This is a genomic window from Pseudoduganella sp. jia 9 (assembly GCF_055502615.1).
The window spans coordinates 1-56,776 of the sequence record NZ_JBUPWE010000024.1 but is presented as its reverse complement, the minus strand read 5'-3'; the positions used below and the strand labels follow the sequence as shown (position 1 = coordinate 56,776).

At 68.0% G+C, this 56,776-nt stretch carries 50 protein-coding genes and 1 pseudogene (1 of these 51 cut by a window edge); 36 read left to right on the top strand and 15 right to left on the bottom strand.

Annotated features, from left to right (window positions below; genetic code table 11):
- The 3 genes in view from ACY34H_RS26710 to ACY34H_RS26700 are tightly spaced (at most 9 nt apart) and all read right to left on the bottom strand, a layout consistent with a single transcriptional unit that may run on beyond the window.
- On the bottom strand, positions 1–291 hold the 5' portion of the coding sequence (locus ACY34H_RS26710) for a hypothetical protein (RefSeq protein WP_464980462.1). It extends 135 nt beyond the left edge of the window; the window shows 291 of its 426 coding nt (coding positions 1–291); it begins with the start codon at positions 289–291; its stop codon lies off the left edge, out of view.
- Between the two features lie 9 nt (positions 292–300).
- Positions 301–2,334, bottom strand: a complete 2,034-nt coding sequence (locus tag ACY34H_RS26705) for a GspE/PulE family protein (RefSeq protein ID WP_464980461.1) — start codon at positions 2,332–2,334, stop codon at positions 301–303.
- Positions 2,331–3,227, bottom strand: coding sequence for an MBL fold metallo-hydrolase (locus tag ACY34H_RS26700; RefSeq protein ID WP_464980460.1), 897 nt, complete (start codon positions 3,225–3,227; stop codon positions 2,331–2,333). The genes ACY34H_RS26705 and ACY34H_RS26700 overlap by 4 nt, the downstream gene beginning before the upstream one ends.
- A gap of 216 nt (positions 3,228–3,443) precedes the next feature.
- Between ACY34H_RS26700 and ACY34H_RS26695 the strand changes: the two genes are divergently transcribed.
- The 7 genes from ACY34H_RS26695 to ACY34H_RS26665 all read left to right on the top strand — a co-directional run bounded on the left by ACY34H_RS26695 (position 3,444) and on the right by ACY34H_RS26665 (position 16,029).
- Complete coding sequence (locus ACY34H_RS26695; RefSeq protein ID WP_464980459.1) at positions 3,444–5,720, top strand: CHASE2 domain-containing protein; 2,277 nt, start codon at positions 3,444–3,446, stop codon at positions 5,718–5,720.
- A gap of 174 nt (positions 5,721–5,894) precedes the next feature.
- Positions 5,895–7,481 carry a ShlB/FhaC/HecB family hemolysin secretion/activation protein gene (locus tag ACY34H_RS26690; RefSeq protein ID WP_464980458.1) on the top strand — a complete coding sequence of 529 codons (1,587 nt, stop codon included), beginning with the start codon at positions 5,895–5,897 and terminating at the stop codon, positions 7,479–7,481.
- Positions 7,482–7,516: 35 nt separating this feature from the next.
- Positions 7,517–11,671, top strand: coding sequence for a two-partner secretion domain-containing protein (locus tag ACY34H_RS26685; RefSeq protein WP_464980457.1), 4,155 nt, complete (start codon positions 7,517–7,519; stop codon positions 11,669–11,671).
- 94 nt (positions 11,672–11,765) lie between these two features.
- Positions 11,766–12,515: a FecR family protein gene (locus tag ACY34H_RS26680; RefSeq protein WP_464980456.1), complete on the top strand. Its 750-nt coding sequence runs from the start codon at positions 11,766–11,768 to the stop codon at positions 12,513–12,515.
- An 84-nt stretch (positions 12,516–12,599) separates the two neighbouring features.
- Positions 12,600–14,846: a heavy metal translocating P-type ATPase gene (locus ACY34H_RS26675; protein ID WP_464980455.1), complete on the top strand. Its 2,247-nt coding sequence runs from the start codon at positions 12,600–12,602 to the stop codon at positions 14,844–14,846.
- Positions 14,843–15,238: a Cu(I)-responsive transcriptional regulator gene (gene cueR, locus ACY34H_RS26670; RefSeq protein WP_464980454.1), complete on the top strand. Its 396-nt coding sequence runs from the start codon at positions 14,843–14,845 to the stop codon at positions 15,236–15,238. Before ACY34H_RS26675 ends, cueR begins: the two co-directional genes overlap by 4 nt.
- Before the next feature lie 71 nt (positions 15,239–15,309).
- Complete coding sequence (locus ACY34H_RS26665) at positions 15,310–16,029, top strand: glutathione S-transferase (protein ID WP_464980453.1); 720 nt, start codon at positions 15,310–15,312, stop codon at positions 16,027–16,029.
- A 22-nt stretch (positions 16,030–16,051) separates the two neighbouring features.
- On the opposite strand, the gene ACY34H_RS26660 is transcribed toward ACY34H_RS26665, so the two are convergent.
- The 3 genes from ACY34H_RS26660 to ACY34H_RS26650 form a co-directional block, all read right to left on the bottom strand.
- Positions 16,052–16,252 carry a heavy-metal-associated domain-containing protein gene (locus ACY34H_RS26660; RefSeq protein WP_464980452.1) on the bottom strand — a complete coding sequence of 67 codons (201 nt, stop codon included), beginning with the start codon at positions 16,250–16,252 and terminating at the stop codon, positions 16,052–16,054.
- Between the two features lie 83 nt (positions 16,253–16,335).
- Positions 16,336–17,100, bottom strand: coding sequence for a LytR/AlgR family response regulator transcription factor (locus ACY34H_RS26655; protein ID WP_464980451.1), 765 nt, complete (start codon positions 17,098–17,100; stop codon positions 16,336–16,338).
- 5 nt (positions 17,101–17,105) lie between these two features.
- Positions 17,106–18,218 carry a sensor histidine kinase gene (locus ACY34H_RS26650; protein ID WP_464980450.1) on the bottom strand — a complete coding sequence of 371 codons (1,113 nt, stop codon included), beginning with the start codon at positions 18,216–18,218 and terminating at the stop codon, positions 17,106–17,108.
- Positions 18,219–18,353: 135 nt separating this feature from the next.
- Between ACY34H_RS26650 and ACY34H_RS26645 the strand changes: the two genes are divergently transcribed.
- On the top strand, positions 18,354–19,256 hold the full coding sequence (locus ACY34H_RS26645) for an alpha/beta hydrolase (RefSeq protein WP_464980449.1): 903 nt from the start codon (positions 18,354–18,356) through the stop codon (positions 19,254–19,256).
- A gap of 139 nt (positions 19,257–19,395) precedes the next feature.
- On the opposite strand, the gene ACY34H_RS26640 is transcribed toward ACY34H_RS26645, so the two are convergent.
- The 3 genes from ACY34H_RS26640 to ACY34H_RS26630 form a co-directional block, all read right to left on the bottom strand.
- Positions 19,396–21,288 (bottom strand): PhoH family protein, encoded by a 1,893-nt coding sequence (locus tag ACY34H_RS26640; RefSeq protein WP_464980448.1) that lies wholly within the window; start codon positions 21,286–21,288, stop codon positions 19,396–19,398.
- Between the two features lie 238 nt (positions 21,289–21,526).
- Entirely contained in the window at positions 21,527–21,970 is a 444-nt protein-coding gene (locus tag ACY34H_RS26635; RefSeq protein ID WP_464980493.1) for a peroxiredoxin, read from the bottom strand.
- A 175-nt stretch (positions 21,971–22,145) separates the two neighbouring features.
- A complete protein-coding gene (locus ACY34H_RS26630; RefSeq protein WP_464980447.1) occupies positions 22,146–22,532 on the bottom strand; it encodes an Mth938-like domain-containing protein in 387 nt (128 codons plus the stop codon).
- A 188-nt stretch (positions 22,533–22,720) separates the two neighbouring features.
- Between ACY34H_RS26630 and ACY34H_RS26625 the strand changes: the two genes are divergently transcribed.
- Together ACY34H_RS26625 and ACY34H_RS26620 are read left to right on the top strand one after the other, a co-directional pair.
- On the top strand, positions 22,721–23,947 hold the full coding sequence (locus ACY34H_RS26625) for a pyridoxal phosphate-dependent aminotransferase (RefSeq protein ID WP_464980446.1): 1,227 nt from the start codon (positions 22,721–22,723) through the stop codon (positions 23,945–23,947).
- Positions 23,948–24,015: 68 nt separating this feature from the next.
- Positions 24,016–25,338, top strand: coding sequence for a homoserine dehydrogenase (locus tag ACY34H_RS26620; RefSeq protein ID WP_464980445.1), 1,323 nt, complete (start codon positions 24,016–24,018; stop codon positions 25,336–25,338).
- Between the two features lie 323 nt (positions 25,339–25,661).
- On the opposite strand, the gene ACY34H_RS26615 is transcribed toward ACY34H_RS26620, so the two are convergent.
- The 4 genes from ACY34H_RS26615 to ACY34H_RS26600 form a co-directional block, all read right to left on the bottom strand.
- Positions 25,662–25,979: a BON domain-containing protein gene (locus ACY34H_RS26615; protein ID WP_464980444.1), complete on the bottom strand. Its 318-nt coding sequence runs from the start codon at positions 25,977–25,979 to the stop codon at positions 25,662–25,664.
- A 223-nt stretch (positions 25,980–26,202) separates the two neighbouring features.
- A complete protein-coding gene (locus tag ACY34H_RS26610; protein WP_464980443.1) occupies positions 26,203–27,582 on the bottom strand; it encodes a sigma 54-interacting transcriptional regulator in 1,380 nt (459 codons plus the stop codon).
- Positions 27,582–28,187, bottom strand: coding sequence for a hypothetical protein (locus tag ACY34H_RS26605; RefSeq protein WP_464980442.1), 606 nt, complete (start codon positions 28,185–28,187; stop codon positions 27,582–27,584). The genes ACY34H_RS26610 and ACY34H_RS26605 overlap by 1 nt, the downstream gene beginning before the upstream one ends.
- Positions 28,177–29,604 carry a HAMP domain-containing sensor histidine kinase gene (locus ACY34H_RS26600; RefSeq protein ID WP_464980441.1) on the bottom strand — a complete coding sequence of 476 codons (1,428 nt, stop codon included), beginning with the start codon at positions 29,602–29,604 and terminating at the stop codon, positions 28,177–28,179. Before ACY34H_RS26600 ends, ACY34H_RS26605 begins: the two co-directional genes overlap by 11 nt.
- Positions 29,605–30,054: 450 nt before the next feature.
- Between ACY34H_RS26600 and ACY34H_RS26595 the strand changes: the two genes are divergently transcribed.
- The 20 genes and pseudogenes from ACY34H_RS26595 (at position 30,055) to ACY34H_RS26500 (ending at position 47,676) form a co-directional block, all read left to right on the top strand.
- Positions 30,055–30,792, top strand: a complete 738-nt coding sequence (locus tag ACY34H_RS26595) for a beta-ketoacyl synthase chain length factor (RefSeq protein ID WP_464980440.1) — start codon at positions 30,055–30,057, stop codon at positions 30,790–30,792.
- Positions 30,785–31,561, top strand: coding sequence for a lysophospholipid acyltransferase family protein (locus ACY34H_RS26590; protein ID WP_464980439.1), 777 nt, complete (start codon positions 30,785–30,787; stop codon positions 31,559–31,561). The genes ACY34H_RS26595 and ACY34H_RS26590 overlap by 8 nt, the downstream gene beginning before the upstream one ends.
- A complete protein-coding gene (locus tag ACY34H_RS26585; RefSeq protein WP_130188152.1) occupies positions 31,554–31,808 on the top strand; it encodes a phosphopantetheine-binding protein in 255 nt (84 codons plus the stop codon). Before ACY34H_RS26590 ends, ACY34H_RS26585 begins: the two co-directional genes overlap by 8 nt.
- 9 nt (positions 31,809–31,817) lie before the next feature.
- The gene (locus ACY34H_RS26580; protein ID WP_464980438.1) at positions 31,818–32,087 is read left to right on the top strand and encodes an acyl carrier protein; all 270 of its coding nucleotides are present in this window, start codon (positions 31,818–31,820) and stop codon (positions 32,085–32,087) included.
- Positions 32,088–32,091: 4 nt separating this feature from the next.
- The gene (locus ACY34H_RS26575) at positions 32,092–32,637 is read left to right on the top strand and encodes a COG4648 family protein (protein WP_464980437.1); all 546 of its coding nucleotides are present in this window, start codon (positions 32,092–32,094) and stop codon (positions 32,635–32,637) included.
- Entirely contained in the window at positions 32,630–34,405 is a 1,776-nt protein-coding gene (locus ACY34H_RS26570) for an ApeI family dehydratase (RefSeq protein WP_464980436.1), read from the top strand. Before ACY34H_RS26575 ends, ACY34H_RS26570 begins: the two co-directional genes overlap by 8 nt.
- Entirely contained in the window at positions 34,398–35,153 is a 756-nt protein-coding gene (locus ACY34H_RS26565; RefSeq protein ID WP_464980435.1) for a glycosyltransferase family 2 protein, read from the top strand. Before ACY34H_RS26570 ends, ACY34H_RS26565 begins: the two co-directional genes overlap by 8 nt.
- 10 nt (positions 35,154–35,163) lie before the next feature.
- Positions 35,164–36,135: an LpxL/LpxP family acyltransferase gene (locus ACY34H_RS26560; protein WP_464980434.1), complete on the top strand. Its 972-nt coding sequence runs from the start codon at positions 35,164–35,166 to the stop codon at positions 36,133–36,135.
- Positions 36,122–37,690, top strand: coding sequence for an HAL/PAL/TAL family ammonia-lyase (locus ACY34H_RS26555; protein WP_464980433.1), 1,569 nt, complete (start codon positions 36,122–36,124; stop codon positions 37,688–37,690). The genes ACY34H_RS26560 and ACY34H_RS26555 overlap by 14 nt, the downstream gene beginning before the upstream one ends.
- Positions 37,683–38,108 carry an acyl-CoA thioesterase gene (locus ACY34H_RS26550; RefSeq protein ID WP_464980432.1) on the top strand — a complete coding sequence of 142 codons (426 nt, stop codon included), beginning with the start codon at positions 37,683–37,685 and terminating at the stop codon, positions 38,106–38,108. Before ACY34H_RS26555 ends, ACY34H_RS26550 begins: the two co-directional genes overlap by 8 nt.
- The gene (locus ACY34H_RS26545) at positions 38,105–38,734 is read left to right on the top strand and encodes an outer membrane lipoprotein carrier protein LolA (protein WP_464980431.1); all 630 of its coding nucleotides are present in this window, start codon (positions 38,105–38,107) and stop codon (positions 38,732–38,734) included. Before ACY34H_RS26550 ends, ACY34H_RS26545 begins: the two co-directional genes overlap by 4 nt.
- Complete coding sequence (locus ACY34H_RS26540) at positions 38,734–41,112, top strand: MMPL family transporter (protein ID WP_464980492.1); 2,379 nt, start codon at positions 38,734–38,736, stop codon at positions 41,110–41,112. The genes ACY34H_RS26545 and ACY34H_RS26540 overlap by 1 nt, the downstream gene beginning before the upstream one ends.
- Complete coding sequence (locus ACY34H_RS26535) at positions 41,093–42,334, top strand: NAD(P)/FAD-dependent oxidoreductase (RefSeq protein ID WP_464980430.1); 1,242 nt, start codon at positions 41,093–41,095, stop codon at positions 42,332–42,334. Before ACY34H_RS26540 ends, ACY34H_RS26535 begins: the two co-directional genes overlap by 20 nt.
- Before the next feature lie 20 nt (positions 42,335–42,354).
- Positions 42,355–42,909 (top strand): DUF3261 domain-containing protein, encoded by a 555-nt coding sequence (locus ACY34H_RS26530; protein ID WP_464980491.1) that lies wholly within the window; start codon positions 42,355–42,357, stop codon positions 42,907–42,909.
- A 29-nt stretch (positions 42,910–42,938) separates the two neighbouring features.
- Positions 42,939–44,114, top strand: a pseudogene (locus ACY34H_RS26525) (beta-ketoacyl-ACP synthase); the annotation flags it as partial.
- Positions 44,094–44,594, top strand: coding sequence for a hotdog family protein (locus tag ACY34H_RS26520; protein ID WP_464980490.1), 501 nt, complete (start codon positions 44,094–44,096; stop codon positions 44,592–44,594). The pseudogene ACY34H_RS26525 and the gene ACY34H_RS26520, both read left to right, overlap by 21 nt.
- Positions 44,591–45,352 (top strand): 3-ketoacyl-ACP reductase FabG2, encoded by a 762-nt coding sequence (locus ACY34H_RS26515; RefSeq protein ID WP_464980429.1) that lies wholly within the window; start codon positions 44,591–44,593, stop codon positions 45,350–45,352. The genes ACY34H_RS26520 and ACY34H_RS26515 overlap by 4 nt, the downstream gene beginning before the upstream one ends.
- Positions 45,349–46,575: a beta-ketoacyl-ACP synthase gene (locus ACY34H_RS26510; RefSeq protein ID WP_464980428.1), complete on the top strand. Its 1,227-nt coding sequence runs from the start codon at positions 45,349–45,351 to the stop codon at positions 46,573–46,575. The genes ACY34H_RS26515 and ACY34H_RS26510 overlap by 4 nt, the downstream gene beginning before the upstream one ends.
- Positions 46,576–46,631: 56 nt before the next feature.
- A complete protein-coding gene (locus tag ACY34H_RS26505) occupies positions 46,632–47,078 on the top strand; it encodes an excinuclease ATPase subunit (RefSeq protein ID WP_464980427.1) in 447 nt (148 codons plus the stop codon).
- A gap of 1 nt (position 47,079) precedes the next feature.
- Positions 47,080–47,676, top strand: a complete 597-nt coding sequence (locus ACY34H_RS26500; RefSeq protein ID WP_464980426.1) for a 4'-phosphopantetheinyl transferase family protein — start codon at positions 47,080–47,082, stop codon at positions 47,674–47,676.
- 72 nt (positions 47,677–47,748) lie between these two features.
- On the opposite strand, the gene ACY34H_RS26495 is transcribed toward ACY34H_RS26500, so the two are convergent.
- On the bottom strand, positions 47,749–48,588 hold the full coding sequence (locus ACY34H_RS26495; RefSeq protein WP_464980425.1) for a polysaccharide deacetylase family protein: 840 nt from the start codon (positions 48,586–48,588) through the stop codon (positions 47,749–47,751).
- A gap of 167 nt (positions 48,589–48,755) precedes the next feature.
- On the opposite strand from ACY34H_RS26495, the gene ACY34H_RS26490 reads away from it, so the two are divergent.
- Complete coding sequence (locus ACY34H_RS26490; RefSeq protein WP_464980424.1) at positions 48,756–49,490, top strand: class I SAM-dependent methyltransferase; 735 nt, start codon at positions 48,756–48,758, stop codon at positions 49,488–49,490.
- A 39-nt stretch (positions 49,491–49,529) separates the two neighbouring features.
- On the opposite strand, the gene ACY34H_RS26485 is transcribed toward ACY34H_RS26490, so the two are convergent.
- Positions 49,530–50,177, bottom strand: coding sequence for an energy transducer TonB (locus tag ACY34H_RS26485; protein WP_464980423.1), 648 nt, complete (start codon positions 50,175–50,177; stop codon positions 49,530–49,532).
- Between the two features lie 151 nt (positions 50,178–50,328).
- On the opposite strand from ACY34H_RS26485, the gene ACY34H_RS26480 reads away from it, so the two are divergent.
- From ACY34H_RS26480 to ACY34H_RS26460, 5 genes are all read left to right on the top strand, one after another.
- Positions 50,329–50,982 carry a response regulator gene (locus ACY34H_RS26480; RefSeq protein WP_464980422.1) on the top strand — a complete coding sequence of 218 codons (654 nt, stop codon included), beginning with the start codon at positions 50,329–50,331 and terminating at the stop codon, positions 50,980–50,982.
- The gene (locus ACY34H_RS26475) at positions 50,982–52,283 is read left to right on the top strand and encodes an ATP-binding protein (protein WP_464980421.1); all 1,302 of its coding nucleotides are present in this window, start codon (positions 50,982–50,984) and stop codon (positions 52,281–52,283) included. The genes ACY34H_RS26480 and ACY34H_RS26475 overlap by 1 nt, the downstream gene beginning before the upstream one ends.
- A gap of 89 nt (positions 52,284–52,372) precedes the next feature.
- Positions 52,373–54,289, top strand: coding sequence for an MFS transporter (locus tag ACY34H_RS26470; RefSeq protein ID WP_464980420.1), 1,917 nt, complete (start codon positions 52,373–52,375; stop codon positions 54,287–54,289).
- Between the two features lie 124 nt (positions 54,290–54,413).
- The gene (locus tag ACY34H_RS26465) at positions 54,414–55,187 is read left to right on the top strand and encodes a hypothetical protein (protein ID WP_464980419.1); all 774 of its coding nucleotides are present in this window, start codon (positions 54,414–54,416) and stop codon (positions 55,185–55,187) included.
- Positions 55,188–55,564: 377 nt separating this feature from the next.
- Positions 55,565–56,773: an efflux RND transporter periplasmic adaptor subunit gene (locus ACY34H_RS26460; RefSeq protein WP_464980418.1), complete on the top strand. Its 1,209-nt coding sequence runs from the start codon at positions 55,565–55,567 to the stop codon at positions 56,771–56,773.
- Positions 56,774–56,776 lie beyond the last annotated feature (3 nt).

The window sequence follows — 56,776 nt, the reverse complement described above, 5'->3', positions numbered from 1 at the left end:
GGTGACGACGAAGATCGTCACCAGCAGGCGGGTGGCCCAGCCTTCGTGGCCTTCGTGGCCGGTGCTGAGATTGCGGTGGGCGTAGGCCGCGAACACCTTGGCACGGCGGCGCCCGACCACCAGCATCTGCTGGCCCTCGGCGATCACCAGCGGTGTCGACGAGACGATCTTCACCAGTTGCCCGTCCAGCCGGAATACCGCGGCGTGGATCGTGCTGGTGCCGGTCTTGGGGTTGTACGACACGCTTTTTCCGCGACGCAGTTCGGTCACGGTACCTTTCAGTTTCTCCATGTATCCTTCCTACCTTGCGCAGGCCGCGCGCACCATGCCGATGTCGGTGATGCCGGCCAGTACCTTGTCGATGCCGTCCATCTTCAGCGTGCGCATGCCGTCCTCCAGTGCCGCCGCCACCAGCCGATCAGGCGCGGAACGCCGGACCAGGAGCCGGGCGGTGCGCCGGCCCATCGTCATCAGTTCGAACAGCCCGGCGCGTCCCCGGTAGCCGCCGCGGCACTCGGCGCAGCCAACCGCGCGGTACAGGGTGAAGCGCCCTGCGACATCGGCATGGCGCTCGCGCCAGCCGGCCAGCACCTGCTCGCGCACAGGATCGGCATGGTTCGCGGCATGATTTGCGGCACTGTTGGCGGCATGGTTGGCGGTAATGTAGGCGGCAACACGGCCGGCATCGCCGGCGTCGTCGCCGGCGTCATCGCTGGCGTCATCGTCATCCGGCTGCAGCTCGGCGCAGTATTCCGTCAGCAGCAGTTCCAGTTCCGCCGCGCCGGGGTGATACGGCTGGCGGCACGCCGTGCACAGTTTCCGGGCCAGCCGCTGCGCCAGCACGGCGGCCAGCGCGGTGGCGGCGCCGAACGGATCGGCTGCCATGTCGAGCAGGCGCAGCGCCGCGTCCGCCGCGCTGCGCGCGGGCAGGGCCGCCAGCACCAGCCGGCCCGTCAGCGCCGCTTCGATGGCCAGGCCGGCGGCGGCGCGGTCGCACGGCGCGTCGATCATGATCGTGTCCGTATCGGCCCGCCTGAACGCTTCCAGCGCGGCGCCGAGCTCCAGCGCCGCCGCGCCGCCGGCATGCACCTGGCGCAGGCCGGGCTGGGCCAGCGTCACCGGATCTTCGGCGGTGCAGATCTTGCGGTCCGGGCGATTCAGGCACCCCAGCAGCGCATGCAGCGTCGTGCTCTTGCCGGCGTCGGCGGGGCCGCACACGAGCAGCAGGCCGCGCGCCTCGTCCAGCACGCGGCGCAGGCGGGCCAGGTCGTCCGGAGCCATGCCCAGCCGGGCCAGCGGCACTGGTGCGCTGGCCGCGGCGATGCGCAGCACCAAGTCCATGCCGGCATTTGTCGGGATCGCGGCCGCGTGCAGCACCGCGTCCGGCAGGCCATGCGCGCCGCCGCGCAGCGTGCCATGTCCCAGCTTCCCATGGTCCAATTTTCCAGCCAGTTTGCCATCTTCCGGTTTGCTATCGGGCAGCGCGCCCGCCGCCGCGCTGCCCAGGGCGCCGCGCGCCGCCAACCATCGCACCAGCGCTTCGGCGCGCGCGGGCGGCAGGCTGGCGTAGGGCACCAGCGCGCCATCCCGGCGCAGCCGTATCGTGCTGCCGGCCTGGCCCGCGGCTTCGATGTGGATCGCGGCGGCGCCCAGGCGGTGCGCATCGGTCACGATCCGTGCGAGCAGCCGGGCCGCATCGTCGCCGGCCGGCGCGGGCACGACCGCGCGCGTGGCGACCGGTTCGCCCACCGCCGGCGCTTCCGGCGCGTGGCCGGGAAGGGCGGGGAACAGCGGCCGCAGCGCCTCGGCCAGCTGCTCCGCGCCTGCCAGCATGTGGGCCGTGAACGGCAGTCCGTCATGCGCGTTGACCAGCTGGATCACGCCAAGCAGCGCCGGCGACGATCGCGCCGCTGGTCCCGGGGCCAGCACGGGCACGGCCAGTACCTGGCGGGTGCGGTAGCCGGTGCGCTGGTCCACGCCGCGCGGAAAGCGCAGCCCGGGCGCGATGCGCGCCAGTTCGGCATCGTCGTAGGCATCGGCGATATTGACTGCCCGGCGCGCCAGCGCCACGTGGCCGACAATGCTGTGCGGCGCGATCGCCACCTTCACGTCGCGCCATGCGCCCGGCGTGGTCCGGGCTTTCGACACCAGGTAGTCGCCTTCGGCATCCACGGCATACAGCGTGAAACGGTCGCAGCCGAACAGCCCCGTCACCGCCCCGGCGGCATCGAGCATGGCCTGGTCCAGGCTGCCGGCTTCGCGCAGGCCCGCGGCCACCGCGGCCAGTGCCTGCAGGAACGGCATGTGCGTGTCGTGCTCGGCCAGCGTGTTCATCCCAGGTCGACTTCCAGGCCTTCGTATGCCAGGAAGACCTCCAGGCCGCCGGGCAGCGGCGCATGGCGCGCCATCACCTCGGCAAACACGGCTTCCAGCTCGTCGTCGCTGCGGGTCGGTTCGTGGTGGGTGCAGTAGAGGCGCCTGGCACCCGTGCGCACGGCCATCGCCAGCGCGCTGTCGAAGGTGCCGTGGCCCCAGCCGATCTTTGCCGGATATTCCTCGCGCGTGTACGAGCAGTCGACGATCAGCGCATCCACGCCGCGCGCCAGGTCGTCGATCGCGCCGGTGCGCTGCGCCACGTGCCGCGCGAACGCGGCGTGTTCCGGCTGGTCTTCGCGGTACAGATTGAACAGGGGTTCGTGGTCGCCGGTAAAGAACACCGACTTGCCATTGCAGTCGACCCGGTAGCCCAGGTCCGTCACCGGATGGCTCATCACCACGTTGCGCACCACGGCATCGCCCACCGGCAGCGCCTCGCCGACGGCCAGCGTGCGGTACTCGATGGCCGCGTCCATCTGCGCCTCGCCAACGGGAAAGTAGCTGTTCTGCAGCTGCACGCCCATGACGTGCTCGATACCGTTGCCGGTGTCCGGGTCGGTGACGCCGTGCAGGCGCACGCGGCTGCCATTGACGAACAGCGGCGTAAAGAACGGCAGGCCATGGATGTGGTCCCAGTGGCTGTGCGTGATGAAGATGTTGGCCTCGATCGGCCGGCGCGGCGACGCCACCAGCGACTGGGCAAGGCAGAACAGGCCGGTACCGCCGTCGAGCACGATCAGGGTGTCGTCGTCGCTGCGGATTTCGATGCACGTGGTGTTGCCGCCATAGCGCACCGTGCGCGGCCCCGGCGAGGGGATCGAACCGCGCACCCCCCAGAATTTGAATTTCATCCGTATTCTTCCCTGTGTGTCCCGGTCAGTGGCACCGACGGATCCCATCGGATGATAGCGTTTTTTTTCCGGTTTCTGGCGGGTTTCGGCAACGCTGCGGATTTCCCGTTGGCAAAACTACACATTTGCCATGTACACTAGCCAGGCCCTGCCTTTACACTGCGCGCCCGATGTTCCAGCCTTCCCGATGCCAACCCCGCAAGCCATGCGATGACGATGAAGCCCCGTGCTGACCGGCTGCTGCGCGCCGTGCGCCGCCACAGCGCGCGCTGGCTGCTCGGCCTGCTGCTGACGGTGGGCGCCGCGCTGCAGGCGGCCGGCTGGCTGCACCTCGACGCGGTGGCGCGGATGGATACCTTCGTTGCCGGCCTGCGCATGCGCATCGAGCCGGCCGTCCTCGATCCGCGCATCGTCATCGTCGACATCGACGACCGCAGCCTGACCGAGGTGGGGCGCTTCCCGTGGAGCCGCGACGTGATGGCGAAGCTCGTCACGCAGCTGACCCGGCACTATGGCGTGGCGGCGGTCGGCTTCGACATCGCGTTTCCGGAACCCGACAACAGTTCCGGCTACGGCGTACTGCAAGGGCTGGCGCAGCGCGAGCTGCAGGGCGTGCCCGGCCTTGCGGCGCAGCTCGCGCGGCTGCGGCCCCGGCTCGACTACGACGGCCTGCTGGCGGCCGCGCTGGCCGGCCAGCCGGTGGTGCTGGGCTATGCCACGGCAAGCACCCAGGCCAAGGGCACGCTGCCGCGGCCCGCGTTCACCGAGGAAGCGCTGAACGGGCGCACGCTGAACGCCTACCGCGCGCCCGGCTACGAAGCGAACATCGCCCGGCTGCAGGCGGCGGCGCGCGGCGCAGGCATCTACTCGGTGATGCCGGATGCCGATGGCGTGGTGCGCCAGGCGCCGCTGCTGCAGAAGATCGGCACCGGCTATTACCCGGCGCTGTCGCTGGCCACCGTGGCCGCGGCGCTCGATGCGCGCGCCATCGCGCCGCTGTGGGAGGGTACCGTCGATACCCTGTCCGACGCCGCGCGCGCCGCCGGCGGCCTCGATGCGATCGCGCTGTTCCACCCGCAGGGCAGCATCCGCATCCCGGTCGGCGAAGGCCTGGCGACCACCGTGCAGTTCCGCGGCCGCGGCGGCCCGCGCGGCGGCGCCTTCCGCTACGTATCCGCGGCCGACGTGCTGCGGGGAGCCGTGCCGGCCGAGGTGCTGGAGGGCGTGATCGTGCTGGTGGGCACCACGGCGGCCGGCCTGAACGACCTGCGCGCCACGCCCGTCTCGGCCGTGTATCCCGGTGTCGAAGTGCATGCGAACCTGGTCCGCTCGATCCTCGACGGCAGCTTCAAGGCGCGCCCCGACTATGCGCCGGCCGCCGAACTGCTGCAGGTGCTGGTACTGGGCGTGGTGCTGTCGTTCGCGCTGGCCGTGCTGGCGCCGGCGCCGTCGATCGTGCTGGCGCTGGGCGCCGCGCTGGCCGCCGGCTGGCTCAATTTCCACCTGTACGCCGCCCGCGACGCGGTGCTCGACGTGTCGATGGCGCTGCTGCTGATCCTCGCACTGTTCATCCTGAACCTCGCCTGGGGCTACTTCTTCGAAGTGCGGCGCGGACGTGCGCTGGTGTCGCGCTTCGGCGAATACGTGGCGCCGGAACTGGTGGCGGAGATGGCCGAGAATCCGCAGCGCTACGGCATGGAGGGCGAAAGCCGCGAACTGACCGTGATGTTCGTGGATGTGCGCGGCTTCACCACGATTTCCGAAAGCCTGGCGCCGCAGGTGCTGCGCGAATACATCAACCGCTACCTGACGGCGATGTCGGCCGACATCCGCGACAGCCACCGCGGCACGCTCGACAAGTACATCGGCGATGCGGTGATGGCGTTCTGGGGTGCCCCGGTGGCGTTCGCGGACCATGCGCGCCGCGGCGTGGCGACGGCGCTCGAGATGCAGGCCACGGCCGCGCGGCTGAACGAGGAATTCATCGCTCGCGGCTGGCCGCCGCTGGCAATCGGCATCGGCATCAACAGCGGCATCATGCACGTCGGCGACATGGGCTCGTCGATCCGCCGCGCGTACACGGTGATGGGCGACGCGGTCAACCTGGGCGCGCGGCTGGAAGGCATCACCAAGGTGTATGGCGTGGGCATCTGCGCCGGCGCCGCAACGCGCGCCGCCGCGCCGCAGTTCGCCTGGCGCGAACTGGACCTGGTGCGCGTGAAAGGCAGGCACGAGCCGGTGGCCATCCACGAACCGGTGGCGCCGGCCGGCCAGGTCGACGCCGCCCTCCAGGCCGAGCTGGACGACTGGCACGCGGCGCTGGCGCTGGTGCGCGCGCAGTGCTGGGACGAAGCCGATGCCCGGCTGCAGCGCCTGCGCGCGCAATGCCCGGAACGCGCGCTGTACGCGCTGTACGCCGGCCGCGTTGCGCACTACCGGCTGCATCCGCCGGGCCCTGGATGGGACGGGGTCACCACGTTCGACAGCAAGTAGCGTGCTATCCCGACGCTGCTGGAAAAGCTTGCAGAATTAACTTCAATGCATCGATCAACGGTTAAGTTGTGTCATTTACGATGATTCTCCGACAAATTCCATATTGAAATTGATATTTCTTTAAATAAATGCAGGATAATGCGCGATCCCGTCCCATCCGGAATCACGCACACCATGAATCACCGCTCCGCGCGCCTCCTGGCAGGCGCGATTCTTGTCACCGCCGCGGCGGGTGCCGGGGCCGCCATGCAGGCGGCCGACCCGGCGCCGATCCGCTTCGAGATCAACCGCTTCGACATCACCGGCAATACCCTGCTGCCGGCCGCCGTGGTGGAGCGGGCGGTGGCCCCCCACGCCGGCAAGGAGCGCGATTTCGGCGACGTGCAGCGCGCGCTCGAAGCGCTGGAAGCGGCCTACCAGCAGGCCGGCTACAGCGTGGTGACGGTAGAATTGCCGGAGCAGGAACTCGACCGCGGCGTCGTGCAGCTGCGCGTGGTGCAGGCGAAGGTCGGCCGCGTCACCGTGAAGAACAACCGCTACTTCGACGAAGCCAACATCCGCCGCAGCCTGCCCGGCCTGCAGGGCGGGCAGACGCCGAACATCGCCGCCATCTCGACCAGCCTGAAGCTGGCCAACGAAAATCCGGGCAAGAAGACCACGCTGAAGCTGCAGGGCGGCGCGGCGGGCGACGAGGTGGACGCGGTGCTGGAAGTGGCCGACGAGCAGCCGTGGACGGTCATGGCCAACATCGACAATACCGGCAGCAGCCAGACGGGCAAGACCCACGCCGGTTTCGTCCTGCAGCATGCCAACCTGTTCCACCGCGACCATGTGCTGTCGCTGCAGTACACCACCACCGTCGAGAACCCGGGACGCGTCAAGGTCTACGGCATCGGCTACCACGTGCCGCTCTACGGGCTGGGCGATTCGCTCGATTTCTTCGGCAGCTATTCGAATATCGATTCGGGCAACGTGACGGCCGGCGTGTTCGACCTGGCCGTCAGCGGCAAGGGCGCGGTGTATGGTGCCCGCTATACGCACAACCTGGCCAGGCGCGGCCGCTACGATGCGAAGCTGGTGTTCGGCGTCGACTACAAGGCCTTCAAGAACAGCATCGTGCTGCTGGGGCAGGAACTGGGCAACGACGTCACCGTGCGCCCGCTCAGCGCCACGTACCAGGGCACGTGGACGCTGCCGGACAGTGAACTGGCCGGCTCGGCGGCGCTGGTGCGCAACGTGCCCGGCGGCTCGCGCGGCAGCCAGGAGGATTTCACGCGCGCCCGCATGCACGCCACGGATGGCTACACGCTGCTGCGCCTGTCCGGCAGCTACAGCCGGCTGCTGCCGGAGGGCTGGCAGGCGCGCGCCATCGTCAACGCCCAGCTGACCGGCGATGCGCTGGTGCCGGGCGAGCAGTACGGCGCCGGCGGCGTGGCCTCGGTGCGCGGCTTCGCCGAGCGCGAGATCGCCAACGACGCGGGCGCCGGCGGAAACCTGGAACTGTATACGCCGAATTTTTGCGGCAAGCTGGCATGGCAATGCCGCGCGCTGGCCTTCTACGATACCGCTTACGTCACGCGCAAGCATGCGCTGGCCGGCGAGCTGCAGAGCACCACGATCGCCAGCGCCGGCCTGGGCCTGCGCGTGCTGCTGTCCGGCCACGTCAACCTGCAGCTCGATTACGGCCACGTGCTGCGCGGCGGTGCCACCGGCCGCGACGACGCGAACCGCCTGCACGTGCGGCTCGGCCTTTCCTACTGACGCAGCCAGCAATCACGGTCCAGGAATTACAGCTCATGAATCACACGACATCCCGCGCGCCATTGCGGCGCAAGCTGCTGGCGGCCACCATCGCCGCCTGCTTTGCCGCCGCCAATCACGCTGCGCATGCCAATCCCACGTTGCCCCAGGTGGTGGCCGGCCAGGCCGTGTTCAGCCAGAACGGCAATGTGTACTCGATCACCAACGCGCCGAATACCATCATCAACTGGCAGAGTTTCTCGATCGGCCGCGACGAGATCACCCGCTTCCTCCAGCAAAGCGCCGACAGCCGGGTGCTGAACCGCATTACCGGGCAAGACCCCAGCGCCATCCTTGGCGCGCTGCAGTCGAACGGCAAGGTCTACCTGGTCAACCCGAACGGCGTGCTGTTCGGCCAGGATGCGCGGATCGACGTCAACGGCCTGGTGGCGTCTTCGCTGACCCTGTCGAACGTGAACTTCCTGGCCGGCAAGGACGTCTTCGGCGGCAATGGCGGCAATGGCGGCAGCGGCGGCAGTGTGGTGAACCAGGGGGCCATCACCACGCCGCAGGGCGGGCGGGTGCTGCTGGTCGCGCCGAACGTGGAAAACACCGGCATCATCGACGCGCCGAACGGCGACGTGCTGCTGGCCGCCGGCCGCAGCGTGCAGCTGGTGGATTCGAGCGACCCGTCGGTGCATGTGGTGGTATCGGCGCCGGAAGACCGGGCACTGAACCTGGGCAGTATCGTGGCATCGGGCGGCCGCGTCGGCATCTATGGCGCGCTGCTGAGCCAGCGCGGCACCATCAACGCCGACAGCGCGGTGGTCGGCGCCAATGGCCGGATCGTGCTGAAGGCAGGCGGCACCGTGCTGCTCGAAGCGGGCAGCGTGACCAGCGCGAAAAACACCCGGGGCGCCGGCGGCGAGGTGAGCATCCTCGGCGCGCAGGTGGGCTTGACGGGCAACGCGAAGGTCGACGCCGGCGCCACGGTGCTGGTCTCGGCCGCGGCAGGCGGGCAGGTCGCCATCGACGAAGGCGCCACCGTGCGCGCCAGCGGCGATGCGGCATCCATGCCGCTGGTGTCGTTCGTGGCAGACGACGTGCGCCTGGACGGCAAGGTGGACACGGGCGGCAACGGCTTCGTGTCCTTCACCACGGCCAGCGCCGGCCGCGGCATCGCGCTGGGCGCCGCCGATCCGTCGAAGCTGGCGCTGACGCAGGCCGAACTGGCCAACGTGGATGCCTGGGAAATCAATGTCGGCAACAGCGCCCATGCCGGGGGCATTGCCGTCGTCGATGCCGTCACGCTGGAAAACACCGCGCTGTTCCTCGAATCGCAGGGCGATATCGCGGTCGGTGCGGCGGTACGCAGCGGCAGCACGCTGTACGTCGCGAACACCGCCGCAACGGGCCGGATCGTGCTGGGCGCCGGTGCCGCGCTAGCCGGCCAGCACGTGATCCTGCGCTCGGACGGCGTGGCGATCGACGCCGCCGCCGGGATCGGTGCCGGCCGGGTCGCCATCGACACCTATTCCGACGCCGCCGCGATCACGCTCGGCGACGGCGCCGCCTACCTGGATGCGGGCGAACTGAAGACCGTGCAGGCCGGCGAACTGGCGATCGGCACGCGCGACGGCTACCGCGGCGTGGTCACCGTGGCCGGCGCGCTGGACCTGTCCGCCACGCCCATCGCCGGCGGCATGGTGACGCTGCAGGGCGGCAGCGTGGCCGTGAACGGTGCGCTGCGCGTCCAGGACGGCCTGGCGCTGAAGGCCACCGAAGGCGCGGTGACGCAGTCCGCCGCGATCCGCGCGGGCACGCTGGTGGCGTCCGGCACCAGCATCGTGCTGGCGCATGCCGGCAACGACGTCGGCCGGCTGGCCGCGGCCGCCGCCGATGGCGACGTTGCCTTCCGTACCGGCGGCGCGCTGCGCATCGTGAACGCGGGCGGGATCGCCGGCGTGCAGGCATCGGGCGGCGCGCTGCTCGATGCCGCCGGCGCCATCACGCAGAGCGACGACGCGCCGGTCGACGTGAATGGCCTGACGCTGAAGTCGGGCGGCGCCGTCGACCTGTATCACCGGGATAACCGGGTCGTCCGGCTGGTGGCCGATGGCATGGGTTCCCTGAACTTCGTCAACGGCGGCGGCATGGAGCTGGCATCGGCCAGCGTGGCCGGGACCGATGGCGCAGGGCATATCGCCGTGCAGGCCAACGGCATGCTGGCAGTCGGCAAGGTCGACGCACAAGGCGGCGGCGTGCTGCTGTCCGGCGCCGTGGTCGACGTCGCGGCCGGCGCCAGCGTGCGCGGCGGCAACGTCACGCTGGAAAGCCTGGAAGGCGGCATCCATGTTGCCGGGGGCGCGGCGATCGCCGGAACCAATGTGGCGTTCCGCACCGCGCAGCTGGCGCTGGACGGCAGCGTGACCGCCGTGAAGGATGCCGGCGGCGACGGCGGCCAGGTGGCCTTCTTCGTGCCGGGCCATGCCGATGCGTTCATCGGCGGCGCAGGCGAGGGCGAAGGCTACGGGCTGTACGTTTCCAACGCCGAGCTGGGCAGGATCACCGCCAATACGGTGTACTTCGACGCGGCCGGCGAATCGGGCTACGGTGGCGCGCTGACGATCGAGGGCCTGAGCCTGCCCGGCGATCACATCGCGCAACTGATCGCCGCGGCGTCCGACACCGTCACGCTGCGCGGCACGAACACGGTCGCCTCCGCCGCGCTGTCTTTGCAGGCGGGAACGATCGTCAGCGAAGGCCTGCTGAAGGCGCGCGACGTGACGCTGACGACGGTACGCCCCGCATCCGAAGCACCCAGCGTGGCCGCCATGGCCGCCCTCGATACGGTCCGCGGCGGCGACATCCACATCGAAGGCCTGCTGACGGCCGACACCGTGGCGCTGAACGCCGCCGGCGACGCGACGCAGGCCGGCGCCATCACGGCGCGCGAGCTGTCCGTCACCGCCGCCAACGTGCGCCTGGACGATGCCGCCAACCGCGTGGACAACCTGGCCGCGATGTCCGCGGGCACCGTCGCCTTCCGCAACGACGGCGACCTGGCCGTCGCGCGGCTGGGCGGCATCGACGGCATCCGCGGTACCGCCATCACTCTCGGCGTGGCAGGCTCGCTGGCGTCGGGCGGCGGCACCGGCGCTGGCACGATCCGCGCTGATTCGCTCGCCGTCACCGCTGGCGGCAGCGTCGGCACGGCCGCGGCGCCGCTGCTGACGGCGGTCGGACTGCTGGACGTCGAAAGCACCGCCACCAGCGGCATTGCGCCGATCGCCATCGCCAACAACAGCGCCGGCTTCGCCAACGCGCTGACCGTGCACCGGCTCAAGCTCGCACTGGGCAACGGCGGCTCGATCACGCTGCACAACCACGGCGCCACGACGGTCGACGCGGCCGGGCTGGTGCAGTCCGACAGCGGCGCCATCGCGATCACCGCGCAAAGTCCCCTGACGGTCGACGGTACCGTGCTGTCGGAAAGCGGCGACATTTCCCTCGAAGCAGGCCGCAGTGGCTCGTCCGCCGACCGGCTTGTGCTGGGCGCCACCGCCCGCGTGACGTCGAGGACCGGCAATATCCGCCTGGCGGCTGGCGATGCGATCACGATCGCAGCGGGCGCCATCCTGCAGACGCAAGGGACGATCGCGCAGCAGGACAACACCAATACCGCGCCACCACCGCCGCCGCCGCCACCGCCACCGCCACCGCCGCCACCGCCACCGCCGCCACCGCCACCGCCAACGCCGCCAACGCCGCCACCGCCGCCGCCGCCACCGCCGCCGCCGCCGCCGCCACCGCCGCCACCGCCGCCACCGCCGCCGCCACCGCCGCCGCCACCGCCGCCACCGCCGCCGCCACCGCCGCCACCGCCGCCACCACCGCCGCCGGCACCGGAACCGGCACCGGTACCGGTATCGGTGGATCAGTGCAGGTTGACGCCGGCGCTGGCGGGCTGCCAGGTCATCGCGCCGCCGACGGCTGCCGAGCCGGTAAAGCCCGTGCAGCAGGCCTTGAACCAGGTCATCACCACGGTTTCCCGTCACCCTGCGGAAAGCGATGCGCCATCCGCTCCTGCGGACCAGGACGGCGGCGGGCCGGCACGCAAAGACGACGAGAAAGATATCGGCGGGGGTAACGCCGCCGCGCAAAGGGAATCGAAACATGACAAACCACTGGTCAAGAATTTCTGTAACTGAGACCGCGATCGGGGCCGCGGCGGGTGGCGGACACCCGGGGACGCCGGTGGGGCTGTTCCTGCCGCTACCGCGCTGGTGTGACTGGCGGCTGTGCTTGCGGCTCTGTTTGCTGCCGTGCCTGCTGCTGACTCTGCTGCTGGGCTGCGCCCGGCTGGCATGGGCGGCGCCGGTGGCGGGCGTCGTGGTCCAGCTGTCCGGACCGCTGCTGGCGAAAAAGGCCAATGGCGCGGTCAAGATCCTCGCGCTGAAATCCGAGGTCGAGAACGGCGACACGCTGGTTACCGAGAAGAACACCTATGCGATGGTGAAATTCATCGACAGCAGCGAAATCACGCTGCGGCCGGGCTCCACGATGACGATCGAGAATTTCAGCTTTGCCGGCGACCGGCCGGACGGCGACGCGGCGAAGTTCAACCTCGTCAAGGGCGGGCTGCGCTCGGTCACGGGCCTGCTGGGCAAGCGCAGCAAGGAGAAGTTCGAGATGAAGACGCCGGCCGCCACGATCGGCATCCGCGGCACCACATTCCTCGTTGAGTATGTGCCGCAGCCGCCGGGCGGGCCGGCCGGTGCGCCGCCTGCCGCCGGGCCATCCGGCGCGCGGCAGCCCGGCCTGTACGTTCAGGTGCTGGACGGCATGATCTTCATCGCCAACGGTGCCGGCAGCGCCAGCTTCAATGCCGGCCAGTTCGGCTATGTGCCAAGCCTGGCTCAGCCGCCGAGCCAGCTGCCGTCCAATCCGGGCATGCAGTTCACGCCGCCGCCCGTCTTCGACAGGTCGACCGGGCCCGCCGGCAGTGGCGCCGGCAGCGCACAGTCGCAGGGCGTCGACTGCGAAGTGCGCTGATCCCGGCGAGGCAACTGAAATGCCTTGACCTTCCCATCATGGGATACTTGATGCTGGCGACATCATGGCAGCAGGAGTATCCCGATGAGCAATCAGCTTTCCCACGACGTCCGCATTGGCGGCATGAGTTGCGCGGCCTGCGTGGGCCGTGTCGAAAAGGCGCTGGCCGCCGTGCCCGGCGTGCGCAGCGCCAGCGTCAACCTGGCCACGGAGACCGCCCGGGTCGAAACGGATGCGCCGCTGCCGTTCGACACGCTGCGCGCGGCGGTCGAACAGGCCGGCTACGAAGCGGGGCCGGCGGCCGCCCCGGCTGGCGGCGATCCTGCGGCCGAGGGTGATTCTCCTGATTCCCGCGTTTTCATCCACCGCTGGCTGCGCGGCGCCAACGAAGGCTTGCCGGTACTGCTGGCGGCACTGCTGTCGGTACCGCTGGTCTTGCCGATGCTGCTTGCCCCGCTGGGCATCGGCTGGACGGCGGCGCCCTGGCTGCAATGGCTGCTGGCGACGCCGGTGCAATTCGTGTTCGGCGCGCGCTTCTACCGCGCCGGCTGGAATGCGGCGCGGGCCGGCGCCGGCAACATGGATCTGCTGGTGGCCATCGGTACCAGCGCCGCCTATGGGCTGTCGGTGTATCTGCTGCTGGCCGGCCATGCCGGGCACCTGTATTTCGAGGCCTCGTCGGTCGTCATCACGCTGGTCCTGCTGGGCAAGTGGCTGGAGGCGCGCGCCAAGCGCCAGGCCACGTCGGCGATCCGCGCCTTGCGCACGCTGCGGCCGGAGACCGCGCGTGTGCGCCGCAACGGCGCCGATAGTGACGTGCCGGCCGCCACGGTGCGCCCCGGCGACCTCGTGGTGGTGCGGCCCGGCGAACGGATCGCCATCGATGGCGAGGTGGTGGAAGGTGCCAGCGATGTCGACGAAGCGCTGGTCACCGGCGAAAGCCTGCCGGTGCCGCGCCAGGCGGGCGACCGCGTGACCGGCGGCGCGATCAACGGCGCAGGCCTGCTGCTGGTGCGCACCACGGCAACCGGCGCCGAAAGCACGCTCGAGCGCATCATCCGGCTGGTCGAGGATGCCCAGGCGGCCAAGGCCCCGGTGCAGCACCTGGTGGACCGGGTCAGCGCCGTGTTCGTGCCCGTCGTGCTGGCGATCGCCGCGCTGACGCTGGCCGGCTGGTGGTTCGCCAGCGGCGACCTGGAAATGGCGACGATCAACGCGGTGACGGTGCTGGTGATCGCCTGCCCGTGCGCGCTGGGCCTGGCCACGCCGGCGGCGATCATGGCCGGCACCGGCGTGGCGGCGCGCCACGGCATCCTGATCAAGGATGCCCAGGCGCTGGAAACGGCGCACGGCATCACCGCCGTGGTATTCGACAAGACCGGCACGCTGACGCAGGGGCGACCGGTGCTTGCCGCCCTGCGGGCGCACGGCATCGCGGAGCAGGAACTGCTGGCGCTGGCCGCCGCGGTGCAGCGCGGCAGCGAGCACTCGCTGGCGCGCGCCGTGCTCGATGCGGCGCACGGGCGCGGTCTGGACGGTCCGGCGCTGCCGGCGGCCCGGGCGGTGACGGCGCTGCCGGGGCGCGGCCTGGCGGCGAACGTCGGCGGGCGCGACCTGGTGCTGGGCAGCACCCGGCTGATGGCGGAACGCCATGTCGACCTGGCGCCGCTGCAGGCCGAGGCATATGCGCTGGAACAGTCCGGCCATACCGTGTCGTGGCTGGCCGATGGCGGCGCGCGCCGCCTGCTGGGGCTGATCGCGTTCACCGATCCGCCGAAAGCCACGGCGCAGGCCGCGGTGGCGCGGCTGCATGCGCAGGGCATCGCCACCGCGATGCTGACCGGCGACAACGCCGGCAGCGCGCAGGCCGTGGCGGCGGCGCTCGGCATCGGCAGCACCGCCGCCAACCTGCTGCCGGCCGACAAGACCGCGCACATCGCCGGTCTGAAGGCGCAGGGCGCCCGCGTGGCGATGGTGGGCGACGGCATCAACGACGCGCCGGCGCTGGCGGCGGCGGACGTGGGCATCGCGATGTCCACCGGCACCGACGTGGCGATGCAGGCGGCCGGCATCACGCTGATGCGCGGCGACCCGGCGCTGGTGGCCGATGCACTCGACATCTCGCGCCGCACGTTCGCCAAGATCCGCCAGAACCTGTTCTGGGCCTTCGTCTACAACCTGGCCGGCATCCCGCTGGCGGCGCTGGGCATGCTGAACCCGGTGATGGCGGGGGCCGCGATGGCGCTGTCGTCGGTCAGCGTGATCGCCAACGCGCTGCTGCTCAATGGCTGGAAACCGCGGAACCCGCAACCGCACAAGGAGAGCGCATGAATATCGGCCAGGCCGCCGCCGCCTCGGGCGTCACGGCGAAAATGATCCGCTACTACGAAAGCATCGGCCTGGTGCCGGCCGCGCCGCGTACCGACAGCGGCTACCGGGTCTACGGCGACAGGGAGCTCCACACGCTGCGCTTCATCCGCCGCGCGCGCAAGCTGGGGTTCTCGCTGGAACGCATCGCCGGGCTGCTGTCGCTGTGGCAGGATGGCGGCCGCGCCAGCGCCGACGTGAAACGCATTGCGCTGGACCACGTGGCTGAACTGGAAGAGCGCATACGTGAACTGACCGAAATGCGCGACACGATCGCCACGCTGGCCGCCTGCTGCCATGGCGACGAGCGGCCCGATTGCCCGATCCTGCGGGGCATCGCCACCGGTACCGGATAATCGCGGTCAGCCTTGCGCCGCGCTCTTCACGGCCGGGCTAGAATCGCCGCCAACCCGTCAAAGGAGGCGCTGTGGAACCTTATACCCTGTATTACTGGCCCACGATCCAGGGCCGTGGCGAGTTCGTGCGGCTGGCACTGGAGGAAGCGGGCGTGCCGTATCGGGACGTCGGGCGCGGCGCGAAAGGCATGCCGCAGGTGTCGGCGTCGCTCGATTTCCGCAGCGAGCCGCTGGCCGCGTTCGCGCCGCCGGTGCTGCGCGCCGGCGAACTGCTGATCGGGCAGACCGCGAACATCCTGCTGTTCCTCGGTGCCCGCCACGGCCTGGCGCCGCGCAGCGAGAAGGGGCGGCTGTGGTGCAATCAGCTGCAGCTGACGATCGCCGACATCGTGGCCGAGGCGCACGATTCGCATCATCCCGTCTCGGTGAACAGTTATTACGAGGACCAGAAAAAGGAAGCGCGGGCGCGTTCAAGGGATTTTCGCGCGGAGAGGATTCCGAAATTCCTCGGCTATTTCGAGAAGGTGCTGGCCGCCAATCCGGGCCGGGGCAATTTCGCCGTCGGCGCGCGGCTGACTTACGTGGACCTGTCGCTGTTCCAGCTGGTCGAAGGCCTGCGCTACGCGTTCCCGAAAACGATGGCGCAGCTGGAGCCGCAGTGGCCGAAGCTGGCGGCCTTGTGCGAAGCGGTGAGGCAGCGGCCGAACATCGCCGCCTACCTGGCGTCGAAGCGGCGGATCGCCTTCAACGAGGAAGGCATCTTCCGCCGCTATCCGGAGCTGGAGAAGTAGCGGCGGCAGGGGCGATGGCGCTTCAGCGGGCGCCGGTGACCGGGTAGCCGGCATCGGCGATCGCCGCCTTCACCGCGTCCAGCGGGGCGCCGGACTGCACTTTCACCGCCTTGCCGGCCAGGTCGACGTCGACCTGGGCGTTGCCGTCGACCGCCTTGACGGCTTTCGTGACGGCTGCGACGCAATGGCCGCAGCTCATGTTTTCAACTTGCAGTTCGTACATGTGATCCTCCTCGATTGACGATGGGCGTACTGTAACCCTTGCCACGGTGGGAAGGTCAAGCGCGCTGACACCGCACGCCAGGGTTATCCCGCCATTGCCGCCTTCAGCGCGGCCAGGTAGCTGCCGCTGACGGGCACCGCGCCGCCGCAGCGCAGCGCCAGCCGGTGGCTGCCTTCGCCGGCCGTGGCCAGGCTGGCGATCTGGTCGCGCCGCACGATGGCGCCGCGATGCACGCGCAGGAAGCGGGCCGGGTCGAGCAGCGCCTCCAGCCGGTTGAGCGTGATACGGTGCAGTACCGTGCGCGCCGGCAGGTGCAGCTCCACGTAGTTGCCGGCCGCTTCCATCCACAGGATTTCATCGACGACGACCTGCTCGATGCGGCCCACCGAGCGCACGCCGATGCGCGCCGGGTAGGGTGATGCATCGGCCTGCGCATAGTCGCGCAGCGCCGCGCCGTAGGCTTCGCGCTGGCGCTGCCGCAGCATCGCCGCCGCCCGCTCGACGGCCTGGGCCAGCCGCGCATCGTCCAGCGGCTTGAGCAGGTAATCCAGCGCATGCACCTCGAAGGCATCGACCGCATGGGCGCTGTAGGCGGTGACGAAGACGATCAGCGGCGGCTCGCAAAGCCGCGCCAGTTCGCGCGCCAGCACCAGGCCCGTTTCGCCGGGCATCTGCACATCGAGGAACACCACGTCGACATCGCGGCGCTCCAGGCGGGCGCGCGCCGCCGCGGTGCCGTCGCATTCGGCCGCCAGTTCCCAGCCGGCATAATCGGCCAGGGCGAGGCGCAGGTTGAGACGGCCCGGTTCTTCGTCGTCGACGATCAGGTAGCGGATCGGCATCGTCATGGCGCTCAATCCCGCGCAGCGACCGGCAGGCGCACCTCGGCCACGAAGCGCTCGCCGTGCACGCCGGCACGCAGCGATGCGCCCGGCGTCTGCCTCTGCAGGCGGTCGCGCGTATTGGCCAGCCCCAGCCCGGCGCCGGGATTCGGCGACACCGCCGCGCTGACCGGGTTGGTGACGGTGACGACCATCTCGTTGCCGTCGCGAACGAACGACAGCGTGATGTCGCCGGGGCCGTCGTGGCAATCGAGATCGTGGCGCAGCGCGTTTTCGATCAGCGGCTGCAGCGACAGCGGCGGGCAGTCGACGTCGTGCAGCAGCGCATCGCCGTCGCCTTCGATGGCGATGCGCAGCCGCGCGCCATAGCGCAGCCGTTGCAGGTCGAGGTAATCGCGCACGAACTGCAGTTCCGCCGCCAGCGTCGCCGTCTGGTCCGTGCTGGCCGCCAGCGCATAGCGCAGCAGGGCGCTGAGGCGGCCGATGCCGGCCAGTGCCACCGGCTTGTCGCCGGCACGCACCAGCGCGCTGATGGCGTTCAGCGCATTGAACAGGAAGTGCGGCTCGAGCTGCGCGCGCAGCGCCAGCATGCGCTGCTCTTCCAACTGCAGGCGCAGGTTCAGCATGTCGTTCTGCGCGCGCTGCCAGGCCAGTTCGCGGTCCTTGGCCTGCCGCCAGTAGTGGATCGCCAGGATCGCGGCAAACGTGGCGGTGGTGGTGAACCAGCCCACCAGCAGCATCTTCATCAGCAGCCGGCGCACGTCGCCGAAGCTGGAAATGTCGAGGTAATCGCGCAGCCAGGCGATGTACAGCCACTGCGCCGGCTGGAACAGCAGCACCAGGCCGATGAACAGCAGCACCACGCTGCGCGGCCGCGCCACCAGCACCGGCCAGCGCCCCAGCGCCGTGACCAGCACCGATGAAAGCACCATCAGCGGGATCGCATATTCGACGAACCACGTGGCCAGCAGCACCGGGTAGTGGCTGGCCACGCCGGTGCGCAGGTTGTCGCTGTAGGTCTGCAGCGCGCCCAGCGCGCTGATCGCCGTCCAGACCAGCGCGGCGAGGATCACGGTCCTGGCGGCGGGCAGGGCGGGGGAGCGGGGTGGGGCGGGCGTGTTCATCGGCGGAAAGTATACCAGCGGGTTTGTCGGCCCTCCGGCGGCGGCCGTCCCCGCGCAGCGGCATTCCATCCCACCGGCATCGGCTTTGCCGGCGGCGGGCGGCACAATCGCCCAGCCCAACCCTGGAGGATTGCCTTGAAATCGTTGATTTGCCTGCTCGCATTGTGCTGGTGCGCCACCGCCACCGCCACCGCCACCGCTGTTTCGCCGGTACCCGGCTACGTTCTCGACAACACCGAGGTGCGCGACATCCATGCCGCGGCACTGAAGCGGGACTACCAGCTGTACGTTGCACTGCCCGACTCCTACAGCAATTCCGGCAAGCGCTATCCGGTGGTCTTCGTCGTCGATGCCGGCTATGCGTTCCCGATCGCGCGCGGCATCGCCTCGCGGCTGCACAGGCATGCCGGCATGGAGGAGGCGATCGTCGTCGGCCTGTCGTACGCGAAGGGCGACGCGGCCGTCTACAGCCGCCGCCGCGACTACACGCCGAGCGTGCCGCGCAACGGCGGCTACCGCTCCGACATGCCGGACCGCCCGGCGGCCTTCGGCGAGGCCGGGGCCTACGGCCGCTTCATCGCCACGGAAGTGTTTCCGCTGGTCGCCGCCCGCTACCGCGCCGACATGCGCCGCAAGATCTTCGTCGGCCATTCGTACGGCAGCCTGCTCGGCCTGCAGGTGCTGCTGACGCGCCCACGCACCTTCGAGCACTACATCCTCGGCAGCCCGTCGCTGTGGTTCGACCGGGGCGTGATGTTCGACCGCGAAAAAGCCTTCGCCGCGGCGCACGGCGACATGCCGGCCTCGGTCTTCTTCGGCATCGGCAGCCGCGAAACGCTGGCGCCGGGCAAGCGGCGCTCGCGTGCCGAGGAAGACGCCGACATGGTCGCCGACCTGCGCGACTTCCACGGCGCCCTCGCCGCGCACCGCTACCCCGGCCTCGCCACCACGCTGAAGATCTTCGCCGACGAAGACCACGCCAGCGTCTTCCCCCTCGTCCTCACCCACGGCCTGCGCGCCTACCTGAAGCAGCAATAATCGACGGCCACCAGGCGTCCTCTTCGGTGGTAAAGCAACACCGGGGACAGTCCCCATTTTTTTACCACAGTCGCCGATGTTGCGGGAAAAAAAAGCCCCGCCGGCTTGCGCGGGCGGGGCTTCGGGCGGAGCGGGGGGCTTACAGCACGTCGCTCGCGTGGTCTGCCAGGCGCGAGCGTTCGCCGCGCGCCAGCGTGACGTGGCCGCTGTGGGCCCAGCCCTTGAAGCGGTCGACTACGTAGGTCAGGCCGCTCGAGCCTTCCGTCAGGTACGGCGTGTCGATCTGCGCGATGTTGCCGAGGCAGAGGATCTTCGTGCCCGGGCCGGCGCGCGTCACCAGCGTCTTGATCTGCTTCGGCGTCAGGTTCTGCGCCTCGTCGATGATCAGGAACTTGTTGACGAACGTGCGGCCGCGCATGAAGTTCAGCGACTTGATCTTGATGCGCGAGCGGATCAGGTCCTGCGTCGCCGCGCGGCCCCATTCGCCGGCGTCGTTGTCGGACTTGTTCAGCACTTCCAGGTTGTCGTCGAACGCGCCCATCCACGGGCCCATCTTTTCTTCCTCGGTGCCCGGCAGGAAGCCGATGTCCTCGCCCACCGGCACGGTGACCCGGGTCACGATGATCTCGTTGTACAGCTTCGTTTCCAGCACCTGCGCGAGGCCGGAAGCCAGTGCCAGCAGCGTTTTACCGGTACCCGCCTGGCCCAGCAGCGTGACGAAGTCGCATTCCGGATCCATCAGCAGGTTCAGGGCGAAGTTCTGCTCGCGGTTGCGCGCGGTGACGCCCCACACATTGTTCTTGTTGTGCGAGTAGTCGCGCAGCACGCGGATCACGGCCGTCTTGCCGTTCAGCTGCTTGACCTGGCCGTAGAACGACGCTTCGCCGTTGTTCGGTTCCAGGTACACGAACTGGTTCACCAGCAGCGACGGCACGAACGGCCCCGTCACGCGGTAGTACGTGGTGCTGTAGCCGTTCTTGTTTTCCTGCCACGACTCCATGTCCTTGCCGTGCTTGTTCCAGAAGTCGTCCGGCAGCTGCACGATGCCGGAGTACAGCAGGTCGGTATCTTCCAGCACGTGATCGTTGAAGTAATCCTCGGCGGGCAGGCCCAGCGCGCGCGCCTTGATGCGCATATTGATGTCCTTCGACACCAGCACCACGGCGCGGCCTTCCTGGTCGGCTTCCAGCGAGCGGACCACGGCCAGGATCTGGTTGTCCGCCTTCCCTTGCGGCAGGCCTTCGGGCAGGTCGGCGACCTGCAGCTTGGTCTGGAAGAACAGGCGGCCCTTGGCATCCTTGTTGCCCAGCTTGGACAGCGGGATACCCTGTTCGATCGCGTCGTCATCCGTGTTGGCGACCAGCGCGTCGAGCGTGCGCGAGACCTGGCGCGCATTGCGCGCGACTTCGGACATGCCTTTCTTGTGGTTGTCCAGTTCTTCCAGCGTCATCATCGGCAGGTACACATCGTGTTCCTCGAAACGGAACAGCGATGTCGGGTCGTGCATCAGCACGTTCGTGTCGAGCACGAACAGCTTGGTGCCGCCCATCTGGTCGGCATGGCGGCTGGTCGACGACTTGATCGTGACCTCGACCGGCTTGTGCTTGGCCGGATGCGGCGCCTCGGCCTTGATCGGCGTGACCTTCGAGCGCGGCGCCTTGGCCGTTGCCGGCGCAGCTTCGGCTACTGCGGCCGGCGCAGCGGGAGCCACTTCGGCCGGCGTGGCGGCCACGGCAGCGGCAGCGGCCGGGTAAGCGACCTTGGCCGGCGAAGGAGCGGCCACGGCAGGTGCTTCGGCCGCGGTCTTCGCGGCGCCCTTGCGCGTGGTCTTCTTCGCGACCGGCGGCAGCGGCTCGGCCAGGACGGTCGGCGTCACGACATCGAGTATCTCGACGGATTTGCCGCGTGCGGATTTCTTCTTCGGTACTTCGTCATGTTCGGGGAACGGTACCGGGTTGGCGCCGCTCGCCTTCGGGTAATCTTTTGCCAGCAGCAGGGTGGCCGGCTTGGTGGGCAGTTTTGGCAGTGGCATCAGGATCTCGTCTTAAAAAAGTCCCGCGTGGCCGGCATGGGCCACGGTGACAGGTCGGTAGGGAATGCAGTGGATGCCAAGAGGGCAGCAGGATGCCCGGGTAGCGAAACTACGGGAGTTGCGGCAGTGAGGAGAGGAGAACGCTGTTGACTCAAAATCTGACTGCACGAAGATCGTGCACGAACATCGGTTAGGGATAACCGGAACGGTGGCGGCGGGCTCGGTCGCAAACTTGATATCAGCCCCGGCGCGCTACAAATTCCAGCACTTCATCGACGTGACCGGGTACCTTCACGCCACGCCATTCTTTCACCAACCTGCCTTGGGCGTCAATGACAAACGTACTGCGCTCGACCCCGCGCACTTCCTTGCCATACATCTTCTTCTGCTTCATCACGCCGAACGCCTGGCATACCGCCTCGTCGGGGTCTGAAATCAGTTCGAACGGCAGTCCGAGCTTGGCCTTGAAGCTTTCGTGCGAGCGCAGCGAATCGCGGCTGATGCCGTAGATTTCCACCCCGGCGGCCTTGAACTGCTCGTGCAGGTCGCGGAACGCCATGTTCTCCGTGGTGCAGCCGGGCGTATTGTCCTTCGGGTAGAAGAACAGCACGGTGGCCTGGGCCGGACGTCCGGCCAGCGTGAACGTCTGGCCGCTCGTCATCGCGGCGCTGAAATCAGCCAATGTTGTGTCGGGCAATGATGCGTCGGGCACGGATGCGTCGGGCAGGGGGGCGTCGGTTTGATCGGGGCTATCGGCCACGCTGTTTCTCCTGGAAGGATTGGTGTGCACCGGCGGCGAGAAAGCGCCGGGCGATGCAGCTTTGATATGGCGGCGCCATGCGGTAAATCAAGGCCGCTCAGATGCCGGTATTTTTTTCGATGATGAGCGCAAGCAGCACCTTGCGCCCTTCGCCCATCAGGATGTTGTAGGTGCGGCAGGCCGCATTGGTGTCCATGCACTCGACGCCGATCTGCCTGCCCGTCAGCGGCGCGGACAGGCGCGGATGCACGAAGCGCTGGCGCTCGCCGGTGCCGAGGATCACCACGTCCGGCGCTTCGGCCAGCAACTGTTCGAAGTGCGCCACGGTGAGGTCGGCGAAGCTGGCCACCGGCCACGGCTGCGGCGCCTTCTCGGGCAGCACGAGCAGGCTGTGGTCGAACGGCTGGGCATTGATCTCGACGCCGCCGGGGAAATAGCCGGTGACGGTCTGGTATTGCTGGGTATTGCTGGAATGGAGCTTCATGGTCTCGCCGCCTGGTCGGTCTGGATTCGCGAAAGAGGCTCTATTGTAACGTTTGCCATCCGAACCGGCCCGGTGCGGTTGCCTAATCGAACTTTATTCGGCAGAATGGGTCATTTTCGCAATGCAGCAATGGCATGCCGCAAAGCGTGCAACCAATGCGTGCAAGACTCGCACTTTCGGGGATGATTTTGCGACCGATTCAGAAATCGAACAAGCTGGCAGAAGTCTGCTATGAAATCCGCGGTCCGGTGCCGGAAAAGGCCCGGCAGATGGAGGAAGAGGGCCACAAGATCACCAAGCTCAACATCGGCAACCTGGCCGTGTTCGGCTTCGATCCGCCCGACGAGATCGTGCAGGACATGAAGATCCAGCTGCCGAACGCGGCCGGCTACACCGATTCGAAGGGCATGTTCGCGCCGCGCAAGGCGGTGGTGCACTACACCCAGGGCAAGAACATCGCCGGCGTGACGATCGACGACGTCTACCTGGGCAACGGCGCTTCCGAGCTCATCGTGATGTCGATGAACGCGCTGCTCAACAACGGCGACGAAGTGCTGGTGCCGGCGCCGGATTACCCGCTGTGGACCGCCGCCGTCAGCCTGTCCGGCGGCCGCCCGGTGCATTACATCTGCGACGAACAGCAGGACTGGTTCCCGGATATCGACGATATCCGCAAGAAGATCACGCCGAACACGCGCGCGATCGTCGTCATCAACCCGAACAATCCCACCGGCGCGCTGTACCCGGACGAGGTACTGCTGCAGATCATCGAGCTGGCACGCCAGCACCAGCTGATCATCTATGCCGATGAGATCTACGACAAGGTGCTGTACGACGGCGCCACGCACACGTCGATCGCCTCGCTGTGCGAGGACGTGCTGTGCGTGACCTTCAACGGCCTGTCGAAGAATTACCGCGCATGCGGCTACCGGGCCGGCTGGATGGTCGTCTCGGGCGAAAAGCGGCACGCAAAGGACTACATCGAGGGGCTCAACATGCTGGCCTCGATGCGCCTGTGCGCCAATGCACCGGGCCAGTTTGCGATCCAGACTGCGCTCGGCGGCTACCAGAGCATCCAGGATCTGGTCGGCCCCGGCGGGCGCCTGCTCAAGCAGCGCGACCTGGCTTACCAGCTGCTGACGGAGATCCCCGGCGTCAGCGTGGTGAAGCCGAAGGCGGCGCTGTACATGTTCCCGCGCCTCGATCCGAAGATCTACCCGATCGCGGACGACCAGCAGTTCGCCTACGACCTGCTGGCCGAAACCAAGGTGCTGATCGTGCAGGGCACGGGCTTCAACTGGATCGCGCCGGATCACTTCCGCGTCGTGTTCCTGCCCAATACGGACGACATGACGGAAGCGTTCGGACGCATTTCCCGCTTCCTCGAAGGCTATCGCCGCAAGCACGGGACGTAAGCAATACAGCTGGCTGACCGATCAACCCGGCGCGCGGCATTCCGCGCGCCAGCAATGAAACTGGAAACATGAAATCGATCAAAGTAGGTTTGCTGGGCGTGGGCAATGTCGGAGGCGGTACCTTCGACGTCCTGAAACGCAACCAGGAAGAGATCCGCCGCCGTGCCGGCCGCGGCATCGAAGTGGTGGCCGTGTCGGCCCGTAACCTGGAGCGCGCCAGGGCCCGCACCAACGGCGAAGTGGCGGTGGCGGCCGATCCGTTCGCGATCGTCGACGATCCGTCGATCGACATCGTGGTCGAACTGATCGGCGGCTACGACACCGCCCGCGAACTCGTCATGCGCGCGATCGCCAACGGCAAGCATGTCGTCACCGCCAACAAGGCGCTGCTGGCCGTGCACGGCAACGAGATCTTCAAGGCGGCCCAGGAAAAGGGCGTGATGGTGGCGTTCGAGGCGGCCGTGGCCGGCGGCATCCCCATCATCAAGGCGCTGCGCGAAGGCCTGACGGCGAACCGCGTGCAATGGCTGGCCGGCATCATCAACGGCACCACGAACTTCATCCTGTCCGAGATGCGCGACAAGGGCCTGGACTTCGACACCGTGCTGAAGGAAGCGCAGGCGCTGGGCTATGCCGAAGCCGACCCCACCTTCGACATCGAAGGCGTGGACGCCGCGCACAAGGCCACGATCCTGTCGGCGATCGCGTTCGGCATCCCGGTGCAATTCGCCAAGGCGCACGTGGAAGGCATCACCAAGCTCGAAGCGATCGACATCCGCTACGCCGAACAACTGGGCTACCGCATCAAGCTGCTGGGCATCGCCAAGCGCACCCGCGTCGACGGCGCCGAAGGCATCGAACTGCGCGTGCACCCCACGCTGATCCCGGCCAAGCGCCTGATCGCCAACGTCGAAGGCGCGATGAACGCCGTGCTGGTGCAGGGCGACGCCATCGGCGCCACGCTGTACTACGGCAAGGGCGCCGGCGCCGAGCCGACCGCCTCGGCCGTGATCGCCGACCTGGTCGACATCACCCGCCTGGCCACCGCCGACCCGGAACACCGCGTGCCGCACCTGGCGTTCCAGCCGGACGAACTGGCCGACATCGCCATCGTGCCGATGGCCGAGATCACCACCAGCTACTACCTGCGCATGCGCGTGGCCGACCAGCCGGGCGTGCTGGCCGACCTGACGCGCATCCTGGCCGACAGCGGCATCTCGATCGACGCGATGATGCAGAAGGAGCCGGCCGAAGGCGAAGTCCAGGCCGACATCATCATGCTGACGCACCAGACCCAGGAAAAGAAAGTGCTGGCCGCCATCGCCCGCATGGAAGGCCTGCCGACCGTGCTGGGCAGCGTGACCAAGATCCGGCTGGAAAACCTGGCCTGACCCGGTTCTGCTCCGATAACGAAAACGGCCTGCGGGCCGTTTTTTTCGACCGTTGTAAAACATTAGGGGACAGTCCCCCTGAGAGGGACTGTCCCCTAATGTTTACGCCGGCAAGGAGCGGTGCTCCTTGAAACCCCGGCTGCGCCCGCAGATGTTTTACAGCAGTTTTTGGGGGCAAAAAAAGAGCGGGCGACACTTGCGTGCGCCCGCTGGAAGGGGAGGTACTTCTGCTACTCTCAGATGCTACTTACTACCGGTACTACTACTTCAGTACAAGCCCCTGCTCCGGGGCCGAAAAATTGGTGATGCTCTCCTGGTGACGATTACTTGGAAGCGACGGTCAGTTCGCTCTTCACTTCCTTCACGCCTTCAACGGCGGAAGCGGCCTGGATGGCCTTGGTGCCTTCATCGGTGCTCGGTACGGAACCGGTCAGCGTCACTACGCCCTGGTTGGCGGAAACACCGATTTCTTTCTGGTCAGCCAGCGCAGCCTTGACTTTCGAGGTCAGCGCGGAGTCGCCGGCAGCGGCGGCAGCACCTGCCATGGCGGCATCCTGTTGCGGCTCGGCGGCGAAAGCGGCGGAACCGAAGGTCAGGGAAGCGGCAGCCAGCAGGGAGGCGATCAGTTTGGTGTTCGTCATGGTATGAATCTCCATCGTAGTTTAAGGAACGCCGTGTGACGTTGCTTCACTACTTGCAAGCGCCGTGCCAGCTCTTAAATGTCGAGCTGAATCAAGGACTTGGAGTTTCCGGCAAGATTAAATTGCCGTCAAGAACTGAAATGGCGGGGGTTTTGGACCGGTTTTGTCGTGAGGTGGCGACACTCCCCGGTCCAGATAAGCCAACTATTTGATTATTAAGACATTATTCCTGTCGCTCGTCAGCGACAGTGCCGCCCTCGCGGAATTGCGCCGCGTTCAGGTCGTACTTCGACAGCAGCCGGTAGAACTCGGTCCGGTTGCGTTCGGCCAGCCGTGCGGCATCGGAGACATTGCCGTCCGTGAGCTTCAGCAGCTGTACCAGGTAATTGCGCTCGAAGCGCTGCTTGGCCTCGGTATAGCTGAGCACTTCCAGCGTCGGCACGCGCAGCGCGCGGTGCACCAGCGTCAGCGGCACGAGCGGCGCGGTGGCCAGCGCGCACACGTGTTCGACCACGTTGTACAGCTGCCGCACGTTGCCCGGCCAGGCGGCGCGCGTCAGCGCCTCCAGCGCATCCGGGGCGAAGCCGTTGACCGTCTTGCCGTACTTCGATGCCAGCATCTGCAGGAAGCGCGTGGCGAGCAGGCCGATGTCCTCGCGCCGCTGTGCCAGCGCCGGCAGGGTCAGCGTGATCACGTTCAGCCGGTAATACAGGTCTTCGCGGAACTGCCCTTCCAGCATCGCCGCGTCGAGGTCGCGGTGCGTGGCCGACAGCACGCGCACGTCGACCGGCCGGCCGGTGTCCGAACCCAGCTGGCGCACCACGCGTTCCTGCAGCACGCGCAGCAGCTTCACCTGCAGCAGCAGCGGCATGTCGCCGATTTCATCGAGGAACAGGGTGCCGCCGTCGGCCGCCTGCACCAGGCCCTCGCGGCTGTTCACGGCGCCCGTGTACGCGCCTTTCACGTGGCCGAACAGTTCCGATTCCAGCAACTGCTCGGGAATCGCGCCGCAATTGACGGCGATGAACGGCGCGTTCGCGCGCCGGCTGGCGCGGTGGATGGCGCGTGCCAGCAATTCCTTGCCGGTACCGCTTTCGCCGCGGATCAGCACGCTGGCGTCGGACGCCGCCACCAGCCGCGCCTCGGCCAGCAGTTCGGCCATGGCCTGGCTGCGGCTGATGATCTCGGCGCGCCAGCTGTCGTCGCCATCCGGCCCCGCCGTGCTGGGCGCCGTCAGCGCCAGCGCCTGGCTGATCCGGTCCAGCAGGATCTTGGCGTCGAACGGTTTCGTCAGGTAGGCATAGGCGCCCAGCGTGGTGGCTTCCACCGCGTCGGGGATGGTGCCGTGCGCCGTCAGCAGGATCACCGGCAGCGCCGGATACTGGTTGCGGATCTGCTGGAACAGCGCCATGCCGTCGCGGTCCGGCAGCCGGATGTCGCTGATGACGAGCGAGGGCAGCTCGATCGACAGCCGGGCCAGCGCCGCTTCGGCGCTGCCCACCGCCGTCACGCGGTAGCCGTTCGCCGTCAGTCGCATCGACAGCAGGCGCAGCAGGTCATCGTCGTCGTCGACGAGCAGCAGGTGGGCTCCCGGGGCGGCCATCAGCGCGCTCCCGGTGTCGAAGCGCCATTCGCGCCGTTGGCCGGCCGCACCGGCAAGCCCCGCTCGATCGCCTTCAGCGCCTCGACCGTGTCGCTCAGCTGCTCGGTCTTGCGCGCCGAGTCCTTCAGCTGCGTGGCCAGCCGGTCGGCCTGGTCGTACAGCCGGCGCGCTTCCGCGCAATGGCTCGACAGCAGTTGCGCGAACGCGCGCAGGCCTTGCGTGCCCGGCTCGTGCGACAACGCCACGCCCTCGAACAGCCCTTGCGCGCGTGCCAGGTCGCCGCCGCCGCGCGTCAGCATCAGGATCATGCCGGTCTGCAGCGTCACCTTCGGCGTACGCTGCTGCTGCAACAACCCGGACAGCTCCTTGAGCAGCTCGCCCTGCGTCATCTTGCGCAGCGACTGGTGATAGACGAGCAGCGGCATCACCTCGTCCGGCAGGGCTACCGGCTCGACCTTGATCGGCATCGGCTGCACGGCCAGCGGCGCGCCGTAATGCGCCAGCACGCTGTGCTGGGTTCCGCAGGCCGACAGCAGCAGCAGGAAGGGCAGCAGCGGCAGCAATGCCGACCGCGGCGCGCGAAATGGTGTGGGATCAGTTTTCATAAGGCAGTTCGAGACGGAAGTGGGCCCCAGGCGACGAGGGCAGGAGTTGCAGGGTGCCGCCGTGTGCGTTCACGTATTCGCGCACGATCGACAGGCCGATGCCATTGCCGCGCCGCGCGCCGGGCGGCTGGCGTTCGCCCTGGTAAAACGGCTCGAATACACGCTGCGCGTCGGCAGGGGCCACGCCCGGGCCCTGGTCGATGCAGTCCAGCCGCAGCATGCCGTTCTCGCGGGCGACGATGAAGCGCACCGTGCCGCCCTCGGGAGAAAAGCGCACGGCGTTCGACAGAAGGTTGCTGGCCACGATCGCCAGCTTGGCGGCATCCACCGCAATCTCCGGTGCGCTGCCTTCGACCATCACGACCAGGCTGCGTGCCTGGCACTGCAGGCGCTGGCTGTCGACTACCCGGCGTACCAGTGCCGCCATGTCGACCGGTTCGCGCATCAAGTGCTGCGCATCGAAACTGGCGGCATTGTAACGCAGCAGATCTTCGATCTGGTTTTGCAGCGATGCCGTGTTTTGCCGGAGGATGTGCGTGATTTCATGCTGTTTCGGTGCCAGCGGGCCGGCCACGCCATCTTCCAGCAAGGCGACGCCCTCGACCATCGCGGCCAGCGGCGTCTTCAGCTCGTGCGAGATGTGGCGCATGAAGCGCGCCTTGTCCGCCTCCAGGTCGGCCAGCCGCTGGCGCAGCCAGTCCAGGTGGCGGCCCATGCGGCGCAGGTCGTCCGGCCCGGTCACCTCGATCGGCACGTCGTAGCGGTTGCCGCCCAGCTGTGCGATCGCGCTTTCGATCTGCCGCAGCGGGCGCGCCAGCCACACGCCGAACGCGATCGACAGCACGGCGGCCAGCGCGATCGCCAGCGCCAGCTGGCCGCGCAGCACATTGCGGCGCGTTTCCAGTTCCTCGGTGATCGCGGCATTGCGCCGGTCGACCTCGGCCTGCACGAGGTGGGCCAGTTCGCTGTTGATCGCGGGCAGCTGCGCCAGCGCTGCATCGAGCCGCAACTGTGCCGCGCCACGGTGGGTCTCGGGCATGCCGAGCGCCGCGCGTGCCGCCTCGCTATTGCGGCGCCAGTCGGCCAGCACCGGCGACGCGGTGCCCGGCAGTTCGGCGTCGATCGCATCGAGCGCCGCCAGCGCATCGCGCCACGCCTCGCGGAACCGGTCCAGGAAGGCGACATCGTCGAGCACCAGGAACTGGCGCGCGCTGCGCTCCATCGCCACGCTGCGCTCGGCCACCCGCTGTGCGTTCGCGGTCAGGGTAATCGCATCGTTGCCAGTCTCGCGGCTGTGCTCCGAGAGCCGGTTCAGAGTCAGCAGCGCGAGCACCGAGGTGGCGCTCAGCAGCGCGGCAATCAACAGGAAAGCAATCAGCGACAAAAGGCGGAACGAAAGCTTGGGCAAGGGTGGCACTCTGTATGAATGTTAACTAAGGAATAATAGTTGAATTCGCTGCGGCGTTGTTGTTTTATTGATCATTCCGCCCCGGTCGCCGCATTGGCCGAGTCCTGTATTAATAGGCGATATAAAACCCGCGCGGCAAGCCGGGCCGGCCACGCGAGCGCGAATAATAGCGTGACAATTGGTGAGAATTGGCGCAAACAGGGCCGTTGCCGGCCGGCTGTTACAAAAAAATCAGAGTTGGTGACAATTCGCCGACTTTTAAGGGCCTTGCGATTGCTAGACTCCCGCTTCGCTCGTTAACCACCGTAATGCCGTCTGAAATGGCCCAAAAGCAACGCTTGCAGGCCGATAGTTTTGTTGTTTGCAGCAGGGCTCGCTTATAATTTCTGCCATTACCTGCCACATAAAATGTTCGCAGTGGCGCACGAAAGAGTCATACCACCGCGACGGGGAAAGTCAATGTACAGGGCAGGCGTCAGTTTTTCCATTCTCGGGCACGCGGCCTGGGCGCCCGGCGTGGTCACGGCGGACGAGTGGGCGGCCTGGGCCGAGGCGCCGGCGCCGATCGCCCATGAAGGCGAACCGGGGGTGCGCGCCATGCCGCCGATGCTGCGGCGCCGCCTTGCGCAGTTGGGCAAGATGGCGCTCGACGTTGCCTACACGGTGCTCGGCGAGCGCACCGGCATTCCCACCGTGTTCTGTTCGCGCCATGGCGAAACGGCGCGGGCGATCGCATTGCTGGACGACCTGGCGCGCGGCGAGCCGCTGTCGCCCACCGCGTTCGGCATGTCGGTGCATAACGCCAACGCCGGCCTGTTCTCGATCGCGCGCGGCGACCGGGCCAACCACGTCGCGCTCGCGGCCGGCAACGGCACGCTCGAGCACGCGGTGATCGAAGCTTGCGGCCTGCTGGCCGACGGCGAACCGGCCGTGCTGCTGGTGGCCGCCGACTGCCCGCTGCCGGAAGCGTTCGCGCCCTTCGCCGACCGCGCCGAGCAGCCGCATGCCTTTGCCTGGCTGATGGCGGCGGACGGCGGCACGGAACGGCTGTCGCTGCACTGGGCGGCCAGCGATGCCGGGGAAGATCGCGGCGGCCTGCCCGGCACGCTCGACGTGCTGCGCTTCTATGCCGCCGGCGCGCCGCATCTCGAGCGGGTGGCCGGGCGGCGGCGCTGGCGCTGGAGCCGCGGTGATTGAAGCACTGGGGCGGGCCTGGCGCGTGGGCGCCACCGGCCTGTCTTTCGCATTGTTCGGCATCGGCGGCCTCGTGATGCGGCTTGCCGTGTTCCCGCTGTTGTACCTGCTGGTCTGGCGGCGCGAGCGGCGCGTGACGGCGGCGCGCGCCATCATCCGCATGGCGTTCCGCGCCTATGTGGACGTGATGCGCGCGCTGGGTGTGCTGCGCTACGAAGTGCGCGGGCTGGAAAAGCTGGACCGGCGCGGTCTGCTGATCCTGGCGAACCACCCGACGCTGATCGACACGGTGTTCCTGATGGCGTTCGTGCGCAATGCGGACTGCATCGTCAAGGGTGCGCTGTGGAACAACCCGTTTACACGGGGGCCGGTGCGGGCCGCGGGCTACATCAGCAACAGCGGGGGAGACGGCGATGGCCTGGTGCGGGATTGCATCGCCTCCCTGGAAGACGGCAACAACCTGATCGTGTTCCCGGAAGGGACGCGCACTCCCGCCGGCGGCAGCATCAGCCTGAAGCGGGGCGCCGCCAACGTGGCGGTACGCGGCGCGCGCGCCATCACGCCGGTCGTGATCCGCTGCGATCCGCCCACGCTGGGCAAAGGGGAAAAGTGGTGGCGGGTGCCGCCGCGCCGGGTGTGCTTCTCGCTGGAAGTGCAGGACGACGTGGCGGTGGAGCCCTTCATCCACGGCAGCAGCGACGTGATGGCGGCGCGCCGGCTGACGGAATTTTTACAGAACTATTTTACGGGGAAGTACCAAGGCCATGCTTGAACAAGAAGTGAAGGAACTGATCATCGACGTGCTCCAGCTGGAGGACATCAGCCCGAAGGACATCGACACGGACGCACCGCTGTTCGTCGACGGGCTGGGGCTCGATTCGATCGATGCGCTCGAACTGGGCGTGGCCCTGCAGAAGAAGTACGGCATTTCGCTCTCGGCAGACTCGGAAGACACGCGCCGCCATTTCGCCTCCGTGCGGGCACTGGCGGCGATGATCGAAACCAATCGCAAGCAATGAGGAGTGCACATGATTGACCTGACCACGATGAGCAGCGCCGAGCTGCAGACCTGGGTGATCGACCTGCTGGCCGAGATGTTCGAGCTGGACAAGGCGACGCTGACGGCCGAGTCGAACCTGTACGAAGACCTGGACATCGACAGCATCGACGCCGTCGACCTCGCCGTCAAACTGAAGCAGCTGACCGGCAAGCGCCTGCAGCCGGAAGTGTTCAAGACGATCCGCACGATCGGCGACGTGGTCGACGCGCTGGCCGGCATGACGGAGCCGGTGGCCTGAGCGGATGCTGAGCAATGTCGTGGCCGTGGCCCTCACGGTGCTGTATCCGCTTGCCATCTGGCTGGGCCATGGCCGGTTCGAGCCGCGCTGGCTCGCGCTGCTGCTGCTGCTGGCCGCCGCCGCGCGCCTGCCGGCACTGAAGATATCGGGGCCGGCACGCTGGTCGGTGGCCGGCGCGCTGGTGCTGGTCGGCTGCGCGGTGTGGAGCAACCTGCTGCTGCCGCTGAAACTGTATCCGGTGCTGGTCAACCTGGCGCTGCTGGCGGCCTTCGGCGCCAGCCTCGCCACGCCGGTTTCCGCCATCGAGCGGATGGCGCGGCTGTCGGGTGAAGAGTTTCCTCCGATCGCCAGCGCCTACATGCGCACCGTCACCCAGGTATGGTGCGGTTTCTTTGTTTTCAATGGCGCCGTGGCGCTGGGCACGGCACTGTGGGCCAGCGACGCGGTATGGTCGCTGTACACGGGCCTGGTTTCCTACATCCTGATGGGGGTGCTGTTCGGCGGGGAATTCCTCGTGCGGATGCGCTTCAAGCGACTGCATCATGTCTGAATCGCTGGTCTCGTTGCCATCGCTGGCCGTTCGGCTTGTCGCACGGCCGTCTTCCATTCCCGTCGGCGTGCGCGCCGGCGCCGCCGTCGGCACGGGGGATTTCCTCGCGCGCCTGGAGGCCTGGCGCGCGCTGCTGCAACAGCACGCCGGCAGCCGCTTCGCGCTGTATCTCGAAGACAGCATCGAATTCGCCGCCGCGCTGCTGGGCGCCTGGCAGGCCGGCAAGACCGTGTGGCTGGCGGCCGACACGCTGGACGCCACCTGCGCCAACCTGCGCGAACACGTGCACGGCTTCCTCGGCGAGTTCCCGGCCGCCTGCGCGCCGCTGGCGCCCGGCGGCGCCGCTTCCGCTTCCCCGGCAACGCTGCGCGAACTCGACCCCGAAGCCGATGCGCTGGTGGTGTTCACCTCCGGCAGCACCGGCACGGCGCAGGCCATTCCCAAGAAGCTGCGCCAGATGGCCAGCGAAGTCGCCACGCTGGAAGCGCTGTTCGGCGCCCGCGCCGGCGACGCCGCGGTGATCGCCACCGTCTCGCACCAGCACATCTATGGCCTGCTGTTCAAGGTGCTCTGGCCGCTCGACACCGGCCGGGCGATCCACGCCGCCAGCATCGCGTTTCCCGAGGCGCTGGCACCGGCGCTGGCCGCGCAGCGCTGCGTGCTGGTCGCCAGCCCGGCGCACCTGAAGCGCCTGCCGGCGCACCTGGACTGGCACGCCGCACGGCACAACGTGGCGGCGGTGTTCTCGTCCGGCGGCCCGCTGCCGGCCGATACCGCGCAAGCCTGCGGCAGCCTGTTGGGCAGCGTTCCCACCGAAGTATTCGGCAGCTCGGAAACGGGCGGCATCGCCTGGCGCCGGCGCGCCGCCTTGCCGGCGGTCGGCGACGATGCCTGGACACCATTCCCCACCGTGGCCTGGCGCCTGAACGAAGGATTCCTCGAGGTGCGCTCGCCGCATCTGCCGGATGACGGCTGGCTGCCGCTGGCCGACCGCGCCCAGGCATTGAACGACGGCCGCTTCCAGCTGCTGGGCCGGGGCGACCGGATCGCCAAGATCGAGGAGAAGCGCATCTCGCTCGATGCCATCGAAGCCGCGCTGCTGGCATCGGGCCTGGCGGCGGAAGCGCGGGTGGCACTGTGCGAGCCGGAACCCGGCCAGCGCCAGGTGCTGGCCGCTTTCGTGGTGCCGACGGCGGCCGGCCGCGCCGTGCTGGAGCAGCAAGGCAAGCTGGCGCTGAACGCACGCCTGCGCGCCGTGCTGGCCGGCGTGGTGGACGCGGTGGCGCTGCCGCGCCGCTGGCGCTACCTCGACGCCATGCCGGTCAACGCGCAGGGCAAGACCACCGTGGCCGCGCTTCTCGCGCTTCTCTCTCCTCCCGCTCTGCTCGCTCCGGCGCCCGCCCGGCCGCTGTTGCCGCTGGTCCGCGAGATCGAGCGCGATGGCGATGGCCGCCGCGTGCTGCTGGAAATCGTCGCGCCGGCCAGCCTGGCGTACTTCGAAGGCCACTTCACGCAGGCGCCGATCCTGCCCGGCGTGGCGCAGGTGGAATGGGCGATCCGCTTCGGCCGCGACAACTTCGCGCTGCCGCCCGCATTCCGGGCGATGCATGCGCTGAAGTTCCAGCATGTGATCCAGCCGGACCTGCCGGTGCAGCTGGAACTGCTGCACGATCCGGCCAAGGGCCAGCTGTCGTTTGCCTACCGCTCGCCGGCCGGCCAGCATGCCAGCGGCCGCATCCTGTTCCACGCGGAGCCGGCGCATGCCTGACCACGCGTTCAACCCTTGCGTGGTGGTTCCCGTCTACAACCACGAGGGCGCCATCGGCGCCGTCACGGCGCGGCTGCTGGCGCACGGCCTGCACTGCGTGCTGGTCGATGACGGCAGCACGGCTGCCTGCGCCCGCGTGCTGGACGATATCGCCGCGTCCGAACCGCAACGCGTCACGCTGGTGCGCCTTGCCGTCAACGGTGGCAAGGGCGCCGCCGTCATGGCCGGCATGGCCCGCGCCACCGAACTGGGTTACAGCCACGTGCTGCAGATCGATGCCGACGGCCAGCACGATACCGCCGACGTGCCGCGCTTCCTGGAACAGGGCAGGGCGCGGCCGGATGCGGTGATCTGCGGCTGCCCGGTGTACGACGACTCGGTGCCGAAGGCGCGGCTGTACGGGCGCTATGCCACGCACGTCTGGGTGTGGATCAACACGCTGTCGTTCGACATCCGCGATTCGATGTGCGGCTTCCGTATCTATCCGGTGGCGGCGATCAACGCGCTGGCGGCGCGCACGCGGCTGGGCCGCCGCATGAATTTCGATACCGACGTGCTGGTGCGGCTGTACTGGCGCGGCGTGCGGATCGTCAACCTGCCGACGCGCGTGCGCTACCCGGAAGATGGCGTCTCGCACTTCCTGGTCTGGCGCGACAACGTGCTGATCTCGGCCATGCACACGGCGCTGTTCTTCGGCATGCTGCCGCGCATTCCGCTGCTGCTGGCGCGCAAATGGCGGCGCAGGTGAGGAGGTCCCGATGAATACGGCCAACGACAGCCGGCGCCACTGGGCCTCGATCGACGAGGTCAGCTTCGTGGCCGGCATGCGCTTCCTGTTCTGGATCTGCCGCATGTTCGGCCGCTGGCCGTTCCGCGTGGCGCTGTACCCGGTACTGGCGTGGTACCTGCTCACGCAGGGCCGGGCGCGGCGCGCCTCGCGCGATTACCTGCGCCGGGTGCGCGCCCACACCGGCAAGGCGGTACCCGGGGTGCTGGCCCATTTCGCCAGCTTCGGCGAAAACCTGCTCGACAAGCTGCTGCTGTGGGGCGGCCTGTACCGGCTCGACGGCGTGAAGTTCCACGGCGCGGACGTGATCGAGAACGCCATCGCCCGGGGCACCGGCGGCGTACTGGTCTGCGCGCACCTGGGCAACGTGGAGCTGACGCGCCTGCTGTCGCGCCAGCGCAATGACATCAAGTCCACCGTGCTGGTGCATACCAAGCACGCGCAGGCGTTCAACCGGCTGATGGGCAAGCTCAATCCGGAAAGCCAGACCAACCTGCTGCAGGTGACGGAGATGACGCCGGCCACGGCGATGCTGCTGTCCGAGCGCATCGGCCGCGGCGAATTCGTCGTCATCGCCGGCGACCGCGTACCGGTCTCCGGCAACGAACACGTGGCCACCGCCGATTTCATGGGCGCGCCGGCGCCGTTCCCGGTCGGCCCCTACCTGCTCGCCGGCATCCTGCAATGCCCTGTCTACCTGTTGTTCACGGTCTGCGTTAACGGCGTCACCGAGGTGCACATCGAACATTTCAGCGACGGCGTGCGGCTGCCGCGCAAGGGACGCAGCGCGGCGCTGGCATCGATGGCGCAGGGCTACGCGGCCCGGCTGGAGCACCATGCCGCGCGGGCACCGCTGCAGTGGTTCAATTTCTACGACTTCTGGCATTTGCCGGAACACGGCATACCGGAAGAAAAAGAGGGAAACAACGATGCAACTCGCTGACAAATTCGCCGTCACGCACAGCCAGGCCGCGCGGCGCGCCGTCCGCTTCGACCGGGAACGGCTGACGATCGAAGACATCGTCGATATCGCCCACGGCCGCGCCGGCGCCGAACTGTCGCCGGACCCCGCGTTCCGCGCCGCCATCGCGCGCGGTGCCGACTTCCTCGACCGCCTGCTGCGCGAGGATGGCAATGTGTATGGCGTGACGACCGGCTATGGCGATTCGTGCACGGTGGCCGTGCCGCCCGAACTGGTGCCGGAACTGCCGCACCACCTGTATACGTATCACGGCTGCGGCCTTGGCGAATACTTCGATCCGGCGCAGACGCGGGCGATCCTGGCGGCGCGGCTGGCATCGCTGGCCAAGGGCTACAGTGGCGTGTCGGTCGAACTGCTGCTGCAGATCACGCGCCTGCTCGATGCCGGGCTGCTGCCGCAGATCCCGTCCGAAGGCTCGGTGGGCGCCTCCGGCGACCTGACGCCGCTGTCGTACCTGGCGGCCGTGCTGTGCGGCGAGCGCGAAGTGTGGCGCGACGGCGAGATCGTCGACGCGGCGGTGGCATTGCGCGAAGCCGGCATCGCGCCGCTGCGCCTGCGCCCCAAGGAAGGCCTGGCGATCATGAACGGCACCGCCGTGATGACGGCGCTGGCCTGCCTGGCCTACGACCGCGCCGGCTACCTGGTGAAACTGGCGACCCGCATCACGGCGCTGGCCTCGTACACGCTGGACGGCAACGCCCACCATTTCGACGAAGTGCTGTTCTCCGTGAAACCGCACCCCGGCATGGGGCGGGTGGCGGCCATGCTGCGCGAAGACTTGCCGACCACGGTGTGGGAACGCAATGGCAAGCGACTGCAGGACCGCTACTCGATCCGCTGCGCGCCGCACGTGATCGGCGTGCTGGCCGATGCGATGCCGCTGTTCCGCGCCAATATCGAGAATGAATTGAACAGCGCCAACGACAACCCGCTGATCGACGGCGACAACGAGCGCGTGCTGCACGGCGGCCATTTCTATGGCGGCCACATTGCCTTCGCGATGGACGGCATGAAGAATGCCGTGGCCAACGTGGCCGATCTGCTGGATCGCCAGATGGCGCTGCTGGTCGACGCGCGCTACAACAATGGACTGCCCGCCAACCTGTCCGGCAGCACGGGCCCGCGCGCCGCCATCAACCACGGCCTGAAGGCGCTGCAGATCAGTGCCTCGGCATGGACCGCGGAGGCGCTGAAGCTGACGATGCCCGCCTCGGTTTTCTCGCGCTCGACCGAGTGCCACAACCAGGACAAGGTCAGCATGGGCACCATCGCCGCGCGCGACTGCCTGCGCGTGCTGGAATTGACGGAGCAGGTCGTGGCGGCCCTGCTGGTCACGGTGCGGCAGGGCGCCTGGCTGCGCGGCCGCGCCAATCCTGAACTGGCGCTGCAGCCGCACATGGCGGCGATGATCGAGGCGCTGGACATCGCGCCGATCGACGAGGACCGCCGGCTGGACGGCGAACTGCGCTCGCTCGTCGCCCGCATCCGTGCCCAGGCCTGGGAGCTGTATGCGTAAAGTGAAGGAAAGCCGCTGGTTCGCCGAAGTCGACATGGAAGTCCAGTTCTACGACCTGGACCCGATGGAGATCGTCTGGCACGGCAATTACGTGAAATACCTGGAAGTGGTGCGCTGCGCGCTGCTCGACAAGATTGGCTACAACTACCCGCAGATGAAGGCATCCGGCTATGCATGGCCGGTGATCGACATGCACCTGCGCTACGTGGCGCCGGCCACCTTCGGCCAGAAGATCCGGCTGCGCGCCGATATCGTCGAGTGGGAAAACTGCCTGAAGATCGATTACCTGATCACGGATGCGGCATCCGGCAAGCGCCTGAACCGCGCCACCACGACGATGGTGGCGGTGAACATCGCGACGCAGGAAATGTGCTACGTGTCGCCGCCCGTGCTGCTGGAGAAACTGGGACTGCAATGAAGAAAATTTTGATGACCGTCGCGCTGGCGTTGCCGGCATTCGCCGCTGCTGCCAGCACCCCTGCCAACGCCAACGCCGCCGTGCCGGTGGCGAAGATCCAGGCAATGCTGGCCAAGCCGCCGGTGATGTGCGGCCGCTTCGACCAGAGCAAGACGCTGGCCGGCATGAAGAAGCCGCTGGCTGCCAACGGCCGCTTCTGCGTGGTGCAGGAAAAGGGCGTGCTGTGGCGCACGTTGCAGCCATTCCCGAACACGCTGCGCCTGACCCGGGGCGAGATCATCCATTACCAGGGCGATCGCGTCGCGATGCGCCTCGATGCGAAGACGGAACCGACGGTGCGCATGATCAACCAGGTCCTGTTCTCGCTGCTGGCCGGCGACCTGGCGCAGCTCGAACAGCTGTTCAAGGTCGACGGCACCGTCGGCGCCGACAGCTGGAATGTCACGCTGGTGGCGCGCGAACCCGCGCTGGCCAAGGCGATCGGCACGATCCGGCTCGATGGCGGCGCCTACGTGAACAATATCGTCATCAGCGAAGCCTCGGGCGACCGCACCAGCATCGTGTTCTCGAAGATCGAATCGGGCGCCAGGGCGTTGAGCCCCGAAGAGGCGGCGCTGTTCCAATGATGGCGAAAGGGCGCGCGCTCGCTGTGCTGTGGCTGGTTGTCGTGGCCCTGCTGCTGGGCCATAACGGCTACCTGTGGCTGGTCAAGCGCATCGTGCCGGACACCGACATCATGGCGCTGCTGCCGGTGCAGGAACGCGACCCGATCCTGCAGCGCTCGTTCGCCCACATGGTCGACGCGGCCCAGCAGCGCGTGATCGTGCTGGTCGGCGCCGCCGACTGGGACGATGCGAAGCGTGCCGCCGATGCGTACCGCGCCGTGCTGGCGAAGCATCCCGACGTATTCGGCGCCGCGGACACCGGCGCCAGCGTGCAGGCCGAATGGCTGTCGCTGTTCCAGCAGCACCGCCTGGTGCTGATGTCGCCGGCCCAGCAGGAGCAATTGCAAAGGGAGGGTACGGCGTTCTGGACCCAGCAGGCCCTGGCGAAGCTGTACGCGCCGTTCGGCGGCCCCAAGCTGGGCGCATGGCAGGACGATCCGTTCGGCCTGTTCTCCGGCTGGGTGCAGGAGCGCGCCCAGGAAACGCCAGTGCGGCCGCGCGACGGCCACCTGTTCGTCGCCGACGATGAAAAACAGTATGTGTTGCTGCCGTTGACCCTGAAGGTGCCGGCCCTGTCGATGACCGCGCAGGACCGCGTGCTGCCGCTGCTGCAGGAGGCGGTGGCCGCCGCCCGGCAAGCCGCGCCGCAGGCACGGGTGATCCAGGCCGGCGTGATCCTGCATGCCGCCCATGCCGGTGCGCAGGCCAGCCGCGAGATGCACACGATCGGCGCCGGCTCCATCGCCGGCATCGTGCTGCTGGTGTGGTTCACGTTCCGCTCCCTGAAGCCAATCGCGCTGATCCTGCTGTCGATCGGCGTCGGGCTGCTGGGCGCGCTGTCGGTGTGCTGGCTGCTGTTCGGGCAGCTCCACCTGATGACGCTCGTGTTCGGCGCCAGCCTGGTCGGCGTGGCGCAGGATTACGGCGCCTACTTCCTGTGCAACCGGCTTTCCGCCGGTGCGTCGGTGGATTCGCGCGCCTTGCTGAACAAGCTGTTGCCGGGCCTGTCGCTGACGCTGGCGGCGGCCGTCATCGGCTACATGGGCCTGGCGTTGACGCCATTCCCCGGCCTGCGCCAGATGGCCGTGTTTTCCGCGCTGGGCCTGGTCTTCGCGTGGCTGACCGTGGTGTTCTGGTTCCCGCAACTGATCGGCCCGCACAGCCTGAAGGGCGGTGCCCTGGTGCACGCGTATGGCCGGACGCTGGCGCGCTGGCCGCTGCTGCGCGCCGGCGCCGGCACGTGGATCGCGGTGGCGCTGTTCGGCGCCGTGGCGGTATTCGGCATCGCGAAACTGGGTGCCAACGACGACATTCGCCTGCTGCAGAATCCGCCGAAGCACCTGGTCGACGACCAGATCAAGCTGGGCAAGCTGCTCGATGCGCCAACGCCGGTGCAGTTCTTCCTGGTGCGCGGCGATTCGGCCGAAACGGTGCTGCAGCGCGAGGAAGCGCTGAAGCTGCGGCTCGACCGGCTGGTCGCCGCCGGCCAGCTGTCGGGCTACCAGGCCATCTCGAACTGGGTGCCGTCGGTGCGCACGCAGCAGGAACGCCGCGCGCTGGTCGACCTGAAGCTGCTGGGGCCGGAGGGCCCGCTGGCCGCCGTGGCGCGGCAGGCCGGCGAGGATGCGGGATGGATAAAGGCAACGGCCGGTGCCTTGCGCGCGGCCGGCGCGCCGCTCGGCATCGATGCCTTCCTGCGGGCGCCGGCCAGCGAGCCGTGGCGCCACCTGTGGCTCGGCAAGGAGCACGGCGAATACGCCAGCATCGTCGCGCTGCGCGGGCTGTCGATGGCCGCCGTGCCGCAGGTGCGCCCGCTGGCCGACGGCCTGGCGGGCGTGCAATGGGTCGACAAGGTGGCGGAGATCTCGTCGGTGCTGGGCCGCTATCGCGTCAACATGGGCTATGTGGTGCTGGGTGCCTACTGCGTGGTGTTCGTGCTGCTGCTGCCGCGCTACCGGGGCCGGGCCTGGCGCGTGATCGCGCCGACCGCGCTGGCCAGCGTGGCCACGCTCGCCATCCTCGGCTACGCGGGCCAGAACCTGCAGCTGTTCCACGTGCTGGCACTGATGCTGCTGCTGGGGGTGGGTGTCGACTACGGCATCTTCATGCAGGAGCAGCCCCGGCGCAAGGACACCACGGCCTGGCTGGCCGTGGGCCTGGCGGCGGCCAACACGCTGCTGGGGTTCGGGCTGCTCGGCCTGTCGAACACGCCGGCGCTGCAGGCGTTCGGGCTGACGATGTTGCTGGGCACTCTGCTGGTGTGGCTGGCGGTTCCCTGTTTCGGTGTATCGACCTTCAATAAAGAGAAAAACAATGCAGATGCAATTGGAATCAGCTGACATCCTGGTCGTCGGTGCCGGCCCCGCAGGCTCGGTGGCCGCGGCGCTGCTGCGCAAGCAGGGCCGCCAGGTGCTCGTCATCGAGCGCGAACAGTTCCCGCGCTTCTCGATCGGAGAGAGCCTGCTGCCGCAGAGCATGCAGTACCTGGAAGAGGCGGGCATGCTGCGCGCCGTCGTCGAGGCGGGATTCCAGTACAAGAACGGCGCGGCCTTCATGAAGAACGGCGTCTACACGGACTTCGATTTCCGCGACAAGCATTCGGAAGGCTGGGGCACCACGTACCAGGTGCAGCGCGCCGACTTCGACCACCTGCTGGCAAGGGAAGCTGAAAAGCAGGGCGCCGAGATCCGCTTCCGCCACGAAGTGCTGGACATCGAACCTGGCCGGCCGGGCGGCCGTTCGCTCGTCACCGTGAAGAATCCGGACGGCGAACAGTACCAGGTCGATGCGGGTTTCATCCTCGATGCCAGCGGTTTCGGCCGCATCCTGCCGCGGCTGCTGAAGCTGGAAACGCCGTCGAACTTCCCGGTACGCGGCGCCATCTTCACGCACGTGCAGGACGGCATCGGTCCGGACGCCGGTTTCGACCGTAACAAGATCCGCGTCACCGTGCACCCGAAGCACGGCAACGTGTGGTTCTGGACCATCCCGTTCGCCGGCGGCCGCTGCTCGCTGGGCGTCGTCACCGAAACGTCGTACCTGGAGCAATACCAGGGTTCGCCGACGGAACGGCTGCGCATGATCGTGGCCGAGGAACCGTCGCTGGCCGCGCTGCTGGAAAACGCCACCTGGGACACGCCGGCGCGCCAGATCACCGGCTACTCGGCCAACGTCGACAGGCTGTGGGGCGAGGGCTACGCGCTGCTGGGCAATGCCGGCGAGTTCCTCGATCCGGTGTTCTCGTCCGGCGTGACGATCGCGGTGCGCTCGGCCAGCCTGGCCGCCGCCGCGCTGAAGCGGCAGTTCGCCGGCGAAACGGTGGACTGGCAGGCCGACTATGGCGTGCCGCTGCGGCGCGGTGTCGACACCTTCCGCGCGTTCGTCGAATCGTGGTACGAGGGCGGTTTCCAGACCATCATTTTCCACGAGCGCCAGCAGCCTGAAATCCGCCGGATGATCTCGGCGATCCTGGCCGGCTACGCGTGGGACCAGTCGAATCCGTACGTGAAGGAGACGGCGCGCCGCCTGGCCGCCCTGGAGGCAGCGTGCAAACTGGGATGAATGCGGGGCTGAATTCGCGGCTGAAGGCGCGGCTGGCGCTATGCGTGGCTGCGCTGGCGCTGGTGGCCGGCTGCGCGTCGGCCCCGCCGGCACCGGCCCGGCTCGGGCTCAAGCTGCAGCCGGCCGCGCTGGGCCAGTCGATCAGCGTGCAGCAGCACCTGAAGGTGGAGCGCGCCGGCCGCATCGACGACATGGACGTGGCCCTGCAGGTGGAGCCGGAAGCGATCGACATGGTCGGCCTGGCGTTCGGCCAGCGCGTGCTGACGGTGCGCTACGACGGCAAGGAAGTAAAGGAATGGCGGCACGCGATGCTGCCGCGCCAGGTGCGCGCGGAAGACGTACTGGAAGACATGCAGCTGACCCTGTGGCCGATGGAAGCGGTGGCGCGGGCGCTGCCGCCCGGCTGGCGCATCGCCGAGGAGGGGCGAGGCAGTGGCCTGCAGCGGACGCTCTACCTGAACGACGAGCCGATCATGCGCATCGCCTACAGCGGCAGCCCGCGCTGGAGCGGAACGGTCGTGCTGGACAACCTGCGGTATAAGTACCGGTTGACCATACAGTTCGCCGCCGAATAAACCGCCGTGTACAAAGCTTTATGAATGCAATGAACGTCTACCTGAACGAGTGCGGCATCGTCTGCGCACTGGGCACCGGCCTCGAGGAGGTGCGGGCGAACCTGTTCGCCGGTATCTCGGGCGTGCGGCCCAGCGCGGCATGCTCGCCGGGCCGCGAGCTGCCGCTGGGGCAGGTGCGTGGCGCGCTGCCGTCCGTCGCCCACCTGCCGGAGGCGCAGCGTAGCCGCAACAACGCGCTGGCGCTGGCCGCGCTGGCACAGATCCGGCCGGCCGTCGAGGCGGCCGTGGCGCGTTTCGGCGCCGGCCGGGTGGGCGTCATCGTCGGTACCAGCACGTCCGGCATCGCCGAAACGGAAAAGGCGCTGCTGCATCGCGCCGCGCATGGCGAGCTGGCGCCCGAATTCCATTACGGCCAGCAGGAAATGGGCTCGCCGGCCGCCATGCTGTCCGACGAGCTGGGGATCGCGGGGCCGGCCTATGCGCATTCGAGCGCGTGCTCGTCCAGCGCCAAGGCCATGGCCAGCGCCGCGCGGCTGATCCGCATGGGCCTGTGCGACGCGGTGGTGGCGGGCGGCGTCGATTCGCTGTGCGCCTTCACGGTGGCCGGGTTTTCCGCGCTGGAGTCGGTCAGCGCGGCGCGCTGCAATCCGATGAGCGCCAACCGCAACGGCATCAATATCGGCGAAGGCGCCGCGCTGTTCCTCATGACGCGCGAACCGGCGGCGGTGCGGCTGGCGGGGTGGGGCGAGTCGTCCGACGGGCATCACATGTCCGCGCCCGATCCGGCGGGCGCCGGCGCGCGCATCGCGATGAACGATGCGCTGCGGCGCGCCGGCCTGCAGCCGGCCGACATCGACTACGTCAACATGCACGGCACGGCCACGCAGCAGAACGATGCAATGGAATCGAAGGTGATCGCCGGCCTGTTCGGCTGCGAAGTGCCGGCCAGCTCCACGAAGCCGTTCACCGGCCACACGCTGGGTGCCGCGGCGGCGATCGAGGCCGCGCTGTGCTGGCTGGCGCTGCAGCCGGAAAACGCCAGGGGCGCCATGCCGCCGCATTTGTGGGATGGCGCGCCGGACCCCGCGCTGCCGGCGCTGAACCTGGTGCCGGTGGGCGCCACGCTGGGCCGGCCGCTGCGCCACGTGCTGAGCGCCTCCTTTGCCTTCGGCGGTTCCAACGCCGTGCTGGTGCTGGGCCGCACGGCGGCGCCAGCGCCCGGAGATGAAGCGGCCCTTCCACCGGTCGCCGATGTTCTCCCGCATTCCGGCCCGATGGTGCTGCTCGACCGGCTGGTCAGCGTGGCCAGCGACGACCTGTGCGCCGAGGTGACGATCCGGCCGGATAGCATGTTCTGCGACGGCGCGGCCGTCGGCGCCTGGGTCGGCATCGAATACATGGCGCAGGCGATCGCGGCGCACGCCGGCTGGCTGGCACGGCGCCGGGGCGATCCCGTCAAGGTGGGTTTCCTGCTGGGATCGCGCAAGTATGAAGCGGGCGTTCCCGCATTCGCGGTGGGCAGCGTGCTGCGCGTGCATGCGCATCGCGCGCTGCAGGGCGATAACGGCCTGGGCGCCTTCGAATGCAGGATCGATGCGGATGACCGCACCGTGGCAACGGCCACCGTGACGGTTTTCCAGCCCGACAATGTCAATGAGTTTCTTTCAGGTGGAACAGCAGCATGAGTACCGAACAATCCAATAACAAGCCCACCGGCAAGGCCCTGAGCGTGCTGGTGACGGGATCGTCGCGCGGCATCGGCAAGGCGATCGCGCTGCGCCTGGCGCGCGACGGCTATGACGTGGTGCTGCATTGCCGCGGCGCGCGCGCCGAGGCCGAGGCGGTGGCGGCACTGATCGCGGACATGGGCCGTGGTGTACGCGTGCTGCAGTTCGACGTGAGCGACCGCGCCGCCACCGCCGCGGCGCTCGAGGCGGATATCGCCGAACACGGCTGCTACTACGGCGTCGTCGCCAATGCCGGCATCGCCCGCGACAATGCCTTCCCGGCGATGTCCGGCGAGGACTGGGATCTCGTGCTGCGCACCAACCTGGATGGCTTCTACAACGTGCTGAACCCGCTGGTGATGCCGCTGGTGCAGCGCCGCAAGCCGGGCCGCATCGTCACGCTGGCATCCGTGTCGGGGCTGATCGGCAACCGCGGGCAGGTCAACTACAGTGCCGCCAAGGCGGGCATCATCGGTGCCACCAAGGCGCTGGCGCTGGAACTGGCCAAGCGCGCGATCACGGTCAACTGCGTGGCGCCTGGCCTGATCGATACCGACATGACGAGCGAGGTGCCGATGGACGAGGCGCTGAAGATGATCCCGGCGCGCCGCGTCGGCAAGCCGGAAGAAGTGGCCGCCGCGGTCAGCTTCCTGATGGGCGAGGATGCCGGCTACATCACCCGGCAGGTCATTTCCGTCAACGGCGGCCTGGCATGAACCGCCGCGTCGTCGTTACCGGCATGGCCGGGATCAGCCCGATCGGCAACGGGTGGGCCGCCGTGCGCCAGCGGCTGGGCGAGTACCGCAACGCGATCGTGCGCATGGAGGAGTGGGCCAGCTACGAGGGCCTGAACACCAACCTGGGCGCGCCGGCCGCGCCGTTCGAACTCACCGCGCGCTACAACCGCAAGACCACGCGCAGCATGGGCCGCGTGGCGCTGATGGCCACCCGCGCCAGCGAACTGGCCCTGCAGGATGCCGGGCTGCTCGACCATCCGCTGCTGACCTCGGGCCGGATGGGCGTATCGTTCGGTTCTTCGGCCGGCACGCCCAGCGCGATCGGCGACTTCGGCCGCATGATGGAAGACCGCACCACGAAAGGCATCAACGCCACCACCTACATCAAGATGATGGCGCATACCGCGCCGGTCAACATCGGCGTGTTCTTCGGCATGACCGGCCGGGTATACACCACGTCGTCGGCCTGCACCTCCGGCAGCCAGGGCATCGGCTATGCGTATGAAGCGATCAGGAGCGGCGCGCAGACGGCCATGCTGGCCGGCGGCGCCGAGGAACTCGACGCCACCGAGGCGGCAGTGTTCGACACGCTGTTCGCAACCAGCACGCGCAACGATGCGCCGCACACATCGCCGCGGCCGTTCGATGCGCAGCGCGACGGCCTGGTGATCGGCGAGGGCGCCGGCGCGCTGGTGCTGGAGGAACGCGAGCATGCGCTGGCGCGCGGCGCCACGATCCACGCCGAACTGGTGGGCTTCGGCACCAACAGCGACGGCGTGCACGTGACCCAGCCGAACGCGGCGACGATGAAGACGGCGATGCTGCTGGCGCTCGAGGATGCCGGCCTGGAACCGGCCGCTATCGGCTACATCAACGCGCACGGCACGGGCACGGCGCAGGGCGACGTGGCCGAATCGCACGCCACGCAGCAGGTGTTCGGCGGCACCGTGCCGATCAGCTCCCTGAAAAGCTACATGGGCCACACGCTGGGCGCCTGCGGCGCGCTGGAAGCCTGGATCAGCATCGAGATGATGCGCGAGGGATGGTTCGCGCCCACCGTCAACCTCGACGCGGTGGACCAGCAATGCGCGCCGCTCGACTACATCGTCGGCGAAGGCCGCGCGTTGCAGTGCGAGTACGTCATGTCGAACAATTTCGCGTTTGGCGGCATCAACACGTCGCTGATCTTCAAACGCGTCTAGAGAACCAGGCGACTCACCCGGATTCAAGTTTCACTCACCACAGCAAAGGAAGAAAAATGAAAAAAACGATGTTGACGCTGGTCCTGGCGGCTTCGGCCACCGCTGCCGCCCTGCCTGCCGTTGCGGCCGACCGCCAGATGATGATGCCGATCGAAGGCGCCATGAACGTGAACGATGCAAAGGGACGCCTGGGCGATACGGTGAAGTTCTACTTCGGCGACCAGAAAACGCCGGCCGTAGCGTCGAAGATCACGTCCGACAGCACCAGCCAGAAGACCAACAGCGTCGGCAAGTCGCCGGAAGAAGCCTGCAACTGGGCCTTCCTGTCCGCCATGCTGGCGCTGAAGAAGAAGGCCGACTCGGTGGGCGCCGATGCGGTGGTCAACATCGTCAGCAACTACAAGCACAAGGAAATGTCGAGCCAGACCGAGTTCGAGTGCCATGACGGCAATATCGTCAGCGGCGTGGCCCTGAAGGCCGATTTCGTCAAGCTGGCCAAGTAAGGTGGCGGCAGCCGCGCAGGTCTGGCTGGCCCGTATCGACGGGCTGGACGAAGCGCGGCTGGCATCGTACGCGCTGTGGCTGGGCGCGGGCGAACGGGAACGCAGCTTCGTGCGCGAAGCGCGCCGGCGCCAGTTCATCGCCGCGCGGGCACTGCTGCGGATCGCCATCGGCGACCTGCTGGGCGTGCCGGCGCGGTCGGTGGAGCTTGGCGGGGCTTCGGGCCGCGCGCCCTGGCTGCTTGCACCGGCGGCGGCGCTGCCGGGGCTGTCGGTGTCGCACAGCGGGCCGTGGGTTTCCTGCGCGCTCAGCGTGGACACCGCGCTGGGGCTGGATATTGAAATGAAGGATGCGGGGCGCGATATCGCCGCGCTGGCCGGGCAGGCGTTCGATGCCGCCACGTGCGCGCGGCACGCGGCATTGCCGGAGGGCGCGCGGGTCGATGCGTTCTATGGCGCGTGGAGCGCGCAGGAGGCCGGCATCAAGCTGGGCGTGGCGGCGGGTGCCTGTTACCCGCTGCCGCATGGGGAACTGGCGGTGGTGGTGTGCAGCGCGGAGCCGTTGGCGGTGGTGCCGCGGCTGGAGGTTGTGGACCTGTGAGGCAATTGGTGTCCGACACCACAAGACGGTGTCCGACACCAGGCGCTACAGTGCATTCGACACCTGGCAAGCCTACTGCCACAGCCAGTTCCACAACCCCGGCAGCCTTGGATGCTCGTCGGCGCTGTCGACGGTGCTGGCCAGCGCGGCCCGCTCCAGCGCACCGCGCTCGTCGTAGAACGGCGTGGCGGCAACGGGGATGTCGAGTTCGCGCGCGACGTCGAGCAGGATGCGCAGGTAGACCTCCAGGTTGCGCGCCGTGTAGCTGTTCACGTCGTGGAAGGTGACGACGACCGGCGTGTGGCCGTCCACCGTGTGCATGGCGCCGGCGGCCCAGCGCACGCGGGTCTCGGCGAGCATGGCGAGCATGTTGGAGCGCTTGTGCCAGCTGAAGTTGACGCCCCAGATCTTGCCGTCGTTGGCGTTCAGGTCCGTCAGCAGCATGCGCAGGCCGTGGCGATGGTAGCTGTCCAGCGTGGCGGCGTCGTAGGCCCAGAACGGCGGGCGCACCAGCAGCGGTGCGCTGCCGGTCAGCGTGCGCAGGTCGTCCACGCCGCGGCGCAGCGATGCGTCGCGTTCGGCGGCGTCCATGAAGCGGTGGTTGGCATGCGTGGCGGTCGCCGAATGCAGCGCCACAACGTGGCCGGCTTCGTGTTCGCGCCGGATCAGCGCGCGGCCGGTGTCGGTGCCGCCGCCGTGCCAGTGGCGCGTCTGCGTGAAGAAAACCGCCTTGATGCCGGGCTGTACGGCGTTGTTGGCGAGGGTGTCGAGCACGCGCACGGTGGGATTGTCGCCATTTGAGCCGCTGGGGCCGTCGTCGAAGCTGAGCAGGAAACGAACGGGAGCCGGCGTGGCCGGCGCCGGCGGGACAGCGGCCGGTGCGGAGGAAATCGCAGGCGGTACCGGCGGCATGGTTACCGGCTCCTGCTGCGCGTGTGCCGAATGCGCAGCGGCGGCAAGAATGAAAATGATGAGTTGTCGGATCGGCACGATCGGCACGCTGGCGGCTCGGATGAAAACGGGCTGCATTATAGATTGGTCATCGCGGGCCCGCCCGCACGAAATTTGAGGAAATTTGTATGAATGTTCAATCCCAGGAAGTGCAGCCGCCAGCGCGGGCGCCCGCGGAGCCGCACGTGCCGGAAACGGAATTCGGCAAATGGTTCCTGCGCACCGAAACCTGGACCGTGCACGTGCTGGAGCGCGCGCTGGCCGACCTCGATCTCCTGCTGCCGCCCGGCCGCAAGAGCTTCGATGTGGTGGCCGATGTCGGCTGCGGCTATGGCCGTTCGCTGCCCAAACTGCACCAGCGCTTCGCGCCGAAGCGGCTGATCGGCATGGACATCGATCCGGAGATGATCGAGGCCTCGGGCAGGGAAGTCGCGCAGCACGGCATCGCCGCCGAATTCGTCTGCTGTTCCAGCTCGAACATCGCCTTGCCGGATAACTCGGTGGACCTGCTGTTCTGCCACCAGACCTTCCACCACCTGATCGACCAGGAACGCGCGATCGCGGAATTCTTCCGCGTGCTGAAGCCGGGCGGCGTGCTGCTGTTCGCGGAATCGACGAAGCGCTACATCCACTCGTGGATCATCCGGCTGCTGTTCCGCCACCCGATGGATGTGCAGAAGACCGCGCCCGAATACCTTGCCATGGTGCGCGGCGCCGGCTTCGACGTGCCGGACAGCGCCGTGTCCTACCCGTTCCTGTGGTGGAGCCGCGAAGACCTCGGCATGCTGGAACGCGTGTTCCGCATCAAGCCGCGCGCCGTGCGCGAGGAAACGCTGATCAACCTGGTAGCGCGCAAGCCCTGACCGTCGCGACCGGACAGCCGGCCGCGCGGCCGGCATCCCTCAGTCCTCAAGGCTCCACACATAATCCATCCGCGTCCACGACTGCTGCGGCACGCCATCCACAGTGCCGGGCTGGAAGCGGCACAGCGACAGCCCCGCCAGCGCGGCGCGATCCAGGTCGCGCACGCCGCTCGATTTCTCCACCCTTGAATCGGCCACCCGGCCATCGGTACCGACCAGCAGCGCCAGCGTGACGGTGCCCGTGTCGCCATTGCGCAGCGCGCTGCGCGGATACTCGGGCCGCGTGCACGCTCTGGCATCGACGACGGCAGCCACGCGCACCGGCGTCTTCGGGGCTGGGTCGACCTGCCGCGCCGGCTCCGCCGTGCCGCTCGTCGCCGTCGCCACCGCCGGTTCGCTGGCCGGCCTGGTCGCCATCGTCACCGGGTCGGCCGGCACCGGAACGTCCACCGGCAGGTCGGGCACGGCGATCGTGGTCGGCGGCAGCTTGACCGGATCGGGCATCGGCACGGGCGGCGGCGGTGGTGGGGGCGGCGTTTCCGTCACCGGGAGCAGGTCGATGACGTCCGGTGGGGCGCGCCCCACCAGCACCGTTGAATTCTGCACGGCGATGAAGGCCACCACGGCGTGCAACAGTATGACGACGGCGATGCCGGTGGGGTTCCTGCGTTGGTTAGCGAAGTTCATGCCATTCTCCTTGCCGGGGTTGGGAATCTGTTTTGCTACGTGCTAGAAGTATACTATTCCATCTAATAGCAAAAATGGAAGGGGTTAACGCGCAATCCTGTCCCATGTTATTCTTCTACCTACTGGTAATTAGGTTTGCGTGGAGGTGGAAATGACGAAGGCGAAGGAAGAGCGCATCCGCGTGATGCTGGCGGACGACCATCCGATCGTGATGACCGGGTTCGCGATGTCCCTGGCGGGACCGGATATCGACGTGGTGGCGCAGGCCAGGAACCCGGAAGAAGTGCTGGAACAGCACGCGGCCCTGCGGCCGGACGTGCTGGTGCTGGACATCCGTTTCGGTGAAGCGCTGACTGGCCTCGACGTGGCGCGCGACATCCTCGGGCGCGACCCGGAAGCGCGCATCGTGTTCCTCACGCAGTTCGACCAGGACAGCCTGGTCAAGGAGTGCTACCGGATCGGCGCGCGCGCCTTCATCACGAAGGATTGCGATCCGGAGGAGCTGGCGGCGGCGGTGCGCCGCGCGCATGCTGGCGCCCTGTACTTCATGCCCCGCATCGCCGAACGGCTGGCCAGCCTGTCGGTGCAGGGCGATGCGTCGCCGCAGTCGCTGCTCGACGAACGCGCGCTGGAGATTTTCACGCTGATGGCCGAAGGGCTGACCAATGCGGAAATCGCCGAACGGCTGGACGTGTCGTCGAAGACGATCAGCAATGCCAGCCAGGCGATCAAGGACAAGCTGGGCGTGCACCGCGCGGCCGACATCACGCGCCTGGCCGTGCGCTACGGCCTGCTGCAACCCTGATGCTGGCGTTCCTGCGCCGCCACTGGAGCACGCGCGCGCGGCTGCTGGCGATCACGCTGGCGCCGCTGGTGGCACTGTGCCTGGCGCTGCTGTGGTTCAGCTACCAGTCGCGCCAGGATGAAGTGCGCGCCGAACTGGCCGAGCGGGGCACGCTGCTGGCGCGGGTGCTGGCCGACAGCAGCGAATACGCGGTGATCTCCGGCCAGCATGACGAATTGCGGCGCAGCGTGCGCGGCGTGCTGCAGGCCGACACGGCGATCCTCGAAGTGGCCCTGTTCGACGCACGGCGGCGCGAGCTGGTGCGGCTGCGCGGCCGTGCCACGGGTGCACCGGAGGGCCGCTACTACGAGGCGGCCGTGCTGAAACGGCTGGTGTGGCTGAACATGCGGGCGCCGGACGGCCGCGTGGTGTTCGGCGCCGCCAACGGGGCGCAACGGCCAGCCTTTGAAACGGTCGGCTACCTGCAGGTGCGCATGACGGCGGATGCGATGCTGGCCCGGCAGGCGGAGCGCTTTCGCCTCGAACTGCTGGCTGCCGCGATCGGTCTTTCACTGTGCGGCGCGCTGGCCTGGCAACTGTCCGAAGGCTTCGATACGTCACTGCAGGCATCGATGCGGGCGCTGCGCGAGGCGGACGCCGAGAAGCGCCGCCTGCTGCGCCGCCTGAACACGGCGGTGGAACAGGAGCGGCAGAGCATCGCGCTGGAGGTGCATGACGAACTGAATGCGTCGCTGATCGCCGTGCGCCTCGAATCGCAGCGCATCGCGGCGCTGGCGGCGCAGGCGGCGCCGGCGGAAGTGGCGCAGGAGATCGCGCGCCGCGCCACTTCGGTCACGCAGCTGGCGCTGGCGCTGTACAACAACGGCAGGGCGCTGGTGCGCCGGCTGCGGCCCGAGGTGCTCGACATGCTGGGCCTGCAGGGCGCCGTCGAGGAGATGGTGCGGCAGGTCGACGACAGCCAGCCGGATTGCCGCTTCGCTTGCAGGATCGAAGGCGACATGGCGGGCGTGGAGCCGGAGCTGGCGATTTCCGCCTACCGGATCATCCAGGAAGCGCTGTCGAACATCGTCAAGCATGCCGGGGCGCGCCATGCCTCGGTGGTGCTGGCGCGGCAGGACGATGCGCTGGCCATCGAGGTGCGCGACGATGGCGTGGGCCTGCCGGGCGTGCGCACCGACGGCATCGGCATCGCCGGCATGCGCGAGCGCGTGCATGCGGTGAACGGCAGCTTCTCGATTGGCAGCGACAGCGGAGGGAACGGCGGCGGCACGCGCATCGCGATCCGGCTGCCGCTCGCGTAGCGGCCCGCTGGATTGCATGTTCGCCAGCGTGTTGTTCCATCCGGCGATGTGCGGTATGTTGTCGGTTCCATCGATCCTCCCGCCTGCCCATGAGCCAGACAAACCCCGACGCTCCGCAGCATGCCAGCCAGTTCGCATTGCTTGGACAGCGCCGTTTCGCGCCGTTCTTCTGGACCCAGTTCCTGGGCGCCTTCAATGACAACCTGTTCAAGACGGCGCTGATTGTCGTGCTCACGTTCGATGCCGCCAGCTGGACGACGCTGTCGCCGTCGATGGTGACCAACCTGATTCCCGGCCTGTTCATCCTGCCCTACGTGCTGTTCTCGGCGACGTCCGGCCAGATCGCCGAGAAGTTCGAGAAGTCGCGGCTGGTGCGCTTCATCAAGTGGGCCGAGATCGCCATCATGGGCATCGCCGCCATCGGCTGGATGACGCACAGCCTGTGGCTCCTGGTGCTGGCGATCTTCGCGATGGGCACGCACTCCACGCTGTTCGGTCCCGTCAAGTATTCGTACATGCCGCAACAGCTGAAACCCGAGGAACTCACCGGGGGCAACGGCATGGTGGAGATGGGTACCTTCGTCGGCATCCTGCTGGGGCAGGTGTTCGGCGACGTGTTGGTGATGCATGGCTCGCTGGGCATTCCGGTGGTGGCCGCGGGCACCGTCGGCTTCGCGGTACTCGGGCTGCTGGCCAGCTACCGGATTCCCGTCACGCCGGCGCCGATGCCGGACTTGCGGATCGCCTGGAACCCGTTCAGCGAAACGGTGCGCAACCTGAAATACTCGGCGGGCAACCGCACCGTGTTCCTGTCGATGCTGGGCAATTCGTGGTTCTGGTTCTACGGCGCGATGGTGCTGGCGCAGTTTCCGGTGTACGCGATGACGTACCTGAAGGGCGACCATAGCGTGTTCGTGCTGCTGCTCACGGTGTTCTCGCTTGGGATCGGCGCCGGCTCGCTGCTGTGCGAAAAGCTCTCCGGCCGCAAGGTGGAAATCGGCCTGGTGCCGTTCGGTTCGATCGGCCTGTCGCTGTTCGGCATCGACCTGTATTTCGCCAGCCAGGGCTACGGCGCTCCCGCCGCGACCACCGTGGATGCGTTCGGCATGCTGGCGCAGCCGGGCAGCTGGCGCATCGTGTTCGACGTGGTGATGATCGGCGTGTTCGGCGGTTTCTTCATCGTGCCGCTGTTCGCCCTGATCCAGCTGCGCTGCGATCCGAAGCACCTGTCGCGCACGATCGCCGGCATGAATATCCTGAACGCGCTGTTCATGGTGGCCGCGGCCGGCGTGGCGATCCTGCTGCTGGGGCAGGGCCTGACGATCCCCGAACTGTTCCTGGCCACCGCCATCATGAACGGCATCGTCGCCGCCTATATTTTCTCGCTGGTGCCGGAGTTCCTGATGCGCTTCCTGGCCTGGCTGCTGATCCACACGGTACACAAGGTGAAGGTGATCGAGTCTGGCCGCATCCCCGAGCATGGCGCCGCGGTCCTGGTGTGCAACCACGTCAGCTATGTCGATGCGATCGTGATCATGGCGGCGAGCCCGCGGCCGATCCGCTTCGTGATGGACCATCGCATTTTCAGCACGCCGCTGCTGGGCTGGATTTTCCGCACCGCGAAGGCCATCCCGATCGCGCCGGCCAAGGAAGACCCGTGGCTGCTGGAGAAGTCCTACGTGGACATCGCCCGCGCGCTGCACGAGGGGGAGCTGGTGTGCATCTTCCCGGAGGGGCGGCTGACGACGACCGGCGAAATGAACGAATTCAAGGGCGGCATCGCCAAGGTAATCGAACGCTCGCAGGTGCCGGTGATTCCGATGGCGCTGCGCGGCCTGTGGGGGCACCTGCTGTCGCGCAGCCGGGACAATGTGTTCGAACGCGCCTTCCGCAAGGGCCTGCGTTCGCGGCTGGCGCTGGCGGTGGGGCAGCCGGTGGCGCCGCATGCCGCCACGCCGGAGCGGCTGCAGGAGGAAGTGCTGGCGCTGCGGGGTGACTGGAAATGATCGGGACAAAGAAGGAAGCAAGCGCGTGGCCGCTCGTACAACTCGTTACAAATACATCACACGAGTTGCACATTCCTTTCTAAAATGTTGCCTCCGTTCCCCTGCACAGAAAAGAGACGAATCAATGACCCGTACCTGGAAAGCCGCTTTGTCGGTAGCGACCCTGGCCCTGCTGGCCGCCTGCGGCGGCGATGACGACGATCCGGCAGGCACCTCCACCGGCGGCGGCACCGGCTCCGCCTATTCGGTGGTGCTGACGCAGGACTTCAAAGTGGAAACCGGCGGCTGGGTCGGCGAATCGAGCGACTACACGACCGATACCGCACCGGCCAACGTGGTCTTCGAACTGCGCGACATCAGCAGCTTCAGTTCCTCCTACAAGGACACCAAGGCTTACTACGTCAGCGGCACCAACCGCAGCGACGACCTGCTGCTGTACGTGAAGAAGCAGATCACCGGCCTGGTGGCAAACACCGAATACACGTTCGCGGTAACGTCGATGAACCTGCTCAGCAACGCGCACTCCGGCTGCATGGGCGTGGGCGGCGCACCGGGCGAATCCGTGTACGTGATCGCGGCGGCTTCGCCAACGGAACCGAAACCGGTCACCACCAACGGCGACACCCGCCTGAACATCGACCGCGGCAACCAGGCCACGCCGGGCCCGGCCTCGATGGTTCTGGGGAATATCGCCAATGGCCTGCCATGCGACGGCTCGGCGACCTACGCCTCGAAAACGGTGCGTAACACCGCCGGTGTGCGTGTGAAGACCGACGGCGAAGGCAAGGCCTGGGTGCTGCTCGGCATCGACTCCGGCTTCGAAGCCACCACCGGCATCTACCTGCAGAACGTGACGATGACGTTCGTGCCCTACGTCCCTCCGACGACAACGACCTGATCCGGCGCTTCCGCCAGACAAGCCTCCCCGCCACCGGCCGGGAGGCTTTTTATTTGCCGCTAACTGCTGAGCTGGTTGCAAAACAACACCGGGGACAGTCCCCGATTTTTTACAACACCTGCTGAGAACCCCAATTGGGCACCAATAACGGTGTATGCCGACAATTCCGCAGAGATAACGCACTCGCTACAACTGCTGTGCTGGTTGCTATGCAACATCCGACAGCGTGGGGGACTGTCCCCGAATTTTTGGCAACAGAATGTTAGCGCTCACTAATTCATGACTCCAAAGTCAGTTAGTGCGAGATTTGCCGAAATGTATTAGAATGATCGTTCATTCTACCGAGCATCCCCTCAAAACCAGAAGGTTCAGTCTTTATGAACAACACGCTCTCCCGCCCGCCGCTGCGTTCGGCCGGCATTCTTTTCCTCGCATGCGCGGCGGCGCTGACCGCCGGCTGCGACTCCGACAAGCAGCAACAGGCCGGTGCGCCGGGCGGCAAGATGCCGCCGCCGCAGGTGGCCGTGTACACCGTGAAGCAGGAAGCGCTGCCGGTGGTGACCGAACTGCCGGGCCGCACGTCCGCGTTCCAGATCGCCGAAGTGCGCCCGCAGGTGGCCGGCATCGTGCAGAAGCGCCTGTTCACGGAAGGGGCCGACGTCAAGGCCGGCACCCAGCTGTACCAGATCGATCCGGCCACGTACCAGGCGTCGTTCAGCGCCGCCAAGGCCGCGCTGGCGCGTGCCGAAGCGAACCTGCTGACGGCCGGCCCGAAAGTGAAGCGCTACAAGGAGCTGGTGGAAATCGAGGGCGTGAGCCGCCAGGATTACGACGACGCGGTCGCCGCCGAAGCACAGGCGCGTGCGGACGTGGAATCGGCCAAGGCGCAACTGCAGACGGCCCGCATCAACGTCGAGTACACCAAGGTGCACGCGCCGATTTCGGGCCGCATCGGCCGCTCGAACGTGACCCCGGGCGCGCTGGTGACGGCCGGCCAGGAAACTGCGCTGACCACCGTGCAGCAGCTGGACCCGATCTATGTCGACGTGACGCAATCCTCGGAAGACCTGCTGCGCCTGAAGAAATCGCTGGAGGGCGGCGGCGTGACGAAGGCCGAAGGCAAGGTCACGCTGAAGCTGGCCGACGGTTCCACGTATGCACAGGCAGGCAAGCTGCAGTTCGCCGACGTGGCCGTGGACCCGGGCACCGGCAACGTGACGCTGCGCGCGCTGTTCCCGAACCCGAAGCATGACCTGCTGCCGGGCATGTTCGTGCGCGCCGTCGTCGAGAACGGCGTCAACGAGCAGGCCATCGCCGTGCCGCAGCAGGGCGTGACCCGCAACCAGAAGGGCGAAGCCACCGCGCTGGTGCTGAACCAGCAGGGCATCGTCGAGCAGCGCGTGATCGCCACTACCGGCACGCTGGGCGACAAGTGGCTGGTGAAATCCGGCCTGGCCGCCGGCGACCGCGTGATCGTCGAAGGCATCCAGAAGGTGAAGCCGGGCGCGCCAGCAGTGGTTGCCGCTCCTGCCGCACCCGCCGCGGCCAGCACCGCCGCCGCCAAGCCGGCCGCCGCCGCTCACTAAGCA

Excerpts from the sequence above, each read along its gene's own strand:
- ACY34H_RS26465 (WP_464980419.1), top strand. The coding sequence starts at position 54,414 with ATGACCCGTACCTGGAAAGCCGCTTTGTCGGTAGCGACCCTGGCCCTG.
- ACY34H_RS26495 (WP_464980425.1), bottom strand. The coding sequence starts at position 48,588 with ATGCCGCCGGTACCGCCTGCGATTTCCTCCGCACCGGCCGCTGTCCCG.
- ACY34H_RS26655 (WP_464980451.1), bottom strand. The coding sequence starts at position 17,100 with ATGACGATGCCGATCCGCTACCTGATCGTCGACGACGAAGAACCGGGC.
- ACY34H_RS26555 (WP_464980433.1), top strand. The coding sequence starts at position 36,122 with ATGCAACTCGCTGACAAATTCGCCGTCACGCACAGCCAGGCCGCGCGG.
- ACY34H_RS26505 (WP_464980427.1), top strand. The coding sequence starts at position 46,632 with ATGAAAAAAACGATGTTGACGCTGGTCCTGGCGGCTTCGGCCACCGCT.
- ACY34H_RS26585 (WP_130188152.1), top strand. The coding sequence starts at position 31,554 with ATGCTTGAACAAGAAGTGAAGGAACTGATCATCGACGTGCTCCAGCTG.
- ACY34H_RS26595 (WP_464980440.1), top strand. The coding sequence starts at position 30,055 with ATGTACAGGGCAGGCGTCAGTTTTTCCATTCTCGGGCACGCGGCCTGG.
- ACY34H_RS26545 (WP_464980431.1), top strand. The coding sequence starts at position 38,105 with ATGAAGAAAATTTTGATGACCGTCGCGCTGGCGTTGCCGGCATTCGCC.
- ACY34H_RS26540 (WP_464980492.1), top strand. The coding sequence starts at position 38,734 with ATGGCGAAAGGGCGCGCGCTCGCTGTGCTGTGGCTGGTTGTCGTGGCC.
- ACY34H_RS26695 (WP_464980459.1), top strand. The coding sequence starts at position 3,444 with ATGAAGCCCCGTGCTGACCGGCTGCTGCGCGCCGTGCGCCGCCACAGC.
- ACY34H_RS26685 (WP_464980457.1), top strand. The coding sequence starts at position 7,517 with ATGAATCACACGACATCCCGCGCGCCATTGCGGCGCAAGCTGCTGGCG.
- ACY34H_RS26605 (WP_464980442.1), bottom strand. The coding sequence starts at position 28,187 with ATGAAAACTGATCCCACACCATTTCGCGCGCCGCGGTCGGCATTGCTG.
- ACY34H_RS26580 (WP_464980438.1), top strand. The coding sequence starts at position 31,818 with ATGATTGACCTGACCACGATGAGCAGCGCCGAGCTGCAGACCTGGGTG.
- ACY34H_RS26480 (WP_464980422.1), top strand. The coding sequence starts at position 50,329 with ATGACGAAGGCGAAGGAAGAGCGCATCCGCGTGATGCTGGCGGACGAC.
- ACY34H_RS26620 (WP_464980445.1), top strand. The coding sequence starts at position 24,016 with ATGAAATCGATCAAAGTAGGTTTGCTGGGCGTGGGCAATGTCGGAGGC.
- ACY34H_RS26550 (WP_464980432.1), top strand. The coding sequence starts at position 37,683 with ATGCGTAAAGTGAAGGAAAGCCGCTGGTTCGCCGAAGTCGACATGGAA.
- ACY34H_RS26650 (WP_464980450.1), bottom strand. The coding sequence starts at position 18,218 with ATGAACACGCCCGCCCCACCCCGCTCCCCCGCCCTGCCCGCCGCCAGG.
- ACY34H_RS26490 (WP_464980424.1), top strand. The coding sequence starts at position 48,756 with ATGAATGTTCAATCCCAGGAAGTGCAGCCGCCAGCGCGGGCGCCCGCG.
- ACY34H_RS26560 (WP_464980434.1), top strand. The coding sequence starts at position 35,164 with ATGAATACGGCCAACGACAGCCGGCGCCACTGGGCCTCGATCGACGAG.
- ACY34H_RS26615 (WP_464980444.1), bottom strand. The coding sequence starts at position 25,979 with ATGACGAACACCAAACTGATCGCCTCCCTGCTGGCTGCCGCTTCCCTG.
- ACY34H_RS26705 (WP_464980461.1), bottom strand. The coding sequence starts at position 2,334 with ATGAACACGCTGGCCGAGCACGACACGCACATGCCGTTCCTGCAGGCA.
- ACY34H_RS26535 (WP_464980430.1), top strand. The coding sequence starts at position 41,093 with ATGCAATTGGAATCAGCTGACATCCTGGTCGTCGGTGCCGGCCCCGCA.
- ACY34H_RS26675 (WP_464980455.1), top strand. The coding sequence starts at position 12,600 with ATGAGCAATCAGCTTTCCCACGACGTCCGCATTGGCGGCATGAGTTGC.
- ACY34H_RS26640 (WP_464980448.1), bottom strand. The coding sequence starts at position 21,288 with ATGCCACTGCCAAAACTGCCCACCAAGCCGGCCACCCTGCTGCTGGCA.
- ACY34H_RS26660 (WP_464980452.1), bottom strand. The coding sequence starts at position 16,252 with ATGTACGAACTGCAAGTTGAAAACATGAGCTGCGGCCATTGCGTCGCA.
- cueR (WP_464980454.1), top strand. The coding sequence starts at position 14,843 with ATGAATATCGGCCAGGCCGCCGCCGCCTCGGGCGTCACGGCGAAAATG.
- ACY34H_RS26570 (WP_464980436.1), top strand. The coding sequence starts at position 32,630 with ATGTCTGAATCGCTGGTCTCGTTGCCATCGCTGGCCGTTCGGCTTGTC.
- ACY34H_RS26700 (WP_464980460.1), bottom strand. The coding sequence starts at position 3,227 with ATGAAATTCAAATTCTGGGGGGTGCGCGGTTCGATCCCCTCGCCGGGG.
- ACY34H_RS26565 (WP_464980435.1), top strand. The coding sequence starts at position 34,398 with ATGCCTGACCACGCGTTCAACCCTTGCGTGGTGGTTCCCGTCTACAAC.
- ACY34H_RS26485 (WP_464980423.1), bottom strand. The coding sequence starts at position 50,177 with ATGAACTTCGCTAACCAACGCAGGAACCCCACCGGCATCGCCGTCGTC.
- ACY34H_RS26510 (WP_464980428.1), top strand. The coding sequence starts at position 45,349 with ATGAACCGCCGCGTCGTCGTTACCGGCATGGCCGGGATCAGCCCGATC.
- ACY34H_RS26630 (WP_464980447.1), bottom strand. The coding sequence starts at position 22,532 with ATGAAGCTCCATTCCAGCAATACCCAGCAATACCAGACCGTCACCGGC.
- ACY34H_RS26610 (WP_464980443.1), bottom strand. The coding sequence starts at position 27,582 with ATGGCCGCCCCGGGAGCCCACCTGCTGCTCGTCGACGACGACGATGAC.
- ACY34H_RS26575 (WP_464980437.1), top strand. The coding sequence starts at position 32,092 with ATGCTGAGCAATGTCGTGGCCGTGGCCCTCACGGTGCTGTATCCGCTT.
- ACY34H_RS26475 (WP_464980421.1), top strand. The coding sequence starts at position 50,982 with ATGCTGGCGTTCCTGCGCCGCCACTGGAGCACGCGCGCGCGGCTGCTG.
- ACY34H_RS26460 (WP_464980418.1), top strand. The coding sequence starts at position 55,565 with ATGAACAACACGCTCTCCCGCCCGCCGCTGCGTTCGGCCGGCATTCTT.
- ACY34H_RS26690 (WP_464980458.1), top strand. The coding sequence starts at position 5,895 with ATGAATCACCGCTCCGCGCGCCTCCTGGCAGGCGCGATTCTTGTCACC.
- ACY34H_RS26515 (WP_464980429.1), top strand. The coding sequence starts at position 44,591 with ATGAGTACCGAACAATCCAATAACAAGCCCACCGGCAAGGCCCTGAGC.
- ACY34H_RS26470 (WP_464980420.1), top strand. The coding sequence starts at position 52,373 with ATGAGCCAGACAAACCCCGACGCTCCGCAGCATGCCAGCCAGTTCGCA.